General features: G+C 72.8%; 51 protein-coding genes and 2 tRNA genes (1 of these 53 running past the window's edge). 24 read left to right on the top strand and 29 right to left on the bottom strand.

Annotated features, from left to right (window positions below):
- The 5 genes from LWC33_RS18615 to LWC33_RS36115 all read right to left on the bottom strand — a co-directional run.
- Positions 1-1156: the 5' portion of an MATE family efflux transporter gene (locus LWC33_RS18615; protein ID WP_233305678.1), read on the bottom strand. It extends 92 nt beyond the left edge of the window; 1156 of the gene's 1248 nt are visible here — the first part of the coding sequence; it begins with the start codon at positions 1154-1156; its stop codon lies off the left edge, out of view.
- On the bottom strand, positions 1156-2325 hold the full coding sequence (aepY, locus tag LWC33_RS18610) for a phosphonopyruvate decarboxylase (RefSeq protein WP_233305677.1): 1170 nt from the start codon (positions 2323-2325) through the stop codon (positions 1156-1158). The genes LWC33_RS18615 and aepY overlap by 1 nt, the downstream gene beginning before the upstream one ends.
- A 25-nt stretch (positions 2326-2350) precedes the next feature.
- Complete coding sequence (gene aepX / locus LWC33_RS18605; RefSeq protein ID WP_233305676.1) at positions 2351-4039, bottom strand: phosphoenolpyruvate mutase; 1689 nt, start codon at positions 4037-4039, stop codon at positions 2351-2353.
- Positions 4040-4092: 53 nt separating this feature from the next.
- Positions 4093-4851, bottom strand: a complete 759-nt coding sequence (locus LWC33_RS18600) for a LicD family protein (protein ID WP_233305675.1) — start codon at positions 4849-4851, stop codon at positions 4093-4095.
- A gap of 829 nt (positions 4852-5680) precedes the next feature.
- Entirely contained in the window at positions 5681-6025 is a 345-nt protein-coding gene (locus LWC33_RS36115) for an Lsr2 family DNA-binding protein (protein WP_233305674.1), read from the bottom strand.
- Positions 6026-6053: 28 nt separating this feature from the next.
- Between LWC33_RS36115 and LWC33_RS18590 the strand changes: the two genes are divergently transcribed.
- Positions 6054-6263, top strand: coding sequence for a hypothetical protein (locus tag LWC33_RS18590; protein WP_233305673.1), 210 nt, complete (start codon positions 6054-6056; stop codon positions 6261-6263).
- Here the strand turns inward: LWC33_RS18590 and rfbA are convergent.
- Positions 6247-7140: a glucose-1-phosphate thymidylyltransferase RfbA gene (gene rfbA / locus LWC33_RS18585; protein ID WP_233305672.1), complete on the bottom strand. Its 894-nt coding sequence runs from the start codon at positions 7138-7140 to the stop codon at positions 6247-6249. The genes LWC33_RS18590 and rfbA overlap by 17 nt on opposite strands.
- On the bottom strand, positions 7137-7967 hold the full coding sequence (gene rfbD / locus LWC33_RS18580) for a dTDP-4-dehydrorhamnose reductase (protein WP_233305671.1): 831 nt from the start codon (positions 7965-7967) through the stop codon (positions 7137-7139). The genes rfbA and rfbD overlap by 4 nt, the downstream gene beginning before the upstream one ends.
- 40 nt (positions 7968-8007) lie before the next feature.
- On the opposite strand from rfbD, the gene rfbB reads away from it, so the two are divergent.
- Positions 8008-8982, top strand: coding sequence for a dTDP-glucose 4,6-dehydratase (gene rfbB / locus LWC33_RS18575; protein ID WP_233305670.1), 975 nt, complete (start codon positions 8008-8010; stop codon positions 8980-8982).
- On the top strand, positions 8979-9545 hold the full coding sequence (locus tag LWC33_RS18570; protein ID WP_233305669.1) for a dTDP-4-dehydrorhamnose 3,5-epimerase family protein: 567 nt from the start codon (positions 8979-8981) through the stop codon (positions 9543-9545). The genes rfbB and LWC33_RS18570 overlap by 4 nt, the downstream gene beginning before the upstream one ends.
- Positions 9546-9812: 267 nt before the next feature.
- On the opposite strand, the gene LWC33_RS18565 is transcribed toward LWC33_RS18570, so the two are convergent.
- On the bottom strand, positions 9813-12086 hold the full coding sequence (locus tag LWC33_RS18565) for a hypothetical protein (protein WP_233305668.1): 2274 nt from the start codon (positions 12084-12086) through the stop codon (positions 9813-9815).
- A 170-nt stretch (positions 12087-12256) separates the two neighbouring features.
- On the opposite strand from LWC33_RS18565, the gene LWC33_RS18560 reads away from it, so the two are divergent.
- From LWC33_RS18560 to LWC33_RS18535, 6 genes are all read left to right on the top strand, one after another.
- Positions 12257-13672 carry a DUF2252 domain-containing protein gene (locus LWC33_RS18560; protein WP_233305667.1) on the top strand — a complete coding sequence of 472 codons (1416 nt, stop codon included), beginning with the start codon at positions 12257-12259 and terminating at the stop codon, positions 13670-13672.
- 70 nt (positions 13673-13742) lie between these two features.
- Positions 13743-13988, top strand: coding sequence for an aa3-type cytochrome oxidase subunit CtaJ (gene ctaJ / locus LWC33_RS18555; protein ID WP_233305666.1), 246 nt, complete (start codon positions 13743-13745; stop codon positions 13986-13988).
- Positions 13975-14463 carry a DUF5130 family protein gene (locus tag LWC33_RS18550; RefSeq protein WP_233305665.1) on the top strand — a complete coding sequence of 163 codons (489 nt, stop codon included), beginning with the start codon at positions 13975-13977 and terminating at the stop codon, positions 14461-14463. The genes ctaJ and LWC33_RS18550 overlap by 14 nt, the downstream gene beginning before the upstream one ends.
- A gap of 215 nt (positions 14464-14678) precedes the next feature.
- Complete coding sequence (locus tag LWC33_RS18545; RefSeq protein WP_233305664.1) at positions 14679-15383, top strand: LuxR C-terminal-related transcriptional regulator; 705 nt, start codon at positions 14679-14681, stop codon at positions 15381-15383.
- Between the two features lie 157 nt (positions 15384-15540).
- Positions 15541-17055, top strand: a complete 1515-nt coding sequence (locus LWC33_RS18540) for a sensor histidine kinase (RefSeq protein ID WP_233305663.1) — start codon at positions 15541-15543, stop codon at positions 17053-17055.
- Between the two features lie 122 nt (positions 17056-17177).
- A complete protein-coding gene (locus tag LWC33_RS18535) occupies positions 17178-17549 on the top strand; it encodes a hypothetical protein (RefSeq protein ID WP_233305662.1) in 372 nt (123 codons plus the stop codon).
- Between the two features lie 66 nt (positions 17550-17615).
- Here the strand turns inward: LWC33_RS18535 and LWC33_RS36110 are convergent, their stop codons facing one another.
- The 3 genes from LWC33_RS36110 to pepN form a co-directional block, all read right to left on the bottom strand.
- Positions 17616-18281: a phosphatase PAP2 family protein gene (locus LWC33_RS36110; protein ID WP_233305661.1), complete on the bottom strand. Its 666-nt coding sequence runs from the start codon at positions 18279-18281 to the stop codon at positions 17616-17618.
- 21 nt (positions 18282-18302) lie between these two features.
- A complete protein-coding gene (locus LWC33_RS18525; protein WP_233305660.1) occupies positions 18303-19001 on the bottom strand; it encodes a hypothetical protein in 699 nt (232 codons plus the stop codon).
- A 255-nt stretch (positions 19002-19256) separates the two neighbouring features.
- Positions 19257-21806: an aminopeptidase N gene (pepN, locus tag LWC33_RS18520; protein ID WP_233305659.1), complete on the bottom strand. Its 2550-nt coding sequence runs from the start codon at positions 21804-21806 to the stop codon at positions 19257-19259.
- A gap of 172 nt (positions 21807-21978) precedes the next feature.
- On the opposite strand from pepN, the gene LWC33_RS18515 reads away from it, so the two are divergent.
- Entirely contained in the window at positions 21979-22602 is a 624-nt protein-coding gene (locus LWC33_RS18515; protein WP_233305658.1) for a mycothiol-dependent nitroreductase Rv2466c family protein, read from the top strand.
- Positions 22603-22676: 74 nt separating this feature from the next.
- Here LWC33_RS18515 and LWC33_RS18510 read toward each other — a convergent pair whose 3' ends face one another.
- Positions 22677-23111, bottom strand: coding sequence for a CBS domain-containing protein (locus LWC33_RS18510; protein WP_233305657.1), 435 nt, complete (start codon positions 23109-23111; stop codon positions 22677-22679).
- Between the two features lie 171 nt (positions 23112-23282).
- Here LWC33_RS18510 and LWC33_RS18505 point away from each other — a divergent pair, with 171 nt between their 5' ends.
- Positions 23283-25772, top strand: a complete 2490-nt coding sequence (locus LWC33_RS18505; RefSeq protein WP_372476629.1) for an apiosidase-like domain-containing protein — start codon at positions 23283-23285, stop codon at positions 25770-25772.
- Positions 25773-25937: 165 nt separating this feature from the next.
- On the top strand, positions 25938-27491 hold the full coding sequence (locus tag LWC33_RS18495; protein WP_233305656.1) for a serine/threonine-protein kinase: 1554 nt from the start codon (positions 25938-25940) through the stop codon (positions 27489-27491).
- Between the two features lie 437 nt (positions 27492-27928).
- Here the strand turns inward: LWC33_RS18495 and LWC33_RS18490 are convergent, their stop codons facing one another.
- The 7 genes from LWC33_RS18490 to mobA all read right to left on the bottom strand — a co-directional run bounded on the left by LWC33_RS18490 (position 27929) and on the right by mobA (position 36993).
- Complete coding sequence (locus LWC33_RS18490; RefSeq protein WP_233305655.1) at positions 27929-28132, bottom strand: hypothetical protein; 204 nt, start codon at positions 28130-28132, stop codon at positions 27929-27931.
- Between the two features lie 391 nt (positions 28133-28523).
- The gene (locus LWC33_RS18485; RefSeq protein ID WP_233305654.1) at positions 28524-30434 is read right to left on the bottom strand and encodes a prolyl oligopeptidase family serine peptidase; all 1911 of its coding nucleotides are present in this window, start codon (positions 30432-30434) and stop codon (positions 28524-28526) included.
- 3 nt (positions 30435-30437) lie between these two features.
- The gene (locus LWC33_RS18480; protein ID WP_233305653.1) at positions 30438-32210 is read right to left on the bottom strand and encodes an N-acetylglutaminylglutamine amidotransferase; all 1773 of its coding nucleotides are present in this window, start codon (positions 32208-32210) and stop codon (positions 30438-30440) included.
- 21 nt (positions 32211-32231) lie between these two features.
- Positions 32232-34802: a carboxylate--amine ligase/circularly permuted type 2 ATP-grasp protein gene (locus tag LWC33_RS18475; RefSeq protein WP_233305652.1), complete on the bottom strand. Its 2571-nt coding sequence runs from the start codon at positions 34800-34802 to the stop codon at positions 32232-32234.
- 69 nt (positions 34803-34871) lie between these two features.
- On the bottom strand, positions 34872-35516 hold the full coding sequence (locus LWC33_RS18470) for a TenA family protein (protein WP_233305651.1): 645 nt from the start codon (positions 35514-35516) through the stop codon (positions 34872-34874).
- A gap of 11 nt (positions 35517-35527) precedes the next feature.
- Positions 35528-36289, bottom strand: coding sequence for an MBL fold metallo-hydrolase (locus tag LWC33_RS18465; protein WP_233305650.1), 762 nt, complete (start codon positions 36287-36289; stop codon positions 35528-35530).
- Entirely contained in the window at positions 36286-36993 is a 708-nt protein-coding gene (mobA, locus tag LWC33_RS18460) for a molybdenum cofactor guanylyltransferase (protein ID WP_233305649.1), read from the bottom strand. Before mobA ends, LWC33_RS18465 begins: the two co-directional genes overlap by 4 nt.
- Between mobA and LWC33_RS18455 the strand changes: the two genes are divergently transcribed.
- Positions 36992-37360, top strand: coding sequence for a nuclear transport factor 2 family protein (locus LWC33_RS18455; protein WP_233305648.1), 369 nt, complete (start codon positions 36992-36994; stop codon positions 37358-37360). The two genes, mobA and LWC33_RS18455, sit on opposite strands and share 2 nt — an antisense overlap.
- A gap of 12 nt (positions 37361-37372) precedes the next feature.
- Here LWC33_RS18455 and LWC33_RS18450 read toward each other — a convergent pair whose 3' ends face one another.
- Entirely contained in the window at positions 37373-38053 is a 681-nt protein-coding gene (locus tag LWC33_RS18450) for a DUF429 domain-containing protein (protein ID WP_233305647.1), read from the bottom strand.
- A gap of 17 nt (positions 38054-38070) precedes the next feature.
- Between LWC33_RS18450 and LWC33_RS18445 the strand changes: the two genes are divergently transcribed.
- Positions 38071-38538, top strand: a complete 468-nt coding sequence (locus LWC33_RS18445) for a ribose-5-phosphate isomerase (protein ID WP_233305646.1) — start codon at positions 38071-38073, stop codon at positions 38536-38538.
- The gene (locus LWC33_RS18440; protein ID WP_233305645.1) at positions 38538-39347 is read left to right on the top strand and encodes an Fpg/Nei family DNA glycosylase; all 810 of its coding nucleotides are present in this window, start codon (positions 38538-38540) and stop codon (positions 39345-39347) included. Before LWC33_RS18445 ends, LWC33_RS18440 begins: the two co-directional genes overlap by 1 nt.
- 29 nt (positions 39348-39376) lie before the next feature.
- Here LWC33_RS18440 and LWC33_RS18435 read toward each other — a convergent pair whose 3' ends face one another.
- Positions 39377-40420 (bottom strand): methyltransferase, encoded by a 1044-nt coding sequence (locus tag LWC33_RS18435; RefSeq protein ID WP_233305644.1) that lies wholly within the window; start codon positions 40418-40420, stop codon positions 39377-39379.
- A gap of 171 nt (positions 40421-40591) precedes the next feature.
- Positions 40592-41368 (bottom strand): hypothetical protein, encoded by a 777-nt coding sequence (locus LWC33_RS18430; RefSeq protein WP_233305643.1) that lies wholly within the window; start codon positions 41366-41368, stop codon positions 40592-40594.
- Between the two features lie 119 nt (positions 41369-41487).
- Here LWC33_RS18430 and LWC33_RS18425 point away from each other — a divergent pair, with 119 nt between their 5' ends.
- The gene (locus LWC33_RS18425) at positions 41488-42237 is read left to right on the top strand and encodes an HAD-IIA family hydrolase (RefSeq protein WP_233305711.1); all 750 of its coding nucleotides are present in this window, start codon (positions 41488-41490) and stop codon (positions 42235-42237) included.
- A gap of 348 nt (positions 42238-42585) precedes the next feature.
- Here the strand turns inward: LWC33_RS18425 and LWC33_RS18420 are convergent, their stop codons facing one another.
- Positions 42586-42945, bottom strand: coding sequence for a cupin domain-containing protein (locus LWC33_RS18420; protein ID WP_233305642.1), 360 nt, complete (start codon positions 42943-42945; stop codon positions 42586-42588).
- Between the two features lie 135 nt (positions 42946-43080).
- Between LWC33_RS18420 and LWC33_RS18415 the strand changes: the two genes are divergently transcribed.
- Positions 43081-43236, top strand: coding sequence for a hypothetical protein (locus tag LWC33_RS18415; protein WP_233305641.1), 156 nt, complete (start codon positions 43081-43083; stop codon positions 43234-43236).
- A 1-nt stretch (position 43237) separates the two neighbouring features.
- Here LWC33_RS18415 and LWC33_RS18410 read toward each other — a convergent pair whose 3' ends face one another.
- Entirely contained in the window at positions 43238-44209 is a 972-nt protein-coding gene (locus LWC33_RS18410; protein ID WP_233305640.1) for a DUF6925 family protein, read from the bottom strand.
- A 244-nt stretch (positions 44210-44453) separates the two neighbouring features.
- Here LWC33_RS18410 and katG point away from each other — a divergent pair, with 244 nt between their 5' ends.
- Positions 44454-46646, top strand: coding sequence for a catalase/peroxidase HPI (gene katG, locus LWC33_RS18405; RefSeq protein WP_233305639.1), 2193 nt, complete (start codon positions 44454-44456; stop codon positions 46644-46646).
- 41 nt (positions 46647-46687) lie between these two features.
- Here katG and LWC33_RS18400 read toward each other — a convergent pair.
- A tRNA-Pro gene (locus LWC33_RS18400) sits at positions 46688-46761 on the bottom strand.
- Positions 46762-47082: 321 nt separating this feature from the next.
- Here LWC33_RS18400 and LWC33_RS18395 point away from each other — a divergent pair.
- Positions 47083-47156 (top strand) — tRNA-Gly (locus LWC33_RS18395).
- A gap of 1012 nt (positions 47157-48168) precedes the next feature.
- Here LWC33_RS18395 and LWC33_RS18390 read toward each other — a convergent pair.
- On the bottom strand, positions 48169-48567 hold the full coding sequence (locus LWC33_RS18390; protein ID WP_233305638.1) for a hypothetical protein: 399 nt from the start codon (positions 48565-48567) through the stop codon (positions 48169-48171).
- A 138-nt stretch (positions 48568-48705) separates the two neighbouring features.
- On the opposite strand from LWC33_RS18390, the gene LWC33_RS18385 reads away from it, so the two are divergent.
- Positions 48706-49035, top strand: a complete 330-nt coding sequence (locus LWC33_RS18385; protein WP_233305637.1) for a hypothetical protein — start codon at positions 48706-48708, stop codon at positions 49033-49035.
- Positions 49036-49262: 227 nt separating this feature from the next.
- Here LWC33_RS18385 and LWC33_RS18380 read toward each other — a convergent pair whose 3' ends face one another.
- Entirely contained in the window at positions 49263-50486 is a 1224-nt protein-coding gene (locus tag LWC33_RS18380; protein WP_233305636.1) for an IS110 family RNA-guided transposase, read from the bottom strand.
- Positions 50487-51176: 690 nt separating this feature from the next.
- Entirely contained in the window at positions 51177-51632 is a 456-nt protein-coding gene (locus LWC33_RS18375) for a hypothetical protein (RefSeq protein ID WP_233305635.1), read from the bottom strand.
- A gap of 452 nt (positions 51633-52084) precedes the next feature.
- On the opposite strand from LWC33_RS18375, the gene LWC33_RS18370 reads away from it, so the two are divergent.
- The 4 genes from LWC33_RS18370 to LWC33_RS18355 all read left to right on the top strand — a co-directional run bounded on the left by LWC33_RS18370 (position 52085) and on the right by LWC33_RS18355 (position 56180).
- Positions 52085-52435 carry a hypothetical protein gene (locus tag LWC33_RS18370; RefSeq protein ID WP_233305634.1) on the top strand — a complete coding sequence of 117 codons (351 nt, stop codon included), beginning with the start codon at positions 52085-52087 and terminating at the stop codon, positions 52433-52435.
- A 533-nt stretch (positions 52436-52968) separates the two neighbouring features.
- Positions 52969-53991 carry a hypothetical protein gene (locus LWC33_RS18365; protein ID WP_233305633.1) on the top strand — a complete coding sequence of 341 codons (1023 nt, stop codon included), beginning with the start codon at positions 52969-52971 and terminating at the stop codon, positions 53989-53991.
- 874 nt (positions 53992-54865) lie between these two features.
- On the top strand, positions 54866-55114 hold the full coding sequence (locus LWC33_RS18360; protein ID WP_233305632.1) for a hypothetical protein: 249 nt from the start codon (positions 54866-54868) through the stop codon (positions 55112-55114).
- Between the two features lie 862 nt (positions 55115-55976).
- Positions 55977-56180, top strand: coding sequence for a transposase (locus LWC33_RS18355; RefSeq protein WP_233305631.1), 204 nt, complete (start codon positions 55977-55979; stop codon positions 56178-56180).
- Positions 56181-56516: 336 nt separating this feature from the next.
- On the opposite strand, the gene LWC33_RS18350 is transcribed toward LWC33_RS18355, so the two are convergent.
- Positions 56517-56810 carry a hypothetical protein gene (locus LWC33_RS18350; protein ID WP_233305630.1) on the bottom strand — a complete coding sequence of 98 codons (294 nt, stop codon included), beginning with the start codon at positions 56808-56810 and terminating at the stop codon, positions 56517-56519.
- Between the last annotated feature and the right edge of the window lie 48 nt (positions 56811-56858).

Raw genomic sequence — 56858 nt, 5'->3', positions numbered from 1 at the left:
CGGTCCAGGCGTAGAGGAGCAGCTCGTGGCGGGTCAGCACGAGCACGCAGACGGCCGCGACGACGGGAGCCGAGATCGCGCGGACCGTCACCAGCAGCCCGCTGGCTCCCGAGGTGAGCATGGTCAGCGTCGCGGCCCGGCCCAGCGCAGAGGCCCCCGCGTACACGGCGACGGCCAGCGCGACCGGTGCCCCGATCGCCCACGACTCCCCGACGAGGGACTGCCCCACCGACACCGGCACGAACGTCAGCGCGAGCCCGATCACGAGCGCGAGCGCGGCGACGGCACCGAACCGGCGGGCAGCCCACCAGACCTTCCCCGCGGGGCGCAACGTGAGGTCGCGCATCTGCGGCAGCAGCGTCATGCTCAGCGCGATCGCCAGCGTGCTGATCGGCCCGAGGGCGGACTGGGCCAGGCGGAGCCCGCCGAGCGCCTGCGCGGACAGGAACACCGCGGTGAGCAGGGTGAGCAGCTGGTCGAGCCCCGTCGAGATGATGTAGTCGCCCGCGAGGTTGGCGCTGACCCGCCGCGGCCACGGCCTGCGCCAGCTCGTCCACCGCGAGGACCACGGCGGGAGGACGACCAGGCAGCCGGCCCAGGGACCGGCACCCAGGCCCAGCACGGCGACCAGCGGACCGAGGCCCAGGGCCAGCGCGACCGCGACCCAGGTGATCGTCACGACGGCGGTGACGAGATCGCCGGGCAGCAGGCCGAAGTAGGCGGAGCGCCCCTGGTAGTGCATCCGGACGGCGTCCCAGTAGAAGCACCCCGGCAGGGCGATACAGGTCCCCACCACGACGGTCCGCAGCTCTCCGGACAGGAACAGCGCCCCGAGGGCCCCGACGACCAGCGCCGCGACCCCGAAGAGCAGCTCCAGGCGGCGTGCCTCCGCGACCGGCCTGGTCGGGTCGACCGTCCGGTCCGCGACGATGGGGGTGAGGACGGTCGCCTGCGCGACGCCGACGCAGAACAGCACGGCCAGCTGCGCCGACGCGAACAGGCCGAACGCCGCGGGCGGCAGGGACCGGGAGGCGAGCACGACGACGGCCAGGCTCGTCAGGGCGACGAGGGCCTGGTTGGGTGCGGCGGTCCGCGCCAGCCGGGCCACCGGCCGCGGCAGGCGCGCGAGGAGGTGCGGAGCCGGAGCCTCCGGCATCACCGGCCGGGCTCCGGCACCCGCTCGGCGAGGTGCGACATCAGCCGTCGGGCGACTTCCGGAGGGGTGACGGTCGGCCGCGGCAGGTCCTTCGGCGTACCGGTGCCGATCCGCAGCCGCGCGAACCGCGGCCCGTCCGTCGCGGGGGCCTCGAGCAGCGCGTCGACGAGCGCGGGATCGTCGCCCTCGAGCGCAACGGGGTACCCGCAGGCCGCCGCCACCCCGGCGAACGACACGTTCGGCGAGACCGTGGCCTGGCCGCCCGTGGACTCGTGGGCGCCGTTGTCGAGCAGGAGGTGGGTCAGGTTCGGCGGCCCGTAGGTGCCGAGCGTCGCGAAGGCGCTCATCCGCATGAGGGCGGCGCCGTCGCCGTCGACCGCGACCACGTGCACGTCGGGCCGGGCCAGCGCCAGGCCGAGGCCCAACAGCGCGACGCAGCCCATCGAGCCGACCATGTAGAGCTGGTTGGGGCGGTCGGCGAGGGCGTAGAGCTCGCGGCCGCAGTAGCCCGTCGACGCGAGCACGACGCTCGACCCCTCCGGGGTGCGCTCGACCACCCGCTGCAGCGCCTCCCGCCGGGTGGACAGCTCCGCGGCGGGCCCGAGTCCCTGTGCAGCCCCGGAACCTGCGGGTGCCGCGGGCGGGCGCACATCGTCGCGCAAGGGGTACGGGGCGACCGTGCCCTTGCGCATGACCAGCGCGTAGGGACGGCCCGTGGAGTCCATGTGTGCCACGGCGGCGTCGAGCGCCGGACCGACCGCAGCGTCCTCGGACGGGAAGTCCGCCCAGGGGATCTCCATGGTCTCGAGCATCCGGGGGGTGATCTGCCCCATCAGCTCGTGCTGCGGCTCGTCGGGGTTCCCGGGCTCGCCGCGCCAGGTCACGATCAGCAGTTGGGGCAGACGGAACGTCCAGGTCAGCGAGGTCAACGGGCTCACGGCGTTGCCCAGCCCGGAGTTCTGCAGCATCGTCACCGCGCGCCCGCCGCCGAGGGTCACCCCTGCGGAGATCGCCACGGCGTCGCCCTCGTTGGCGGCGGACAGGTACTGCAGGCGGTCGGCCTGCAGCACGTAGTTGATGAACGGGGTCAGGTACGAGCAGGGCACGCCGGTGTACCAGGCGAACCCGCGCGCCCGGGCCTCGTCGACGAAGGTCTCTGCGGCGATCACGCGGTGCTCCCGTCGGGGTCGGGACTCACGGTCGGGCGAACTCCCCGGCGCGGTCGAAGTCGTACAGGTCGTTGATGCCGCGCCAGTGGCCGTGGATGTACAGGACCTCGACCCTCTCACCGGCGTCGACGAGCGCGTTGAGCAGGTCCGGCATGTCGAGGCGGGTGAAGTCCGGCCGCTGCTCGAGACGCTCCATCATCGCGGACAACCGGCCGACGCCCTCGCCCCGCACGGCCAGCATGCCGATCCACCGGCCGTCGGAGCCGACCGCCTCGCCCGTCACCCGGCGCAGCAGCACCTCGCGGCCGAAGAGGGACCGGTCGTCGGGCTGGGAGCACTGCACGAAGTCGTTCGTGCTGCCCGCGTCCTCGTCCGTGACGGCGGAGGAGTCGACGACCACGGCGAAGTCCGCCTTGACGTCGAGCAGGTCGCGCAGGATGTAGCCGCGAAGCATCAGGTCGCCGTACGCGACGACGGTGTCGCGGGTCATCGCGGGCAGCGCCCGCCGCAGCGACTCGAGCTCCCCGGTCTCGTCGTGGCGCTCGTTGATCTCCAGCTTCAGGCCGGAGGTGTCGATCGCGTCCGCCCGGTAGCCGCCGACCACGGTGATGTCGTTCATGCCCTGGGACTTGAACGTGTCGACGAGCCAGCGCAGCAGCGGCTTCCCCGCGATCGGCAGCATGACCTTCGGCCGGTCCTCGGTCACGGCCTCCAGCCCACGGCCGCGGGTCGCGGCCAGCACGACGGCGGCCGGCGCCTGGTGTGCGACCGACAGGTACCGACGTTCGGCGGCGGCGTACTCCTCGGCACCCTGCAGGCGGAAGATCTCCCCGACGGGGGCGACGCGGTCCTCCACGTTGACCAGCGTGCGGCTCTCGTGGATCTCGCGGGCCACCGACTGCATCGCCGAGGTCGCGGCGCGCAGCAGGTGGTTCGCCCAGATGACGACGCTGATCCCGGCCTCGCGGAAGACGGTGGTCGGGGTGCTGTAGTACTTGGTCGGCACGATCACCAGCGGCGCACGGTTCTGCCACTGCGCCGCGAACTCGAGGATCTCGTCCGGCCGCGATTTGGCGCTGTGGATCAGGATCGCGTCCGCCCCGGCCTCGTGGTACGCCGCGGCGCGGTGCAGCGCCTCGTCGACACCCCACCCCGCGATCATCGCCTCCACCCGGGCGACCAGCACGAAGTCGTCGTCGAGCTGGGAGTCCTTGCCGGCCTTGATCCGCCCGCAGAACTCCTCCACCTCGGCCAGCGGCTGCCGGTCACCGTCGATGAAGCTGTTGGTCTTGGGGAACTGCTTGTCCTCGATGCAGACCCCGGCCACCCCCCGCTGCTCCAGCTTGCGCACCAGCCGTCGCACGTTGTTGAAGTTGCCGAAGCCGGTGTCGCCGTCGAGCAGGATCGGCAGGTCACTGGCGTCGGCCATGAACTCCACGATGTCGACGATCTGCGTCCAGCTCGCCTCGTTGTTGTCCCGGACGCCCAGCTGGGCGGACATGGCGAGTCCGGAGGCCCAGATGCCGCCGAAGCCGGTCTCCCGCACGATCCGTGCGGACAGCCCGTTGTGCGCCTCCATGAGGAACTCGAGGTCGTCGGAGAAGACCATGCGCCGCAGGGCCGCTGCCCGGGAGACGGGCGAGCCGTCGATGCGGGGCCGGGGAAGATCGGCGGGCAGGTCGGGCAGGTCGGCGGGCAGCAGCGGGTCGGGCACCGGGGGATCCCCTTTCGTCCTGGCAACGGCGTTCGCGGTGTGGGTTCGGTGGGTCACCGCACCCCCGTCGGGCGCCACTCGTGGGTCCGCACGATGGCGTTGTCGTCCAGGTAGCCCCAGGTCGGGTCGGGCGTGCGCCAGTCCCCGTAGTGGAGCTCCAAGACCTTCTCGTGGTCGGCGGGCTTGCGCCACGTGCGCCCGAGGAAGTCGAACGGTTCGAGATCGAGCGAGGGCAGCAGCCCGACGGCTTCGACCAGGCCAGTCGGCCCGGTGCCGTACAGGTGGAACTCCTGCATGTCCTGCTCGGCGGGCCGGAGCCGGAAGAACTCGAACAGGGCCCCGTGGCGGATGAAGATGCGCTCGGTACGTACGCCGGTGTTGTCGAGGAACGAGTACCAGCGCCGGAAGCCGGCGGCGAGGAGTGCGGGCTCGGCCTCGTCGAGGAGCTTCTCGTCGGCCGCGTCGTAGCAGAAGTCCGCGTCGCCGATGTCGTGCGGCAACAGGCGGCCCTCCCGTGCCCAACCCAGCAGCATCCCGCCCCAGACCCAGTACCGGTCCCCGAACTCGGTATTCGCCAGCACGTCGTTGAGCAGGCGGAGGTCCTCCTCGAACCGGCGGGCCCGGCGGCGGCGCACCGCAGCGGGGATCAACCCGAAGCGGGAGAGGATCCGGTCGGCCTGGGGGCCGAGGAAGTCCCGCAGTGCGACGACCTCGTTGCCCGGCAGGCGTCGCACCGTGCGGTCCAGCTTCATGTTGCGCAGCTGGCGGCGAACCTCGCCGGCGACCCGCTCCCACGCTGCGGGCAGTTCCACCACGGTGACTCCTTCTCTGGGCTGCCGGAGGCCGGAGATGATCGTGATCCGGGGATGAATCGGGGATGTACGGTGAGCAAACGGCGGCCAGCATAGGTCATCGCAGAATGCTCGTCGCGTCCAGAGGGTGGGTCCGGGCCGCAGGTCGGCATTCCACTGTGCATGATGGGAATAAATATTTGACCGGCGCTTGACGGGTCCTTTGCAGACGACGTCTGCGGCGAAGACACCTGATGTTCCAGTGGCGTCCGCGTCGATCCCGTGTTCTGCCGTCGACCTCCTGACCTGGGACCTGTCACGGTGCGGGCGGCCGCAACGACAATGGCGGCGATTGCGGAGTTGGCGCGCGACACGGGGTGCATGAGGGGCGAGGCGCCGCGATGTGTTCCGCGCAGGGTGATCTCTGCCGTTCGAACCGAGTGCCGGAATCGTGTGTGAACGGTCCGGAAAGGCGTGATCCAGCCGGTTGTCCAGCCGAGGTTCCTTTCGCGGACCAATTGTGGCTCGGACGCCGATCGGCTGGGAGGCGGCCGCGGCGGCGCGCTCGAGGCCAGGGCCGAACCAGGAGGAGCTGCCCGGCTCGCTCCGCCCCCGCGGCGTCGTCGCATCCGTGCCCCCTTCCCCAAGTCGATGCGCCCTCTCGCGTCCGCACCGCTGTACGGCTGGCGCGGTCCGATCCGCCACCGGGCCGTCGGACGTCGTTCAGCGCGTGTTCACCGAGGTGGTTCGTAACCATCGGCGACGCGGATCGCCGCGTTACCAGGTCGAGCGCAACCCTGACTCGAGTTACGCCACTCGGACGCAGGCGTTGGGCAGGGAAGCGCGCCCCTCACACCTGGTGCGCCGCTCGCCAGGCCTCGTGCACCTCGGGTCGCAGCCGGCCCCTGTCCGGAACGACGATGCCGTTCTCGCGGGCCCACTGACGCACCTCCGCGGTTGACGGTGGAGCGGACGGCGCGTCGAGCAGGGCGGGCTCGCCGCCGATCCGCTCAGCCGCGACGGCCTCGGTGTCGGCCCAGGACCGAGCGGCGGCGAGGAAGCGGTAGGTCCACTCCTCCGCGAGGGCGCGGGTGTCGCAGAAGACGATCGGGGCGGGTCCGTGGTGACTGCCAGAAGACCATCTCCCGCCCGCGGGCCCGGGTGAAGACGATCTGGGAACGCTGCTCGCGCCCACGATCGGCGACGACGTCGATCGCCGCCCCGTGCCGCACGCAGGACTTGAGCGCGACCCGCTCGAGCGCACCGCGCAAGCGCTACTCCGAACGCTCCGGCTGCCGTTCCTCGCCCGCGACCGGCTGTTCGCCGAGCGTCCGGTCGGCGACGCCCGGCTGACGACCTTCCGGATCGACCTCTACGGCGCCGAGGACGAGGCGTGGGACATCACGGTCGGCTCGCTCATCGTGTCGCGCTGAACGAGGTCGCGACGTCCATGACGTACTGCCCGTAGCCGTTCTTGGCCTGCTTCTCGCCGAGGGCGTAGCAGGCGTCGGCGTCGATGAAGCCCATGCGCAACGCGACCTCCTCCAGGCACGCGATGCGGATGCCCTGGCGGTTCTCGAGGACCTGGACGTAGTGCCCGGCGTCGATCAGCGACTCGTGGGTGCCGGTGTCGAGCCAGGCGAAGCCGCGGCCGAGATCGACGAGCCGGGCGCGGCCCTGCTCCAGGTACGTGCGGTTGAGGTCGGTGATCTCCAGCTCGCCCCGGGCCGACGGCCGCAGCTGCTTCGCCAGCTCGGCGGCCCGACCGTCGTAGAGGTAGAGCCCGGTGATGGCGCGGTCGGAGCGCGGCTTCTCGGGTTTCTCCTCGATGGAGATCAGGCGGCCCCGGTCGTCGGCCTCACCGACGCCGTAGCGGTGGGGGTCCTTGACGGGGTAGCCGAACAGGACACAGCCGTCACCTTCAGGGCCGAGCCCGTCGCGGGCCTCGCGGAGCATGGCGGAGAAACGGGGGCCGTGGAAGATGTTGTCGCCGAGGACGAGCGCGACGTTCTCGCCCGCGATGTGGTCCTCGCCGATGACGAAGGCCTCGGCGATGCCGTTGGGTTCGGCCTGGGTGGCATACGTGAGGGCGAGGCCGAGCTCGGAGCCGTCGCCGAGCAGCCGGCGGAAGCTCGGGGCGTCCTCCGGGGTGGTGATCACGAGGATCTCTCGCACTCCGGCCAGCATCAGCGTGGACAGCGGGTAGTAGATCATCGGCTTGTCGAAGACCGGCAACAGCTGCTTCGAGACGCCGCGGGTGATCGGGTGCAGCCGGGTGCCGGTGCCGCCCGCCAGAACGATTCCCTTCATCGCAGGTAGGCCTCCAGGCTCGCGCGCCAGTCCGGCAGCGTGACGCCCGCCTTCGCCGCCTTCGTCAGGTCGAGGACGCTGTTCAACGGTCGGCGGGCCGCGTCGGGCTTGTCGGCGAAGTAGGCGTCGGTGGTGGTGTCGGTGACGTCGTGCTGATCCCGGCCCGAGGCCGCGAAGACGAACCTCGCGACGTCCGCCCAGCTCGCGGGCTCGCCGCCGTTGGTCAGGTGGTAGGTGCCGGGCTCGCTGTCGAGGAGCTCGAGGATTCCGGCGGCGAGGTCGGTCGCGAGGGTGGGCCTGCCGACCTGGTCCGCGACGACGGTCGGGCTGACGCCCTTCTGCGCCAGCGTGCGCATGGTGCGGGCGAAGTTGGCGCCGTCGCCGATCACCCAGGTCGGGCGGACGATCCAGTGCCGGGGCGTGGTCGCGACGGCGGCGTCCCCTGCGGCCTTCGACGCACCGTAGGCGCTCAGCGGGGCGACGGCGGCGGTCTCGGGGATCGGGCCGTCGTGGGTGCCGTCGAAGACGTACTCGGTCGAGACGTGCACGAGCCGCAGGTCGTGCTCGGTGGCGATCTTCGCGAGCGCGGCGGGGGCGAGGGCGTTGGCGGCCCAGGCCCGGCGGCGGCCCTCGGGCGTCTCGGCGGCGTCGACGTTGGTGTAGGCGGCGGCGTTGAGCACCGTGTCGAAGGCCGACCAGTCGACGGCGGCGAGCGCGGCCGGGTCGGTCAGATCGAGCTCGGCGCGGGTCAACGCGAGAGCCGTGGGCAGGGCCGCGGCCAGCGCCTTCCCGAGCTGGCCGCCGGCTCCGAGGACGAGGGCGCGCACGGGGGCATTCTGCCGAGCGGCTCGTCGCTACCCTCACCGGGTGCGCGTTCTGGTCACGGGTGGTGCCGGGTTCATCGGGTCGCATTTCGTGCGGTCGCTGGTTGGGGGCGCGTATCCGGAGTTGGCGGGTTCGGTGCGGGTGCTGGATCTGCTCACGTACGCGGGGCGGCGGGAGAACCTGGCGTCGGTGGCCCCCGAGGTCGAGCTGGTGGTCGGTGACGTCCGGGATCCGTCGGCGGCTGCTGCTGCCGTGCGGGGCTGTGATCTGGTGGTGCATTTCGCGGCGGAGTCGCACGTGGACCGGTCGATCGCGGGGGCGGCGGACTTCGTGTCGACGAACGTGGTCGGCACGCAGGTGATGTTGCAGGCGGCGCTGGATGCCGGGGTCGGGAAGTTCGTGCACGTGTCGACGGACGAGGTGTACGGGTCGATCGAGTCGGGCTCGTGGTCGGAGGACCACGTGCTGGAGCCGAACTCGCCGTACTCGGCGTCGAAGGCGGGGAGCGACCTGTTGGCGCGGTCGTATCACCGGACGCACGGGCTGGACGTGTCGATCACGCGGTGCAGCAACAACTACGGGCCGTACCAGTTCCCGGAGAAGGTGATCCCGTTGTTCGTGACGAACCTGCTCGACGGGGGCACCGTGCCGTTGTACGGCGACGGCCTGAACGTGCGGGACTGGCTGCACGTCGACGACCACTGCCGGGGGATCGCGCTGGTCGCGGCCTCGGGGCGGGCGGGGGAGACCTACAACATCGGTGGCGGGACGGAGCTGACCAACCGGGAGCTGACCGGGCGGCTGCTCGACGCGGTGGGGGCGGACTGGTCGCGTGTGGAGCCGGTGACCGACCGCAAGGGGCACGACCGGCGGTACTCGGTGGACTGGTCGAAGATCCGCGCCGAGCTGGGGTACGAGCCGCGGGTGTCGTTCGAGGAGGGGCTGGCGGAGACGGCGGCGTGGTACTCGGAGCGGCGGGACTGGTGGGAGCCGCTCAAGAGCGGGGTCGCGTCGTGAAGTACCGGGAGCTGGGGATCTCGGGGGCGTGGGTGTTCGAGCCGCCGGTGTTCCCGGACCGGCGTGGGGTGTTCGTGGCGCCGTTCCAGGGGCCGGTGTTCCGGGAGGCTCTGGGGTTCGACCTGGTCGTGGGGCAGACCAACCACTCGGTGTCGCGGCTCGGGGTGGTGCGGGGGGTGCACTTCGCGGACGTGCCACCGGGGCAGGCCAAGTACGTGTCGTGTCCGTCGGGCCGGTTGCTCGACGTGATCGTGGACGTGCGGGTGGGGTCGCCGACCTTCGGGCAGTGGGAGGCGGTGGAGCTGGACTCGGAGTCCCTGCGGGCGGTGTACATCGCCGAGGGGCTGGGGCACGCCTTCGTCGCGTTGGAGGAGGCGACGGTGATGGCGTATCTGTGCTCCACGCCGTACAACCCCTCCGCCGAGCACGGGGTCTCGCCGGTGGACCCGGCGCTGGGCCTGCCGTGGCCTGCGGATGTCGAACTCGTCCTGTCCGACAAGGACCGGGACGCGCCGACCCTCGCCGAGGCGGAGGAGCAGGGGATTCTGCCGGTCTACCGGTAGGCGGGGCCGGGGCGGCGGGGCGGCGGGGCGGCGGGCTCTGGGCGTGATCGTTTCTCGTGGACGTGGGCAGTCGGAGAGCGACTCTGCCGGTCCCCGATACATGATCATGCGACTCTGGCAAGGGGCGTGATCGTCATTCATGGACGTGGGCGGTCGGAAATCGACTCTGTGGGTCCACGAGGCGTGATCATGGCCGGGTAGCCATGGGGGTACCGGTCAGGCGGCCGGTCGGGTTCGGGGCGCCTCTGTCGGTACGGGCGCCCGGGCTCAGCGGCCGAGCGGGATCAGGTGGCGGTCGAGTTCGTACTCGACCGACTCGGCGGCGGCGAGGGCGAGGACCTCGTTGGCGACGGCGTCGACGCGGACATTGGTGAGCGTCGGGCCCGCGAGCAGGGCGTCGACGATCGCCAGCAGCCGGACGCCCGAGGGGAGCGGTTGGGGGCTGACCAGCGGCTGGGCGCCGTCGAGCGCGGCTTTGAGCCCGGTGACCTGGTCCGACGGGGGCGGGGCGAGCGGGAGTGAGGTGCTCGGCGAGTCGCCGCGCAGCAGGGGGAGCCAGGCCGGTCGAATGCGGTCGACGTCGAGGAGGACGGCCCGCAGCTCCTCCCGGCCCGGAGTGATCCACATGCGGCCGTCGGAGTCCCGGATGCTGCCGGTCGCGCGGTACTCGACCTCCTCCGCGACGTCCTGCCAGCGGACGTCACGGTCCTCCGGCACCCAGGGGCCCGGCGGTCGCTCGGCGGACACGGTGCGGCGCACGCAGAGTGTGCTGCCGGCCTGCTCCCCGCCCGCGAGGTCCAGCGACACGATCTCCAGCGTGACGGCGACGGCCGGTCCCTTGACCGGCTGTCGGGCGGCGAAGAAGCGGGGTGGGCCGCCGTCGCGGTCGGTGCGCAGCGAGCGGTTGAGGATGCGCTGGAGCTGGCCGATCTCCAGGTCGAGGTCCGCGAGCTGGGAGCGGAGGGCGGGGTCGGGCTTCTCGGCAGACGGTGCGGCCGCGGTGCTCGCCGCGGGCCGGACGCCCTGAGCGGCGACGGCGGAGGCCGCGGTTCCGCCAGCGCCGGTTGCCACAGTGTGATCGGCCGGCTCGGTCTCGTCGCGCTCCCCCGACTCGGCCCTCTCACCGTCAACGGGCTCGGTCTCGCCGCGGCCGGCCGACCCCGTCTCTGCGAGTTCGGTCGGCTCGAATCCGCGATCGACAGGCTCCGCCTGGTGCGCTGCCTCCGCCTGGTGCGCTGCCGCCGCCTCAGCTGCCTCCGCATCGCGAGCTACCTCCGCCTCGCGGGCCTGAACCGGCTCCGTCTCGGGGCGATCAGGAAGTCCTGTCCGGCCGTCAGCCGACTCGGCCGCACCGGCGCCGGACGGCCCGACCTCGTTCCGAGCGGACGGACCGGCCTCGGGGCGGGGTGCCGGGTCGGCCTCGCGCGGGATGGAGGGCTCCGCCTCCTTGGGCTCGGGCGCGACCTCACCTGCGGCGATGATGCCGGCGGCCGCGGCGGCTCCCGGGGCCGCCGCGAGCGGGCGGGACGCGGGCGGTCGGACCTCGGCGGGCTCCGGCGCGGGATCGTCACGCATCCGGGTCCAACCGGCGTCGGCCTCCTCCTGCGTGCGGCGCCTCCGCCTCGACCTGCCACGGCCGAGGTCCCGGCCGCGCGTCAGCCACGCACCACCCTCCGCAGCGGCACCCCGCTCCTCGCGGTCCCACTCGAGCCGACGCTCGTCCTCCCCACCTCCGGCCGCCGGCACGGGCTGCGTGTCCCCGTCCGACATGCCGCCCGGCTCGTCGTCACGGACCGGGCCGGCGTTCTCGCCACCCGCTTCCGATCGATCGGCCGCCCCAGAGGCCGCGGCCTGAGCAACGGCCGCGTCCCGACCCGCCTCCGTGGCGTCGGGTGCCAGTCCGAACTTTTCTTCCTCGTCGTCCGACCGGCTTCGCCGCCATCCGCGCCCGCGCCACTCCAGGAAAGCCGCGGGTCGTGAGCTCTTCCCGGTCCCCGACGAGGCCGCCGTGCGTGGGTCCCCGATCCCGCCGCGCCGCCACAGCAACCCCACTCCCGACACGGCCAGCACGGCGAGGACCAGGGCCGGGAGCGCGATCTGCCACCCCGTCCACCACGACGCCCGGGGGTAGGGCGCGACGGCGGGCAGGGGGAGCGGGGCGCTGCGCTCGGCGGGCGGGAGGCCGAGGCGGACCAGGCCGTTGGATGCCGCCTGGTTGCCCGCGTCGAGCCGCAGCGCGGACTCGTAGGCGGATTGTGCGAGGTCGGTGTGGCCCTCGACCTCCGCCGCGGAGCCGCGGGCCGCGTCGGTGTAGGCCATCGTGTAGCGGTTGCCGACCTCGCCGAGACCGTCGTCGGCACACGTGCCCTCGTCCCGGACCTGCGCGCGGGCGAACAGCTCCGCGGCCTGGGCGAGCTGCCCCTGGCCGACCAGCCCGCGCGCCTGGTCGCACAGCGGGGTCGGGCCCGAGGTCGCGCAGCCCGCGAGCCCGGCGAGGCCCGCCGCCGCGACCAGGGCCAGGGCCGCCCGCCGGAAGCGCATGCGGTCCATCGTGGTCGGGCGGCGTCGGCCGAACAACCCGAGCGGGTGACGAGGAGATCACCGGGTGTATGCGTGGGGCCAACCGTCCCGACGCCGGCCGACGGACGGACGAACCGCCCGAGGTGCCATCGGGCCCGGCGCCGGGACCGCCCGTCGGGTATCACCTCTTCATGCACCCGCACGCCGTCCTCGCCTCGCTCGACCCGCGCGACCGCGACGGCTTCGCGCTGCTCTCCGCGCCCGCCGTCCCCCGCCCGGAGCGGTACGCCCTGGGCCGCAGCCTGCGCCAGGGGGTGCCGCGGTCGTCGCTCGCGGCGTGGTCGCCGAGCAACCGGAGGATCGGGGCCGTCGAGTCCGTGATCGCGACGAACAAGGGCCGGGTCGCGCGGCTGGTGCCCGTCCGGATCGGGCGGATGAGCGCGAGCCCGTACGCGTTCCTGCGCGGCGCCGCGGCCCTGCACACCGCCGACTTCGCGACCCTGCCCGCCACCGGCATCCGGCCGGTGATCTGCGGCGACGCCCACCTCGGCAACTTCGGCTTCTACGCCTCGCCCGAGCGCGAGCTCGTCTTCGACCTCAACGACTTCGACGAGGCCCACCCCGGCGCGTGGGAGTGGGACCTGCGCCGGCTGGCGGCGAGCATCTGGGTGGCGGGCCGGGACAACTCGGCAGGCGAGGACGAGTGCGGGAACGCGGTGGCGCGGTGCGTCGACGCCTACCGCCGCCACCTCGAGCGCCTGGCCGAGGAGCCGCTGCTGGCCCGCTCGTTCGAGCGGATCGGGGCGCAGGAGCTGCACGAGGAGGCGCCGCGCAAGAGCAGCCGCAAGGCCGTTGCCTCCGCGGCCCGGAAGGCCCGTCGGCGCACCAGCGACCGCGCCCTGCCCCGCTTCACCCAGCGCGACGGAGCGGAACGCCGCTTGGTCACCGAGCCGCCGGTGATCACCCGTCCGGACAGCGGACAGTACGAAAGGATCCTGGCGGCCCTCGACCAGTACCTGCGGACCCTGCCGCCGCACTGGGCGCGGGTGGTCGGCGGGTACCGGGTCGTCGACGTCGCGCACAAGGTCGTGGGCGTCGGGTCGGTCGGGCTGCGCGCCTACATCGCGCTGTGCGAGGGATCGGGTGCCGACGACGTCCTGTTCCTGCAGCTCAAACAGGCCCGCCGCTCCGTCGTGGCCCCGTACGTGCACGGCGACGACGCCTGGCACGCCCATCAGGGCCAACGGGTCGTCGAGTACCAGCAGGCCCTGCAGACCGTGTCGGACCCGCTGCTCGGGTGGACCACCGTCGGCGAGCGGCAGTACTACGTCCGCCAGTTCCGCGACATGAAGGGCGCGATCGTCCTCGACGGCATCGACGCGGCCACCCTCGCCGACTACGCCGCCGTCTGCGGCCGACTCCTCGCCAAGGGCCACGCCCGGACCAGCGGCGCCTCGATGATCAGCGGCTACGTCGGGGGCGGCGGGAAGTTCCGGCGCGCGGTGTGCCGCTTCGCCCGCGCCTACGCCGACCAGACCGAACGGGACTTCGACGAGCTGACGGGCGCGATCCGGCGGGGCGTGCTGCCCTGCGAGGCCGGGGTCTGACGCCGGTGTGAGGCAGGTCCACCTCGCCTGGCATGCCCGGGCCCGGGGCCATGGACTAGGTTGTGCATCCGTGAGCGTGGTGCAGACGGTGCTGGCCTTCGTGCTGCCGCCCGTGGTGATCTACGCGGTCTTGGCTCTGCTGACGATCGCGCCGAGAGCCGCCAAGCGGCCGAAGTACCGCACTGGTGAGAAGTGGAGCTACGAGCCGGTGCTGTGGACGGCGAACCCCGCCGGGGCGCACCTGCCCGCCCACGTCGAGCACATCGAGCCGGCCGAGGGTGCCGCGACGACCGGGGGTGCCCGTGGCCACTGGTGAGCACGGCGGCCACGGTGCCGTCGCGACGATCGACCCGGACAGCCTGCCGGAGGGCACGGTCGTCACCGGGTCCGGCCGGGTGTCGGCGGCCGTGGTCTTCCACGAGGTGGACAGGACCGGCCCCTTCACGACGCCCCAGCTGTCCCGCCTCGACGAGGCGCTGACCCTCGCCAGCCGCGAGACCGGTCTGCTCTTCGCGATCTACCTGGGCGACCTCGGCGAGAAGACCGAGATCCGCGCCGCCGAGCTGCAGGCCTCGCTCGAGCGCGCGCCGGAGTCCGTCCTGGTCGCGGTGAGCCCTGGCCAGCGCGTCGTCGAGGTCATCACCGGCTCCGAGGCGAAGCTGCGGCTGCCGGACCGGGGTGCCAAGCTCGCCGTCATGAGCATGGTGGCCTCGTTCAAGGAGAGCGACCTGCTCGGCGGGCTGCTCAGCGGCCTGCGGATGCTGGCCGACCAGGCCGGCCCCCGCCGCTGACGGACCCTTGACCCGCGGCCCGGGAGCGGGCCGTGCCACACCCCCATCACGCAATCGTGCGTGATGGGTAGGGCTCGTCAGCCATATGGTGCAATCATGTGGGCAAGGCGTGCGGATTCCCCCACCCCCGGTGCCGTGAGTGGTACCCGGTGGGCGAATCGGTGCAGTCTCAGGACCGGCCGTCGGACCCACAGCGAAAGCCACCGTCGTACTCCATGAGCGAACCGACACGGCACGACCCCGGGCGCAGGCCCACGGGGGTCGGCACTCCCGTCGTGGTCGTCGACGACCACGAGCTCGTCGCGACCTCGCTCGTGCTCGGCCTGCGCTCCGAGGGCATCGAGGCGTCCCGCATCCGGCCGGCGGCGGAGCGCGGCATCCTCGCGGAGGTCGCCAAGCTCGCACCCGGGCTCGTCCTGCTGGACCTGGACCTGGGGCGCGACGCCGAGGGCAACCGGATCGACGGCGTGGAGCTGGTCGGCCCACTGCTGGGCGCCGGCTGGCAGGTCCTCGTCCTCTCCGGCAGCGCCGACCCGGCCCGCGTCGGCTCGGCCCTCGACGCCGGCGCGCTCGCCTGGGTGCCGAAGAACGCGCCGTTCCCCACGCTGCTCGCGGCCGTGCGCGAGGCGGTCGCCGGGCGCCCGGTGATGCCCGACGACCGGCGGCGCAAGTTCATCGACCTCTACCGCCGCCGGCAGGCGGAGCGCCGGGACCTCGCCGAGAAGCTCGGCCGGCTCACCCAGCGGGAGCGGGAGGTGCTGGCCGAACTGGCCCGCGGCAAACGCGCCCAGGCCGTGGCGGATCACTTCGTGGTGTCGCTGGCGACCGTCCGCACCCAGATCCGCGCGGTGCTCACCAAGCTCGAGGTCAGCTCGCAGCTCGAGGCCGTGGCCCTCTACCGGCGGGCGACCGGGGCCTGACCCCCGCGCCGCCGGTCCTCGTCGGCATGCCCTGTCGGGCGAACGCCCGACGGCCGATCGGTTGAGGTCCATCGTCCGCCCCGTCCCAGCATGTGCGCATCCCTAAGATGGATGAACGGCGCGCCCGCGGCGCGCTCGGGGAGGGGGTCCTCGGCTCATGGCGACCGGTGTCACGAGCGCGGTGGGGCGGCTGCGGCGTGCCCGCTTCACCTCCCGCCTGGCCATCGACGTCGGCGTGCTGCTCGCACTGTGCGCCGCGGTCGTCGTCCTGGCCGCCAGCCCACGGGTGCTCGACTGGCTCCACCAGGAGACCGCGGCGGACATCGTCACGCTCATCGCGGCCGGCATAGGCGCGGCCGCCGCGATCCTCGCGCTGGTGGCCTCGCGCCTGCTGACCGAGGCCCGGCTGGCCTGGCTCGCGGCCGCGCTGGTCCTGTACTGCCTCGTCGTGCTGCCCTGGGGCGTCTCCGCCCCGGCCGGGACCATCCCGTCAGCGACCCAGGTCTCCCGGTTCATCGCCTACGCGACGGCCCTCGTGCTGCTGGTCTTCGCCCTGCGCTCGCCGCGCCGGATGGGCACGTGGGGCGGCTGGGTCATCATGCTCGCCGGTGCGGTCCTCGCCGTGCTGGCCCTGCTCCTCGTGCCCGATCTCGGGGCCGCCACCCTGTTCATCGCAGGCCCGGTCAACGCGGTGGTCGTCGTGGTCGGCTGGGTCGCCGCCGCGGTGCTGGCGGTCGTCGACGCCGCGCGCCGGCAGAGCACGAGCCGGCTGCGGATCGGGCTCGGCCTGGTGATCCTGGCCGGTGCCCAGCTCTACCGGCTGTCCACGCCGATGGGCCCGCCGGTGCCGGACCTGGTGTTCCCCGCGCTGCGGCTCGTCGGGATGGCGGTGCTGCTGGTCGGACTGCTCCAGCTCGTCCAGCGTGGCCTGCGGTCGTTGCAGGAGGAGAACTTCGAGCAGCAGGAGGAGCTGGCCGCCGCGGCACTGCACATGGAGCGCGCCGCGGCCCACACCGCCGAGCGCAACCACGAGCTGCGCAACGGCCTGGCGGGTCTGGCCGGGATCACCCATCTGCTCTCGGCGGAGGCCGACGGGCCCGACCACGACCGGCTGCGCAGCGCCGTCCTCGCCGAGCTCGGCCGCCTGCACACCATCCTCGAGCGTTCGGGGGACCCGCTGGAGCTGGAGGAGGACCTGGCCGAGGAGCCGGGCTCCTACGAGCTCGAGCCGATGCTCGCGAACCTGGTGGAGCTGCAGCGCGCGCGGGGGCGGCAGGTGCGCCTGGAGGTGGCCGAGGGGCTGGCCGCGCTCGGGAGCTCGGCGGTGGCCGCGCAGATCGTCACGAACCTGTTGGCCAACTGTGAACGCCACGCGCCGGGAACCCCCGTCACGGTGACGGCGTTTTCCGAGCATGACGACGTGGTAATCGAGGTCAGGGACCGCGGACCGGGCCTTCCCCCGGGGAAGGAGCGCGACGTACTCGGACGGGGTGTGCACGACGCCCGCGCCGGCGGTTCCGGACTGGGGCTCCACATCAGCAGGGAGCTCGTGGAGGGCCAGGGAGGGTCCCTGTCCCTGCGGACGGTGGACGGCCCGCGCGGCTGCGCCGCGACGGTCACTCTTCCGGCCGTCGACGCGAACCGACCGGCCACCGACCCCGTCGCGCCGTAGGGCAACTCCGGACACCGTCGGGCGTCTCACCTCTCCTGGTGATGGCCCGGAGGGGTCGATCGGTTGCATACTGTGGCGCATCCGGCCCTGCGAGGCCGGTCGGAAGAAAGGTGGGATCCCGAATGGGTGAGTCGGACAACGCCCGTCCGCGCAACCGCTCCACGTCCCGTCGTGGTGCGCAGGGATCCTCCTCGTCGGTGCTGACCCCGCCCACGGGGCTGCCGGCGGTGGACGATCTCGCGACGCCCGGCGTCGCAGTGCCCGCCCAGCGGACCGGTGAGGAAGCGGGTGCACCGATCGCGCCGCCGGTTGCGCCGCGGCCGCAGGCCCCCGCGCCGGCAGGGGTGTGCGTGTGCGGGCACGAGGCCGGGGCGCACGAGCACTACCGGCCGGGCGACGACTGCGGTGCCTGCGGTGCCGCCGTCTGCGGGCACTACACGCCGGCCGACGGCAGCGGGAAGAAGGGGCTGCTGGGTCGTCTGTTCCGTCGCTGACCGCACGGACCACCGAGGGTCCCGCCGGATCGCCGGCGGGGCCCTCGGCGTGTCCGGGGGTTTCGCTCAGCCGGCGCGGCGGGCGTGCCACCAGGCAGCGACGGTCTCCGACAGGAGCGCGGTGCCCAGCACGAACGCGACGGCGGCGCAGAAGCCGCCGACCGTGTCGGTGGGGTAGTGGGCGCCGGTCGCGACCATGGCCGTGCCGATCGTGCCGCCGACGACGAGCGCGATGGTGACGACGAGCGCGATGCCGGTGATCCGCCCGGGGCGCACCAGGCTGACCAGCAGCAACGCGGCGACCAGGGCGATCGACGTCGCGCCGCCCGTGTGCCCGCTGGGGTAGGCGAACCCGCCGAACTCCATCGTGCGGCCGATCGCGGGCTTGAGGTAGGTCGTGGCCACGCCGGTGAGTCCCGGCCCCACGATCGCGACGACGGCGAGCCGCCGCCGGCCCAGCGCCAGGCAGAGTCCGCAGAGCGCGAACGCCGCGAACACCACCAGCGGCGGTGAGCCGAGCTCACTGAGCCGCCGGAGCAACCAGAGGTGCGCCGAGGCGGGTGAGTCGACGAGGTTCTCGGCGTGCCCGTCGACCCGGCCGTAGCCGCTGCCCCCCGCGTAGCGGGTGCCCAGCAGCGCGAACACGACCGTGGCCAGCCCGACCGCGACGGCGGCGGGCCGGCGCAGGTACGCGGGCAGGGCCGGAGGGGCGGGCGGATCTGCGCTCGTCACTCTCTCCAGAGTTCCCCGTGATCAACCGGAGATGCATCGCCCGTTCGAGTAGAGCGGTGTGGTGTCGACCGCGCGGCCCGGCGGCGGCGAGACCTCGACCGCGGCCAGGCCGGACGGCGTGAGCGCGGCCTGGCAGGCCGAGACGCCGCTGTCGAACCCGCCGGTGTAGAAGTCGATGTGCGGGTGCCGATTCGCCTGGTACTCCTCCTGGCAGGAGGCGCAGAGGTCCTCCATCACGAAGTACTTCTTCAGCGGCGCGTAGTAGACCAGCGTGCCGACGGCCATGAACTCCGGATCGGTGGCGAAGGTGATCGGGTCGGCGTAGGTGCCGCGACCGCCCGCCTGGGAGTGCTTGGTGGGATAGGCGATCGTGGTGCTGCCCGGCGGGTCGTTGTCGTAGGCGCCGTAGAAGGTCACCTCGGTGTGCACGGTCCGGCCGTCCGGCCCCGTGACGCCGCTGCTCCCGCCGGACCGCGACCCGGGGGCCGCGGACGACGTCGGGGTGGGCGTGGGCTTCGGCAGGTTCCGGCTGGCCTCGAGCGCCGCCTGCAGGACCGACGGCGCCCCGGGGACCGGCATCGCCGCGGGCGCGGGGAGGGGATCGGCCGTCGCCGGGCCGGTGCTGACGAGCGCGGCCTGCTCGGCGCTCGGGTTGCCGCAGCCCGCGACGACCACGACGCACGCCAGCAGGACGGGGTAGAGCGCGAACGGCATACGCATACGCGGACTCCGGCGGGGTCGGGGGCGCCGCAGATGGGGGAGCGCGGGTCACCCTCGGTGAGATGCGGAGTATGGCAGCGCCGTGGGGAGCAGTCGACATTCACCCGAATGCCGAGCAACCTTCGTGCTGCGTGTCATCGACCTGCGACGGAGCGTGCGACTCCGGGCGGGGTCGCCACCCGTACCGGGAGCGCAGTATGGCTCCACAACGCGCTCACGACCGGGGCTGGAGGGCGTTGTGGAGCCATGGTGCGGTCAGCTGCGGTCGAACTCCCGCGCAGCCAGGGCGCGGACGATCCCGGCCCGGCCCTCGGACACCAGCCGGCGCAGGGCCGGCGGGTGGCTCTCGTCGGCCAGCCAGGCGTCGGCGGCGTCGACCGTCGACTTCTCCACGGCCCACGACGGGAACAGCCCGAGGACCACACTCTGCGCGCGCTCCGACGTCCGCCGCGCCCACACGTCCGCGACCTCGGCGAAGTACTTCTCCACGTAGGGCGCGAGCAGGGCCCGCTGCCCCGGGTGGGCGAAGCCGCCGATGATCGCCTCGTTGACGGCGTTGGGCAGTTCGTCGTCGTGCACCGCGCGGTCCCAGGCGCGGGCCTTCGCCTCCGCCGTCGGGATCAGCGAACGGCCGCGCTCGGCCTGGCGCTCGCCGGCCGCCGTGGGGTCGCGGCGGTGCTCGGCGTCGATCGCCTCCTCGCCGGCCCGGCCGTGCGCCACCAGCGCATGCAGCAGCCGCCAGCGCAGGTCGGTGTCGACGGTCAGCCCCTCCGGGACGTCCTGGCCCTCGAGCCAGGCGGCGAACCGGTCCAGCGTCGCCGCGGGCAGGACGCTCCCGGACAGCGCGTTGACCACGGCGAGCTGGGCGTCCGAGCCGGGCTCGGCCAGGTCGAGCTGTGCGGACAGGGCGTCGGTGAGCATCGGCCAGCCCGTGTCGGTCGCCCACGACTCGTCGGCGTACGAGGCCACGGCGGTCTGGACCTGCAGCAGCAGCCGCTGCACGACGCCGATCTCGGTCTCCCGGCCGAACCCGCCGGACACCAGCGTGGTGAAGTCCCGCGCCTTGAGCTCGGCCTCGCGGGTCATCTCCCAGGCCGCCGACCAGCACAGGGTGCGGGGGAGCGGCTCGGCGATGTCGCCGATCCGGTCGATCAGGGTGGTCAGCGAGCCCGGGTCCAGCCGCAGGGCGCAGTAGGTCAGGTCGTCGTCGTTGACCAGGACGAGCTTGCCCTGCGGCGTCCCGACCAGGGCCCCCACCCGGGTGCGCTCGCCGGTGACGTCCACCTCGATCCGATCGGTGCGCACGATCCGGCCGTTGGAGTCCTCGTCGTAGACGCCGACGGCCACGCGGTGCGTCCGGGTCTCCCCGGCGCCGGGTCGCGCACCGCCCTGGACGATCTCGAAGGACGTGAAGCGGCCCTCGGGGTCCACCTCGAACTGCGGACGCAGCAGGTTCAGCCCGGTGGTGCGCAGCCACTGCGCGCCCCAGTCCGAGAGGTCCCGCCCGGAGGACTTCTCCAGCGCGCCCAGCAGGTCGTCGAACGTGGCGTTGCCCCACTTGTGGGCCTCGAAGTAGGCGCGCAGGCCCGCCATGAAGGGCTCGAGCCCCACGTAGGCCACCAGCTGCTTGAGCACCGACGCGCCCTTGGCGTAGGTGATCCCGTCGAAGTTGACCTCGACGGCCTGCAGGTCCGGGATGTCCGCCGCGATCGGGTGCGTCGAGGGCAGCTGGTCCTGGCGGTAGGCCCAGGACTTCTCGACGTTCGCGAACGTCGTCCACGCCTCGGTGTACTCGGTGGCCTCGGCCTGGCAGAGGACCGACGCCCAGGTGGCGAACGACTCGTTGAGCCACAGGTCGTCCCACCAGCGCATGGTCACGAGGTCGCCGAACCACATGTGCGCCATCTCGTGCAGGATCGTCTCGGCGCGGCGCTCGTAGAGGAACCGGGTGACCCGCGACCGGAAGACGTAGTCCTCGAGGAAGGTGACCGCGCCGGCGTTCTCCATCGCGCCCGCGTTGAACTCCGGGACGAAGAGCTGGTCGTACTTGCCGAACGGGTACCGGATCCCGAAGTTGCGGTGGTAGAAGTCGAAGCCCTGCTTCGTCTCCGTGAAGATCCGCTCGTGGTCCATGTGGGGCGCGAGCGAGGCGCGGCAGTAGATCCCCAGCGGGATGCCGTCGTGCTCGTCGTGCCACGACGAGTAGGGGCCCGCGATCAGGGCGACCAGGTAGGTCGACATGACCTCGGACTCTGCGAAGCGGTGCACCGTCGCCGGGCCGGCCTTCTCGGTCTCGGCCAGGGCGTTGGACACGACCTTCCAGCCGTCCGGCGCCGTGACGGTGATCGTGTAGCGGGCCTTGAGGTCCGGCTGGTCGAAGCAGGCGAACAGGCGCTTGCAGTCCGCCGTCTCGAACTGCGAGTAGAGGTAGACGCCGCCGTCGACCGGGTCGACGAAGCGGTGCAGCCCCTCGCCGGTGTTCATGTAGGTACCGGTGGCGCGGACGGTCAGCTCGTTCTCCGCGGCCAGGCCGGGCAGCGCGATGCCGTCGTCCTCGCGGTAGCCGGAGACGTCGAGCGCGGTGCCGTTGAGCGTGGCGCTCTCGACCCCGGCGCCGACGACGTCGATCCAGCTGTCCGCGCCGGGCTCGGCGCAGGAGAAGCGGACCGTCGTGGTGGTGGCGAAGGTCTTCTCGCCCGGTCCGCCGCGGCCGTCGGTGAGGTCGAGGTCGACCACGTAGCCGGAGACGTCGAGCAGGGCGGCCCGGCGCTCGGCGTCGGTCCGGGTCAGGTTGGGCGGGGCCATGAGCGCGGCGCGCTCCTTCCTCCAGGATTGTCGCGTGGGGGCATCCAATCACGTGGACGGGATGGTCGCCCCGTCATTGCGCCCGTGCCCCGGGGGTATCCGGGAACACGCCGTCCACCTCTCGCGGTTGTGACGGTCGACAGGAGTCCCTCCCCGGACGAACGGAGTGCCCATGACCAGCACCGAACAGGACACGGCCAAGGTCGACATCTGGTTCGACCCGCTGTGTCCGTGGGCGTGGCTGACCTCGCGGTGGATCCTCGAGGTCGAGAAGGTCCGCGACATCGAGCTGAACTTCCACGTGATGAGCCTGTCGGTGCTGAACTCCGGCCGCGACCTGCCGGAGCAGTACCAGTCGCTCATGGAGAAGGGCTGGGGCCCGGTGCGGGTGTGCATCGCCGCGGCCGAGCTGAAGGGCCCGGATATCCTGCGCCCGCTGTACACGGCCATGGGCGAGCGCATCCACAACGGCGGCAACAAAAACTTCGACGTCGTGATCAAGGAGGCGCTGGCGGAGCTGGACCTGCCCGCGTCGCTGGCCGAGGCGGCCACCTCGACCGAGTACGACGAGAAGCTGACGACGAGCCACCACGCGGGCATGGACCCGGTGGGCATGGACGTCGGCACGCCGGTGATCCACGTGAACGACGTCGCCTTCTTCGGCCCCGTGATCAGCAAGGTGCCGCACGGCGAGGAGGCCGGGAAGGTCTTCGACGGCGCCCGGCTGCTGGCCGGCTGGCCGCACTTCTTCGAGCTGAAGCGGACCCGTACCGAAGATCCGGACTTCGACTACTGATCCTCGGACGCCGGAACGGCACTTCTGTGCGGAGGAGTTCCGCAGAGAAGTGCCGTTCGACCGTCGGGGCAGCGTCAGTGGGCCGCGATGTAGACGTCCCGCAGGACGCCGGTCTCGAGCTCCAGCTCCCGCAACCGCGCCTTGACCAGGTCGCCGATCGAGACCATCCCGACCAGCTGACCGCGCTCGAGCACCGGCAGGTGCCGGAAGCGGTCGCGGGTCATCCGGGCCATCGCGCTGGCGATGGGCTCGTCGAGGCGCGCGGTGCCGACCGTGTGGGTCATGATCTCATCGACCCGCACGTCGAGCAGGTTCGCGCCCCGGTGGGCGAGCCCCCTGATCAGGTCCCGCTCGGACACGATCCCGACCATCCGCTGCTCCCCGTCGCAGACGACCAGGGCGCCGACGCCGAGCTGCTCGAGGCGGGCGACGGCGTCCGCGGCGCTCTTCCAGGGCAGGATCCAGTGGACGGTCCGGCCCTTCGCGTCGAGGATGTCCGCAATCTTCATCGCTCTCCCTCCGCCGCAGTTCTCGGACAGGTTCATTCTGCTCCCGCGCCCCCCGTTCCCGCAGGTCGTCTGCGCCCGACATCTGCCGGATCGCGGGCGAGGCGTTCACGATCGTGACGGGATGATCCGTTCCGCCCCGCGCGTCCGGGTCGCGCTGCGAGCGTGCGACGCGTGGGTGGTTACGGACGGGCGCTGGGTGCGGCGCTGGCGGTGGTCGTCGTGCTGGCGGGCGTGCTCGTCGCGGCTGTGGTTCGGGAGGCGGCCCCGGAGGGCGGGGTGCGGGTCGACGGGCGCTGGTTCTCCCGGCCGGACGGCACGCCCTTCTACTGGCTCGCAGACACGGCGTGGGGCCTCGTCACCGCGCTCGACGGGGACCGGGCCGCCGACTACCTCGGCGCGCGGGCCGATCAGGGCTTCACCGTCGTCCGGACCGCCCTCGTGCGCCCCGGCGCGCCGCGCGACCAGGACGGGAACGCGGCCTTCGCGGGGCACCTCGGCGCCCCGACCGAGGCCTACTGGGAGCACGTCGACGGGCTCGTCCGCTCGGCCGCCGACAAGGGCGTCACGCTGGCCCTGGCCCCGGTGTGGAGCGACGGGCTCGCCGGCACCCTGGTCACGGAGCGCAGCGCGCGGGAGTACGGGAGCTTCCTCGGCGCGCGCTACGGCGACGCCTCCGTCGTCTGGCTGACCGGGGGCGACGACGAGGGCGGGCACGAGGGGATCTGGTCGGAGCTGGTCGCGGGGTTGCGGGAGGGTGGGAGCGACGCACCGGTGGCGCATCTGCCGAGGGGGGCTTCCGAAGGTGGGGGTGCGGGCGGCGGGGGAGCGGGCGGCTCTGGCGGCCTCGGCGGCTCGGGCGGTTCGGGCGCGCACGGTGGCTCGGCCGGGGCAGGAGCCTCGGCTGCCGGCTCCGCTGCGGGAGGGCCCCCGGCCGACGCCGCTGATCTCGATCTCGACCTCGAGGGCGAGCCCGAGGGCGGTTTCGGCAACGAGCTCGTCGAGGAAGGCGGTGCTCCCGACGTCGCGGCCGAAGCCGCGCCCGACGGGGAGGGGGCGGCGAGCGGGCTCGGCGACGGCTCGGCCGGGGTGGAACGGCAGGAGTCGGACGCCGCGCCGGCGGGGCCTGTTCCAGTCGATTCCACCGAAGCGGACTCGGCGGAGGCGGAGTCTGCGGAGGCGGAGTCTGCGGAGGCGGAGTCTGCGGAGGCAGATTCGCCGGGTGCGGACGCTGAGCGGGCGGGTTCGGCGCGGGTCGGCCCTGCGCGAGCCTCCACGGAGGCGGGCTCGTCCGGGGCAGACTCGGCCGCCTCTGCGGACGTGACCTCCGCGGCGAGCGGCAGCTGCGCGTCGTCCGCGTCGCGGGCCGACGCGCGGGCCGCGGCGGCGGGGAGCGAGAAACCGCTGCTCGACGCCACCCCGCCCACCGAGGGCCAGGACTGCGGGGCCGGCGCGACGACCGACCACGACGTCCGGGCCGAGGCGTGGCGCGCGGCACTCGGCGGCGCGAGCGGCGCGACCTACGCCGACTCGGCCGTCTCCGACTTCGGGCCGGGCTGGACCGAGGCGGTGGAGACCGACGGCGGCGCCCAGCTCGGCGTCCTCAAGCGCGTCCTGGAGTCGCGGCCCTACCGCCTGCTGGAACCGGCCGACGGGGCGTTGGCCGGCAGCGGTTCCACGGGCGAAGCGCGGGTCTCGGCCGCCGTCGCCTCGGACGGATCGTTCCTCGTCGCGTACACGCCGGAGGGCGAGGACGTCACCGTGGACCTCGACATGCTCACGGCGGAGCGGGTCCGGGCCTCGTGGGTCGACCCGCGGACCGGCGAGGTGCTGGAGGTGGAGGAACCGGTCGAGGCGACCGGCAAGGCGGCGTTCGAGGCCCCCGCGGCCACCGGCGACGAGCGGGACTGGGTCCTCGTCCTCGACGACGAGGCAGCAGTCTATGGCGCGCCAGGCGCCGAGGTCCTCGAGGACCCCGGCTTCGCGATGCTCCCCGACATCTCCGGCATCTCCGACGGCGACGGGCCGGACCCCGACGGCACCGACGGCGCCGAGGTGCGCGGCGACGAGACCCGTCGCCCGAGCGGGACCGGTGACGGGGCCGACGACGCGCAGCGGTCCGCTCGTGACCGGTCCGGCAGCCACACGGGCGGCGGCAGACCCGCAGGCTCGAAGCCCGCGGACGACCGGTCCGTGCAGGACTCCGACCGGACCGAGGACCCCGCTCCCGAACCCGCCCGCGCGGGGCGGCCCGAGGAGCGCCCCGACGAGAAGCCTGCCGGGCCGGAGAAACCGGCCGAGCCGGAGAAGCCCGAGCCCGAGAAGCCCGCCGAGTCTGCCAAACCCGACGAGCAGCCGAAGCCTGCCGAGCCGGAGAAGCCCGAGAAGCCCGAGACGCCGGCCGCACCGACCTCGGGCACCTGGGACAGCCTGGCCGCGTGCGAGTCCTCCGGGAACTGGGGCATCAACACCGGCAACGGCTACTACGGCGGCCTCCAGTTCGACTCGGGCACCTGGTCGGACTTCGGCGGCACGAAGTACGCGCCGCGCGCCGACCAGGCCACCAAGGAGCAGCAGATCGAGATCGCGGAGAAGGTCCGGGACCGGCGCGACGGCTACGGCTCCTGGCCCGCCTGCGCCCGCAAGCTCGGCCTGCCGCGATGAGCGGCAGGTGATACTCGTGCCGCTCGGCCACCCGGGTGACCCCGGAGAGGCCTGGTTCGACCCTCCGTGCGATCACCCGTCGTCACGTGTCACCCTGGCGGGGGAGCCCCGTCTGACCCGACCTCCCGGCACCTCGCGCGCGCGGAGTGCCTACCCTTGACGGTCATGACCCCGCCCGAGCCCGACGCCCCGCGCATCGGGAACCGCTACCGGCTCGAGGAACGCATCGGTATCGGGGCGATGGGCGCCGTGTGGCGGGGAACCGACGAGCTGCTGAACCGGACCGTCGCCGTCAAGGAGCTGATCGCGGCGGCCGCGCCGGTCAGCGGCAACGGGGCCGACGCCGCCGAGGAGTCCCGCCAGCGCCTGCTGCGCGAGGGCCGGATCGGGGCGCGGCTGCAGCACGCGCACGTCATCAGCATGTTCGACGTCGTGGTGCACGACGAGCGGCCCTGGCTGGTCATGGAGTACCTCCCCTCGCGCTCCCTCGCGGTGGTGTTGGGGGAGAAGGGCCCGATGGGGCCGCGCGAGGTCGCGGCGATCGGCCTCCAGGTCGCCGACGGGCTGGCGGCCGCGCACGCCGCCGGGGTGGTGCACCGTGACATCAAGCCCGGCAACGTCCTGATCGCCGAGGACGGCCGCGCCAAGATCACCGACTTCGGCGTCTCGCGCGCGGTCGACGACGTCCAGCTCACTCGCACCGGCATGATCGCCGGCACCCCGGCCTTCCTCGCGCCGGAGGTGGCGCGCGGGCAGGAGCCGACCTCGGCGTCCGACGTCTTCGCCCTCGGCGCCACCCTCTACGCCGCGGTCGAGGGCGAGCCCCCCTTCGGGCTCGACGACAACGCCTACGCCCTGCTCCACAAGGTCGCCACCGGCGCCGTCCGGCCCCCGGAGAACGCGGGCCCGCTGACCGCGCTGCTGATGCGCCTGCTGTCGAACGAGCCCACCGACCGGCCCACCGCCGCGCAGGCCCGCGACGCACTGGCCGCGATCGCGGGCGGGGCCTCGACGGCCGGGTCGGCCGCGGCCCCGCCGATCACCACTCGCGTGATGCCGACGCCGCAGCCCGCCGCCGCGCGCAAGTCCGGTCCGCGCACGCTCACGGACATGCCGGCGCCGCCGGTCGTCGTGCCACCCGGGTCCGAGCGGCCGCCCGCCGGCGGCAAGCCGCGCGGGCGGCGGCTGCTGCCGTTCGTCATCCTCGCCCTCGTGCTGCTGGTCGTGGGCGTCGGCGTCGCGATCGGCGCGATCCGCGGGGCCGACAACGGCGACCAGAGCGGCGGAGCGACCGCCCCACCGATCGCCGCGCCGACGACCACCCCGTCGCCGACGCAGACCACCCCGCCCACGTCGACCCCGCGCACGACCACGCCCTCGCCGTCGCCCTCGCCGTCGACCAGCGCGGCCTCCGACACCGACGCCGTGTCCTTCGTGCAGCGCTACTACAGCCTCCTGCCCGACAACCCCGACGCCGCCTTCGCGCTGCTCGGGTCGCAGGCCCAGGCCGCCTCGGGCGGGATCGACAGCTTCCGCCGCTTCTACGGCGGCATGAGCGAGGTGCAGATCCAGAACGCCCGGTCCACGGGCCAGGGCCAGGTCCTGGGCACCATCGTCTTCACCCGCAACGACGGCTCCACCACCAGCGAGCCCTACACCTTCCGGGTCGGCACGGGCAGCGACGGCAACCAACTCATCCAGTCCTTCTCCCGCGCCTGACCACGTCCCGCTCTCTCGGAGTCGCCGGCGTCTCAACACGCCTCCTGGCCCCCAACGCGAAAGACCGGTCGCTGGCAGCGTTATGGCTCCACAACGCGGCGTGGAGCGGTCGTTGACAGCGTTATGGCTCCACAACGCATACAGGGAACGCGTACAGGCTGGTCGCTCACAGCGATGTTGCCCTGGATGCGCCTTGGACAGGTCGGTTTGACCATGATCACTCCGAGCGGTACCGGGCGGCTCCTTGAGCAGCGCTCCCGTACCGCTCGCAACGATCATGCAGAGGGCACCCGCCCATGATCACGGCGAGCGTCACGCAGCAGCTCGCGGGCCCGCGCTCCTGTAACGCTCGGAACGATCATGCCCAACTCGCTCATGATCACCGCGAGCGTCACGTAGCAGCTGGCCGACCAGCACTCCTGTACCACTCGCAATGGTCATGCTGAGACCTCGCGTCCGTGATCATTACGAGCGTCACGCTGCGGCTCGCCGGCCAGCGCTCCTGTACCACTCGAAACGATCACGCCCGACGCGCGCTCATGATCAGCGCGAGCGTCACGTAGCAGCTGGCCGACCAGCACTCCTGTACCACTCGCAATGATCATGCTCGACGCCGCGCTCATGATCAGCGCGAGCGTCACGCTGCGGCTCGCCGGCCAGCGCCCCCGTACCACTCGGAACGATCAGGCCCGACGCGGCGTTCATGATCACTGCGAGCGTCACGCTACGGCTCGTCCGACAGCGTTCCTGTGACCGTCACACTGATCATGTGGTCGCCCTCGAAGCGAGCGTCACGCTGCGGCTCGTCCGACAGCGTTCCTGTGACCGTCACACTGACCATGTGGTTGCCCTCGATGCGAGCGCTACGGCGTGGCCGCTCCTCATGTGAGCGCTACAGAACCGCTCCCCGCGCAGCGCTCCCGCACCGCTCGGATCGATCATGGGAGCCAGCCGGAGCAAGCATGCGAGCCAGCCGGGTCGATCGTGGGCGGCCCAGCGCGTCGATCGTGCGAAGCCCAGCGGGCTCCCACCTCACGCCGTCCGGGAGGCGGGCTCCGTGAGGTGGCCCGTCACCCACCGCACCACCTCGGCGGTGAACTCCGCGCGGTTGGCGACGGCGTGGGTCTCGTGGCCCTCGTCGTCGAACAGGAGGAAGTTCGGGGCCGCCCCGCGGGCCCGCAGCGCCGCGACGATCTGCTCGGCCTCGCCCAGCGGGACGTTCGTGTCGTACGCCCCGTGCACGACCATCAGGGGCGCGCTGATCCGGTCGGCGCTGTGGATGGGGGAGAGCGCGCGCAGCAGCTCCGGGTCCCGCTCCGGGTCGCCGTACTTGGTGGTCGCGGCGGCGGCGATCCACGGCTCGGTGTCGGAGTAGAAGGTCTGCAGGTCGGACATGCCGCACACGTCGACGCCCACCGCGAACAGCTCGGGGAACCACGCGAGCGCGACGAGCGTGAGGTAGCCGCCGTAGGAACGCCCGGAGACGCCAATGCGGTCCGGGTCGGCGACGCCCGAGGACGTGAGGAAGCCGACCGCCGCCCGCACGTCCGTGATGGCGGTGAAGCGCCGGTCCAGGTCGTCGGCCTGCGAGAACACGCGCCCGAACCCGGCCGAGCCCCGCACGTTGGGCGCGAAGACCTGCACGCCCGCGGCGACGAGCGCCTGGAACAGCGGCTGGAAGACGGGGCGCTCCTGCGCCTCCGGCCCGCCGTGCAGCCACACCAGGGTCGGGGCGGCGCCGAACCCGCCGCGCGGGCGGAACAGCCAACCGGTCAGGGTCAGCCCGTCCTCGGCGCGGAACTCGTGCAGCGTGGGGTCGACGAGCTGCTCGAGCGCGTCGAAGGTGTCGGGGAGCAGCGGGGTGGGCTCGGCGAGGGGGACGTCGAGCGCGATCCGGGCGACGTGCGGCGGCACCGCCGGCCCTTCGCTGCCGACCAGCAGCGCCTGGCCGTCGCGGGTGAACGCCAGCCCCGTCACGACGTCGCCGGGGTGGTCGGGCACCGGGTCGGTGAGCCCGGTGCGCAGGTCGACGAGCTCGAGCTCGGAGCGGCCGTCGACGTTCCAGACGAGCGCGGCGCGGGCCCCGGCCGGGTCGAGGGCGACCTGGTCGAGGTCGTCGTGTCCTCTGCAGGCGACCTCCCACGCGAGGGAGACCTCCCCGCCGGAGGCGTCGTCGCCGATCGAGCACGCGAGCAGCGCGGGACGGTCCCGGCCCGCGTCAGTGTGCAGGTAGAGCACGCCGCCCGTGACGCCGAAGCGCACGTCGGCCACCGTGGCGTCGTGCCCGGGCAGCAGGTCGGTGCGGCGCCCGGTCCACAGGTCGATGAGCTCGAGGGTGCGGGCCCCGCGACGCCCGGTGCGCAGCACGGCGCGCCGGCCGTCCCGGGTGACCGCGCAGACCGCGGCCGACGGGCCGGAGCCGAGGACGATCGAGGAGCCGTCCCGGACGTCGACGAGGCAGGCCGTGCCGGACCCGTCGCCGCCGGCGGCGCGGTCCGAGTAGATGGTGACGCCGAGCTGCCGGCCGGTCGGGGACCACGCCCCGAGGGTGACGGCGGAGGAGCCGGCGGCAATCTCGCGCCGCTCGGCGCCGTCGGGGGACAGCAGCAGGACCCGGGTCCGCTCGCCGCCGCCGGGGGCCACCTCACAGGCCACGAAGGTGCCGTCCGGGGACCAGCTCAGCGCCTTGACGTCGCACGCCACGGCCGGGTCCACCTCGGTGTCCAGCGGCGCGGCGGGCTGCTCGGCGGGCCGCTCGCCCGCCGGCATGGGGCCGACGTAGGCGCGCGGGCGCCCGTCGCGGTCGGAGATCCAGGCCAGCAGCGTGCCGTCGGGCGAGGGCAGCGCGGAGCGGTACGCGGGGGTGAAGAGGCGTTCGTCCAGCTCACCGGCCAGCTGCGCGCGCCGCCGGTCGGTGAAGGTATCCACGTTGACACCGTTCATGAGCTAGATCCCCCTCTCCTGTAACCACATCTCCAGCAGTGCCACCTGCCACAAGGCGTTCGAGCCCAGGTTGGTGCGCTGTGTGTTCGGATCCGCGAGCATACGGTCGAGCCACCCGCCCCGGATCAGGCCCCGTGCCTTCGCGACCGGGTCCGTGACGGCGTCGCGCACCCGCTCCAGGAACGGTCCTTCCAGGTGACGGATCGCGGGCACGGGGAAATACCCCTTGGGCCGGTCGATCACCTCGTCCGGGACGACGCCGCGGGCCGCCTCCTTGAGGATGCCCTTGCCGCCGAGCGCGAGCTTCAGTTCTGGTGGGCACGCCGCCGCGAGCTCGACGAGCTCGTGGTCCAGGAACGGCACGCGTGCCTCGAGTCCCCAGGCCATCGTCATGTTGTCGACGCGCTTGACCGGATCGTCCACGAGCATGATCGTGCTGTCCAGCCTCAGTGCGGCGTCCACCGTCTCGTCGGCACCCGGCATCGCGAAGTGCTCTGCGACGAAGGCCCGGCTGGGGTCGTGGTCGAGCAGCCACTCGGGCTCGAGGATGTCGGCCAGCTCGGCGTGCGGACGGTCGGTGAACACGGCTTCGTAGGCCTGTACGGCCTGGTCACGGGGGGTGTCGCGCAGCGGCGGGTACCAGTCGTAGCCGGCGAACACCTCGTCGGCGCCCTGGCCGGACTGCACCACGGTCACGGACTTCGACACCTGCTCGGACAGCAGGTAGAAGGCCACGCAGTCGTGGCTGACCATCGGCTCGGCCATCGCCGTGATGGTCTCGTCGACGGCCGGCAGCATCCGGGCCGGGTCGACGAGGATCTGCTGGTGGTCGGTGGCGAACTCCTTCGCCACGATGTCGGAGAACTCGAACTCGTCGCCCTTCTCGCCGCCGGCGGCGTGGAAGCCGACCGAGAAGGTCTTCAGTCCGGTCTGCCCCTCCTGCGCCAGCAGGGCCACGATCAGCGACGAGTCCAGCCCGCCGGAGAGCAGCACGCCGACCGGCACGTCGGCGACCATCCGGCGCCGCACGGCCGTGCGCAGGGTGTCGAGCACGGCCTCCTTCCAGTCCGTGATGCCCAGCTCGGGGCGGCGTTCGTGCACCGGGCGCCAGTACACGCGGTCGGCGTGGCGGCCGTCGGGCTCGTAGGTCCGGACGGTGGCGGGCGGCAGCTTGCCGACCCCGGCGAGGATCGTCCGCGGGGCCGGTACCACCGAGTGGAAGGTCATGTAGTGGTGCAGCGCGACCGGGTCGAGCGAGGTGTCGACGCCCCCGGCCTCCAGCAGCGCCGGCAGCGACGAGGCGAACCGCACCACGTCCGGCCCTTCGGTCAGGTACAGCGGCTTGATCCCCAGCCGGTCGCGGCCGAGCACCAGCCGCCCGCTGTCCCGCTCGGCCACGGCGAACGCGAACATCCCGACGAAGTGCTCCACGCACTCCGGACCCCAGTGCGCGTACGCCTTGAGCACCGTCTCGGTGTCGGAGTCGGAGAAGAAGCGGTGGCCCGCCGCCTCGAGCTCCCGGCGCAGGTCCTTGTAGTTGTAGATGCAGCCGTTGAACACCACGGCCAGCCCGAGCGCGGAGTCGACCATCGGCTGGGCGCCCCGCTCGGACAGGTCGATGATCTTCAGCCGCCGGTGGCCCAGCGCGACCGGGCCGGCCGCGTGCACCCCCGTCCCGTCCGGGCCGCGGCGCTCCATCGCCTTGACGATCCGGGCGGCGACGGCCGGGTCGGCCGGCCCGCCGTCGAACCGCATCTCACCGGCGATTCCGCACATGTGGCTCCCTCCCACTGCTGACTACCGCAGGATCCAGGTGTCCTTGGCGCCGCCGCCGCGCGACGAGTTGACGATCAGGCTGCCGGGCGGCGCGACCCGTGAGAGCGCCGCGGGGACGACGTCGAGGTGCGCCCGGCCCCCGTACTGGCTCTGGAACACGAAGGCCCGCAGGTCGACGGCCCGCGGCTCCAGCCGGTTCCCGGAGAAGGTCGGGTGGGTGGACAGCGACACCATGTCCTGGGCCACCCACGCGGCCGGCTCGGCCCGGATCAGCTTCTCCACCTCCGTGAGCTCCGAGCGCTCCGCGTGCGGGCCGATCACGATCCCGCTGCCGCCGTAGCCGTCGACGGGTTTGAGCACGAGCTCGTGGAGCCGGTCGAGTACCTCGGCGCGCCGCTCGTCGTCGACGCACGGGTAGGTGGGCACGCTGTCCAGCAGCGGCGCCTCGTCGAGGTAGTAGGTGATCATGTCGGGGACGTAGGCGTAGACGAGCTTGTCGTCGGCCACGCCGTTGCCCAGCGCGTTGAGCAGCGCGACCCGGCCCCGGGACACCGCGGAGGCCAGCGCGCGCCCGATCGGCCGCATGTCGGCGCCCCGGGAGCTCATCAGGTCCTTCTCGTCCATCCGACGGTAGAGCGCGGAGAGCCGCCGCTTCCCGCCCGTCGTGACCAGGTAGACGCCGTCGTCGGTGACCTGCAGGTCCCGCGGCGTCACCACCGGCACGCCCATCCGCTCGGCGAGCAGCCGGTGCTCGAAGAAGGCCGAGTCCGAGGGGCCCGACGACAGCAGCGCCACCTCGTCGGCTCCCGGGCTCCCCGAGTCGGTCGCCGAGAGCAGCGCGGCCCGCAGCCGCCCGGGCACGTCCTCCAGCCCGACGACGCCCGTGGGCGGCTCCAGGTCGCTCATCACGCTGCGGACCAGCCGGCGGCTCATGATCGAGTAGCCGATGCCCGACGGCACGCGCAGGTTGTCCTCGAGCACCAGCCAGTGGTCGGGCGCGTCGCGGACCAGGTCGATGCCGGCCACGGCGATCCGCACGACGTCGCCGGGCACGATCTCGCCCCCGCGGTTGCGGCCGGGCGCGCCGTCGACCACGGCGGCGGGGACGACCCCGTCGTGCACGATGCGGCGTGCGCCGTAGACGTCGCGGACGAACAGCTCCAGCGCCCGCACCCGCTGCGCGAGCCCCGCCTCGAGGGCGTGCCAGTCCTCGGCGCTCACGATCCGCGGCACCAGGTCCAGCGGGAAGAGCCGGCTCTCCGCCGTGCCGTCCTCGGGGCCGAAGGTCACCCCGCGCGCCCGCTGCTCGGTCGCCAGCGCGGACTCCGCGGCGACCATCCCGCGCGGCCCCAGGCGTTCCAGCGCCCGGAACATCCAGCCGTACTGCGGCAGGACGGTGCCGCCGTTGCTGACGGCCTCGTCGAAGGCGCCCGGCCGGTAGTCGGCGAGCAGCTCGCGGGCGAGCGGCACCTCGACCGGCGGCTCGATCGACAGCTGCCGGCCCTGGGTGTTCGCGACGAGGGCGTCGACGACGTCGGTCAGCTCGCCGCGGCGGCCGAACATCCGGCGTTGCCGGGCCGCGCCGCTGCCGCGCTCCAACGTGGCCTGGGACAGCGCGAGGACCTGCTCCCAGTCGCCGAGCTCCTCCAGCTGCGGGCGCAGCATGCCCACGAGCTGCCCGATCAGCAGCGGGGGCGAGACGAGCGAGGGGCCCACCAGGTCGACCAGGTCGCCCTCCAGCCCCGACCGCGCGGCCCGCCAGCCCGCCGAGCGCAGCAGCTCCTGCCGGCTGGTCGGCAGCGGGACGCCCGCGTCCAGGTCCTGGCGGGCCCGGCACACCAGGGCGCGGAACAACCCGGCGATGAGGACGACGTCGTCGACCTCGGGGCAGGCGTCGCACACCCGCAGCTCGACCGTCGGCACGTGCGCGCTCGGCCGGATGTCGAAGTAGAGCATCCCGGGGTCGCTGATCGTGCCCGACGCGATCAGCTCCCGGACCATCGCGTCGTACTCGGCGGCGGTCTCGACCATCGCCGGCGGCCCGGAGGTCGGCCAGCGCGACCAGACCATGCTGCGGTAGCTCGCGTAGCCGGTGTCGTTGCCGCGCCAGTACGGCGAGCTGGCCGACAGCGCGAGCAGGATGTGCAGGTAGGGGGCCACGCGCCGGACGACCTGCACCGCGGTGTCCCGGTCCGGTACGTCGACGTGCACCTGGGCGCCGCAGATGTGCTGCTCGCGCACGAGCATCTGGTACTCGTGCTGCATCTTCTCGTATCGGGCCCCGGCGGAGATGTCGTCGCCGGTCAGGTCGACGAGCGGGACGGTGCCGGCCGCGACGATCCCCAGCCCGTGCGGCTCGGCGACGCTCTCCAGCTTCCGCCGCAGCCGCCGCAGGTGCCCGCCCAGGTCGTCGAGGGTCTCGCAGACCGGCGTGTTGGTCTCGACCAGCGAGCGCTGCAGCTCCCGCGCGAACTCGGCCCCGTCCAGCCGGGGGAGGAGGGCGTCGACCCGGGGCGCGGCGCGCCGCGTCTCGAGGTCGACGACGTGGAACTCCTCCTCGACCCCGAGAAGGGGTTTCCCGCCGCCACTCATGCGGGTGACGCTAGGGGGCGATTGTTACGGGCGGATAGCCCGCGGGCGGCGCTCTTCGCCCGTCCGTGCTCACCCGGCGGTGTAGGCGGCCTCGAAGAAGGCGAGCTCGAGGTCCACGGCCTCGGCGAAGTGCCGGGCGAGGCGGCGCGGGTCCCGGGCCTGCGGCGCGGAGCGGTCCAGCTCGGCGCGCAGGAACCCGACCCAGGCCTCGAACTCGGGGCCGCGGTGCAGGTCGATCCATCCGCGGGCGATCGGGTCGGTCGGCAGCGGTCCACGGGGACGGGATGCCCAGTCGAGGTAGATCCATTCCGCGACGAGGAGCACGGTGACGATCTCGGGGTAGCTCGCGTCGGCCCGGACGCCGTCCATCAGCTCGAGGAAGCCCCGGGTCGGGGCGGCGCGCTCCGGGGCCGTCCGGTCGGCGTCCGGCACGCCGAGCAGGTCGAACGAGCGGTGGAAGTAGTCGTGCTCGTCGCCGGCGACCAGCCCGACCTGACGGGCGTGCACCACCCGGGCGGCGGGATCGTCGCAGGTGGCGACGGCCGCGCCCATCAGGGCCAGGAAGGCGTCGCAGAACTGGAAGTCCTGCACGAGGTAGCGGCGCAGCACGTCGGGCGCGACGGACCCGGCCCACAGCTCCTCGACGAACCGGTGGCCGACGGCGGCCTCCCAGGTCTCCCGGCCGGACTCGCGCAACTCCTGCGAAAAGCTCACGGACGAGGACCCTAGGGCCAGGGGACGCCGGGGTGGGGCGAGCGCGCCTGCGCCTCGGCGCCGGTCAGCTCCCCGGCGGCGACGGCGCGGGCGAGGGCGGCCACCGTCGTCAGCTCGTCGTGCTGGGCGCGGGCCTGCGCAGGTGTCATGGGGTCGCCGTGGCCGGGAACGTAGGTGTCCGCGTGGAGCGCGAGCAGCGTGGCGACGGCGTCGGCCCAGCTCAGCGGGTGGGCGTCCTCGTAGTCCGGCGGCGCACCGGACTCCAACAGGTCACCGGCGAACAGCACGTCGGCGTCGGGGACGCGCACGGCCAGGTCGTGGTCGGTGTGACCGGGCCCGGGCGCGACCAGTACAACCTCCCGTCCGCCGAGGTCCAGCGTGGCCGGTGCGGGATCGGGCGGGACGGGATCGGTCGCCTCCAGCGCCTCGGCCGTCGCGCGAGCATCCGCACTGCGGTAGTGCGCGACCCAGCGCTCGCGCTGCACGGCGCCGGTGCGCTCCAGCGCGGCCCGGCAGGCGGGGTGCGCGAGGACCGGGGCGGGCAGGAACGCGGCGGTGCCGAAGCAGTGGTCGAAGTGGGCGTGGGTGAGCACGACCGTCACCGGCAGCGGGGTCACCGCGCGCACCGCGGCGGCCAGCTCGGCGCCCTGCTCGCGGTCACCCCGGGTGTCGATCACCAGTGCCCGCTCGGCGCCGAGGACCAGACCCGTGGTCAGGTCGAGCTCGGCGTGCCGGCGGGCCAGGACACCGTCGCCGACCTCGATCCAGGTCATCGCACCCGAGCTCGGGCCGAGGCGTACTCCTCGGGAGTGTTGACGTTCACCAGCGCCCGGAGCTCCGGGTCGCGCTCGCGCAGGACGGGATCGGCCAGCAGCTCGGCCTCGTCGGCGCGGTGTACGTCGACCGCCGCGAACAGGTCCGGCGGGCGGCTGCGCCCGTCCGCGATCAGCTCGGCGACGACCGGGGCGAGCGCGGTGCGGTACGCCGCGGCGAGCGGCTGGTGGTGCCCGTGCGCGACCGGCAGCAGCACGGCGTGCTCGCCGAGCAGCGCGATCACCCGCCGGACGTAGGCCTCGTGCAGGAAGGGCAGGTCGACGGAGGCCACGAACGCGACCTCGGCCCGGGTCTCGACGGCCGCCAGCCCGACGGCGATCCCCTGCAGCGGCCCGCGCCCCTCGACCGGGTCCTCGGCCGTCTCGATCCCGGCCGGCAGCGGAGGAAGCTCCTGGCTGGGCGCACGCACCACGACCACCGGCCCGTCGACGACCGCGCCCACGACCCCGCACACGCGCTCGAGCAGGGTGGTCCCGTCCCAGTCGAGCCAGGCCTTCGGCCGGCCCATCCGCGACGAGCGCCCGCCGGCCAGCACGATCCCCGCCGCCGCCACGGTCCGGACCCTACCGGCGGACCGGGCCGCCATCGCATTACCTCCGACGTCGTCGACCGGCCGCCCGCGGGACAGCAGGCTCGGTGCCATGACGAACACCATCACCGACATCGTCGACCGCTACCTGACCGCCTGGAACTCCACCGACGAGGCCGCCCGCGCCGCGGCCGTCGCGGAGGTGTTCACCGAGGACGCCCGCTACGTCGACCCGCTCGCCGACGTCACCGGGCACGAGGCCATCACCGCGCTCATCGGCGGCGTGCACAGTCAGTTCCCGGGCTTCGTGTTCGGGCCGGTGGGCGAGGCCGACGCCCACCACGACGTCGTCCGGTTCCGGTGGGGGCTGGGCCCGGACGGCGCCGGGGAGCCGCCGGTGATCGGCGCCGACGCCGTCACCCTCGCCCCCGACGGCCGGATCGCCCTGGTCCTGGGCTTCCTCGACAAGGTCCCCGCCTGACGATCCCGCGGGTCAGACGGCCACCCGCATGACCCGGCCCCGGTCGCCGGTCCTGCCGCCCAGGACGGCGGCGGTACCGGCGGCCCAACGGGCGGCGGACCAGGTGGCGGCGAGGGCGTCGAGGCAGTCGTCGAGCCGGGCGCCCTCGGGGAGGTCGGCCAGCGCCCGGGCCGGGTCCACCCAGCGGCTCAGCGCCGCGATGCGCTGGCCCGCACCCCGCGCCGTCTTCTTCGACGCGAACTCCAGCTCAGGCGCCAGCCCACGGAGCGCCAGCTCCGGATGCACCTCGATCACGTTGTCCGGCAACGGGTGCACGGCGTCCCACGAGAGGATCTGCCGGCGGATGTTGTACGTCTGGATGCTGATCCCGCGCCCGGTCAGCTCCCGCGCCCGCCGCACCGCCGCCTCGTGCGTCGGCTCCAGCAGCACCTCCCGCGGCGGCGCCGGGAACACCGAGGACCGCGCTCGGCCGAGCCGGACGGCGCACAGCACGTCGCACTCCCGGGGTGTGCCGTCGACCGGCAGGGCGAGCGGGATGTCGACGCCCACGGCCGCGCATCCCGCGGTCAGGCCGACCACCTCGGCGGCGCTCGCCACCACGGCCCAGCGCACCGTCCACCGCGGCGCGCGCCCGCGCAGGAGCACCACCACCCAGCCCCCGGGCACCCCGTCCACCCCGGCGATCCCGCTCATGAGGCAGGATTCTCGCCGTGCGCGTCTACCTCGGCAGCGACCACGCCGGCTTCGAGCTGAAGGGCCGGCTCTCCGAGCACCTCAAGGGTGCGGGCCACGACGTCGTCGACGTCGGTGCCCTGACCTACGACCCGGACGACGACTACCCGGCCTTCTGCATCGACACGGCCCGCCGCGTCGCTGGCGACCCCGGCAGCCTGGGCGTCGTCATCGGCGGCTCCGGCAACGGCGAGCAGATCGCGGCGAACAAGGTCAAGGGCATCCGCGCCGCCCTCGCGTGGAACACCGAGACGGCGACGCTCGCCCGCGAGCACAACAACGCCCAGGTCGTCGGGATCGGCGCCCGCCAGCACAGCGAGGAGGAGGCGCTCGCGATCGTCGACGCCTTCCTCGCCACCCCGTTCTCCGAGGGCGAGCGGCACCAGCGCCGCATCGACCAGCTCGCCGCCTACGAGCAGACGGGCGCGACCGCCGAGCAGGCCTGATGCCCGAAGGGCACACGCTGCACCGGCTGGCGCGGCGCCACCAGGCGCTGTTCGCGAGGCGACCGATGGCGGTGAGCAGCCCGCAGGGCCGGTTCGCCGACTCCGCCGCGCTGCTCGACGGCCAGGTGCTGACCCGCGCCGAGGCGCACGGCAAGCACCTGTTCCACCGGTTCGGCCCGGACCTGGTGGTGCACGTGCACCTCGGCCTGTACGGCACGTTCGACGACGGCGAGCTGCCCGCCCCCGAGCCGCGCGGCCAGCTGCGGCTGCGGTACGTCGGCGAGACGCACTTCGCCGACCTGCGCGGACCCACCGCCTGCGAGCTGCTGACCCGCGCCGAGGTGAAGGCGATCCGGGACCGGCTGGGGCCCGACCCGCTGCGCCGCGACTTCGACGCCGAGCGGGTGTGGGAGCGGATCTCGCGGAGCTCGTCGCCGTTGGCCACGCTGCTGATGGACCAGAAGGTGCTCGCCGGCGTCGGCAACGTCTACCGCGCGGAGCTGCTCTTCCGGCACGGGCTGGACCCGCAGATCCCCGGGCGGGCGCTCGACCGCGGCACCTGGGACGCGATGGCCCCGGACCTCGTCGCCCTGATGCGGGACGGCGTGCGCCGCGGCCGGATCGACACCGTGCGGCCCGAGCACGACCCGCGCCGCAAGGGGCAGGCCGCGCGGAAGGACCGGCACGGCGGCGAGGTCTACGTCTACCGCCGCGCCGGGATGCCCTGCCTGGTCTGCGGCACCGAGGTGCGCACCTCCACCCACGCCGCCCGCAACCTGTTCTGGTGCCCCACCTGCCAGGCGGGATGACTCGGTCGGGATGACTCGGGCGAGATGACTCAGGCGGGAACCGCCTCCAGCACGGCCAGCCCCATGGGCGACGCCATCGGCATGATGCGGCGCAGGGTGAACCCGGCGGAGGCGAACAGCTCCCCGAACGCCAGCCCGGTCCGCTCGCACCCGGTCGCGAGCAGCAGCATCGTCACGTCGAGCCGGATGACCGCGGGCCCGTCCACGGCCCGCTCCGGCAGCACCGCGTCGACCACCAGCAGCGTCCCGTCCGGCGCCATCGCCTCCCGGCAACGGGTCAGGATGCGGCGCGCGTCGGCGTCGTCCCAGTCGTGCAGGATCCAGGAGAGCAGGTAGGCGTCGCCGCCGGCCGGGACCCCGGCGAAGAAGTCGCCGGCGACGACCTCGGTGCCCTCCGGCACCCGAGCCGAGGCCACCACCTCGGCGCGGTCGACGAGCACACCCGACAGCCCGGGCGTCGCGGTGAGGATCGCGGAGAGCAGGATCCCGGTGCCGCCGCCGACGTCGACCAGCCTGCGGAACCGGCCGAAGTCGTAGACGGCGAGGACGTTGGCCGCCTCCCGCGCCGACCGGTCCACCATGCTGGCCTGGAACGCGGCGAGCTCGGCGGGGTTCCGCGCGAGGTGCTCGAAGAAGGGCTCACCGCGGGCCCGCTCGAAGGCCACGCCGCCCTCGCGCACCGCGTCGGCCAGCACGGGAGCGGCCGTCGCGTAGACGCCGCCGCGGGCGCGGATCGAGCCGCGGAGCGAACCGGGGACGTCCGAGCGCAGCAGCCGCCCGCTCGGCGTCAGCGAGAACGTGCCGTCCGGGAACTCGACGAGCACGCCCTCTGCGACCAGTAGACGCAGCACCCGGCGCAGCGGCCCGGGTCGGGCGCCGACCTCCGCGGCCAGCCCCTCGGCGTCGCAGGCGCCGCGGGCGAGCACGTCGGCCACCCCGAGCTCGGCCGCGACGTGCAGCGCGGCGGTGACGAGATAGCCGTCGGCGAGCCGGCCGAGGCGGGCGACGGCGTCGACCGCCGGGGCGTCGTTCGTCGTGGTCGGCGTCGTACCGGGCGTCGTCGGGGCGACCATGGGTGACCTCCTGTCGTCGACACGCAGGAGACCGTTCCGGCGGGACGGGAGATACGGCAGAAGGACCCGGAAAAGCACGACCGGCCCGGGACGAAGCACTCCGGGCCGGTCAGTGGGGGAGGGCCGGGCGAGCCGGCCGGACGTCTGACTGAGGTTCTGGTACCCGCAAGATCAGAAGTCGAAACCTCCGCCGCCGTCGAAACCGCCGAAGTCCCCGAAGTCGCCGCCGCCCATGTCGCCGCCCATGTCGCCGCCCATGTCGCCGGGGTCGCCCCCGAGGTCTCCGCCGCCGTCGCCACCGGCCATGTCCGCGGCCATGGCGTCGGAGTAGCCGTCGGCGTAGGCGCTGCCGGCCATGCCGGAGAACATCGCGCTGAACAGCAGGGCCGAGCCGACGCCCCAGGCGCCCGCGACCAGGGCCGGCTTCCACCACGGCTGGCTGTACCAGCCGGCGGGCACCGGCCGCCCGGCGACGTTGCCGCCCGGGTAGTAGTGCGCGTTGCGCTCGGAGGGGTTCGGCGAGGCGCTGTACTGCTGGCCCTCGACGTCGACCTCGCGGTCCTCGGTCACCGCCCCCGCACGCGCCTGGCCGGGCAGCGGCGGCAGCTCGGGGCCGGGGTCGAGGTCCATCGCGGTGCGTGCCGCGCGGACGTAGTAGAGGCCCTCGTAGGCGGTCTCGGTGACGCCCCGGGCCTGGGCGGGCGTGCGGGCCTGATCCAGCTGGGAGCCGGCCGCGTTGTACCGCTCGGACGCGTCGGCGAGGGCCTGCTTGGCCGCCTCGTTGGTCCCGACGAGGTTGAGCACCTGGCCGCCGAGGCGCTCGACCCAGCGGCGGGCGTCGGCCTTGGCGTCCTCGAGCTCGCGCGCCTGTCCGGCGTTCCGGTTGCGGACCAGCCAGACGACGCCCGCCACCACGGCGAGCAGCAGGACGATGGTCACGAGGTCCACGGGTTCTCCTTGTCGGGGGGTTGTGCACACCGACAACGGGCAGACCGGCACGAACGTTCCCGGGCCCCGGCCCGTCTAGGCTCGCGGCCGTGTCGGACAGCAAACCCGTCGAGGCCTGGATGACCGACATGGACGGCGTCCTCGTCCATGAGGGGAGCATCATCCCGGGCGCGGACGCCTTCGTGAACCGCCTCCGCGAGACGGGCACCCCGTTCCTGGTCCTCACCAACAACTCCATCTACACCCCGCGTGACCTGCAGTTCCGGCTGCGGAACACGGGGATCGACATTCCGGTCGAGTCCATCTGGACCTCCGCGTCGGCCACCGCCGCGTTCCTGGACAACCAGCGGCCGGGCGGCTCGGCCTACGTCGTCGGCGAGGCGGGCCTGACGACCGCGCTGCACGAGATCGGCTACGTGCTCACCGAGTCGGACCCGGACTACGTCGTGCTGGGGGAGACGCGGACCTACAGCTTCGAGGCGGTCACGACGGCGATCCGGCTCGTCGAGCGCGGCGCCCGGTTCGTCGCGACCAACCCCGACCCGACCGGCCCGTCGAACGAGGGGATCCTGCCCGCCACGGGCTCGGTCGCCGCGCTGATCACCCGGGCCACGGGCGTCGACCCGTACTTCGTGGGCAAGCCGAACCCGCTGATGATGCGCGCGGCCCTCAACCGGCTCGAGGCGCACTCCGAGACCACGGTCATGATCGGGGACCGGATGGACACGGACGTCGTGGCCGGCATGGAGGCGGGGATGCGGACGGTGCTCGTCCTGTCCGGGATCATGCGGGCCGACGCCGTCGACCGCTACCCGTTCCGGCCGACGCGCGTGATCGGGTCGATCGCCGAGCTCGTGGACGAGATCTGAGAAGATCCGAGGGAGATCCGACGGCGAGTTGCGACGGGTTCCGACGGCTTCGTGACCGGGTGGTCCACGCCGGCGGGCACCACCGGCGTGGACCAGCGGCCGGTGAGGGAGGGGTTCTCCCGGCCGCGGGGTCGGCGTGCACATCCGCGCCCGATCCGAAGATCGAACCGGCGGCGCGCCCCGGGAGATGACTCGGCTGGTTCATCCGCCGCGTTACGCGGCGTCACGTGGGCGTCGACCCGCGTGCGGGACCGTCCGGTCCGGACAGAACCGGGTTCCGGGAGCGGTCGGCGGGCGTGCGGACCGGCCCGCCGTGGGCTCCCACGGCGGGCCGGAGCAGGAGGGCGGTCAGCCCGTGGCGTACGTCTCGGCCGTCTTGCTGTCGAACTCCAACGCCTGGAACGGCTCGTCGCCCACGACCCAGGCGTCGTGCCCCGGCGACACCTGGTAGGCGTCGCCGGGTCCGATGTCGAGCTCGGCCCCGGCGTCGTCGCGCAGGTGCAGGCGTCCCGCGATCACGTAGCCGAGGTGCGAGGTCTGGCAGCTCGCCGTCCCCGCGACCGGCTTGATGCACTCCGACCAGCGCCAACCCGGCTGCAGCCGGATCCGGCCGACGGTCGCGCCCGGCAGTGTGACGACGTCGAGCACGGTCTTGTCCGGGCGGCGCGACTCGTCCGGTTCGTCCAGGCTCCGCTTGTCCATGGCCATGTCCCTGCTCCTCCCGGTCCGATGCGGGACCGCAGCGTGGCACCCGCGGGGCCGCGGAACGATACGTAGTTCCACCACGGCACGACACACCTACCCGAGCTTGCGAACCACATCGATGTCATTACCCTCGGCACCATGAGCGACACCCTCTGGTGGAGCTGCGCCGACTGCGGCTCCTACGCCGAACTGCCCGCCGAGGAGTCCGAGGGCTTCGACATCGGCTGCCCGGACTGCCGGAGCCCGATGACGGCCCAGTGGTTCTGGGACGACCGGGCCGGCGAGGCCGCCTGACTCACCCGGCGTTCGGGTCGCCCGCGGGATCGAGCAGCTCCGCGGGCACGTCGCGGTACGGCCGCCACTCGGCCGGTGTGGGTCCGTCGGTCCGGGCGAGCTGACGCAGCGTGACGGCCACGACCGCCCGCCCCACGGGATCGGGCGGGAGCTCGACGGGCGCCCGCCCGGCCCGTACCGCGTCCCGCACGGACTCCTTGAGCGCTCGCAGCAGGGGATCGCCGGCCTCGTCGAGCAGGGCGTCGAACGCGGCGAGCCGGTCCGCGTCGAAGGGGTGCGGCCGCCCGAGGTGGTCCGCCGCGGGATGCGCGGGATAGGCGTGCGCGACGGCCACGTGCCCGGCCGGGAGCGGTACGGTCGGTCCGGGCCCGCGGCCGATCAGGTGCGGGAGCAGATGGGTGTGCGGGCCGAGCGGCGACCGTCCGCCCGGAGCCGGGATCGGGGCGTAGACCTCGACCCGGCCCACGGCCGTCAGGAACACCCGGTGCGGGCTGCGAGCGACCAGCTCCGCGGCGAGGGGGCCGTCGAACAGGGACCGCCCGGCATGCGCGCCGACCAGGGCCAGCAGCTCGGGGTCCGCGGTCCGGACACAGGCGTCGACGGTCGGGGTGCCCAGCCCCAGGTCGACGAGCACGGCCCCGCGGTCGGCGGCGCGCAGGGCGTCGGCGTCGGGCCCGAGCTCCGTGACCGTCGTCCGCCCGGCGCGGCGGACCTCACCCTCCGGGAGACAGAAGGCGACCGCCTGGGTCCAGTGCAGCTCCGGCCCGGCGGGCGTCTCGTAGGCGACCGGGAGGGCCGACGGCGGCGGGTCGAGCCGGATCCCGCCGCGACCGGTGACGACCGAGCCGGCGTCGCCGTCGCCCGCCTCGTCCGGGTCGCGCGCGAACTCCGCGATCGCCCCCGGCGGCCCCATGCTCCAGCCCGTCGCGGGGTCGCCGAGCAGCTCGCGTGCCAGCCCTCGCGCGTCGACCACGCCCCGATGCTCGCGGCGGGACGGACCGGACCGCAACCGCGGACCGGGCCTCCCGCGGGCCCGAACCGGACACGGACGGCCCGGTCCGGCCGACGAACGGCGGCCCCGCCCCGGGACACTTGTCCGCCGCACCCGCCCGGCGCATGCTGGCAGCCATGCCGAGGACGTGCCGAGGTCGGTGCCCGGGGCCGGGACCCGGTCGCGCCGTCGCGGTCACGCCCTGATCACGTCTCGAGGGAATTCCGTGTCGCTCACCTATGACATCGTCGTCAAGAGGAAGAAGCAGAGGAGCGGCAGCGTCCCGCACCCGACCCGCGGCGAGTCGAACCGCACGTGGTGGCCGGACCGGCTGAACCTGAAGGTCCTCGCGAAGAACCCCGTCGAGGCCGACCCGATGGGCGAGGGCTTCGACTACGCCGCCGAGTTCGAGACGCTCGACCTCGACGCGGTGCGGCGCGACATCGAGACGGTGCTGACCACCTCCCAGGACTGGTGGCCCGCCGACCACGGCCACTACGGCCCGCTCGTGGTCCGGATGGCGTGGCACGCCGCCGGGACGTACCGGGCCCGCGACGGCCGGGGCGGCGCCGCGGCCGGCATGCTGCGGTTCGCCCCGCTGAACAGCTGGCCGGACAACAAGAGCCTCGACAAGGCACGCCGGCTGCTGTGGCCGGTGAAGAAGAAGTACGGCCGCAAGCTCTCCTGGGCCGATCTCACGATCTTCGCCGGCAACGTGGCCCTGGAGTCGATGGGCTTCACGACCCTCGGCTTCGGCGGCGGACGGGTCGACGTCTGGGAGCCCGACGGCGACGTCTACTGGGGCCCCGAGCGCGCCTGGCTCACCGATGCGCGCCACACCCACGTCCGCGAGCTGCAGAGCCCGCTGGCCGCCTCCGAGATGGGCCTGATCTACGTCGACCCCGAGGGCCCGCACCGCGTCCCGGACCCGCTCCTCTCCGCGCGCGACATCCGGGAGACCTTCCGGCGCATGGGGTTCGACGACGAGGAGACCGTCGCGCTGATCGTCGGCGGCCACACGTTCGGCAAGACTCACGGCGCCTCCCTGCAGGACCATCTCGGGCCGGAGCCCGAGGCCGCTCCTTTGGAAGCACAGGGGCTGGGCTGGCGGAACGCGTTCGGCACGGGCATCGGCGCGGACGCGATCACCAGTGGTCTCGAGGGCACGTGGACGCCCACCCCCACGCGCTGGGACCACAGCTTCCTGCGGAACCTCTACGACTTCGAGTGGGACGCGGTCCTGAGCCCGGCCGGTGCGTGGCAGTGGGTCCCGACCGGCGGGGCCGGTGCCGGCACCGTGCCCGACGCCCACGACCCGTCGAGGACCCACACCCCGACCTTCCTGACGACGGACCTGGCGCTGCGGTTCGACCCGGGGTACGGGGCGATCTCGCGGCGCTTCCTCGAGCAGCCGGACCTGCTCACGGACGCGTTCGCCCGGGCGTGGTTCAAGCTCACGCACCTCGACATGGGCCCGGTCCACCGCTATCGGGGGCCGCTGGTCCCGGCCGAGGCGCTGCTCTGGCAGGACCCGGTACCCGACGTCGATCACGCGCTCGTCGGCCCGGCCGAGATCGCCGACCTCAAGCGGCAGGTCCTGGACTCGGGGCTGTCGATGGCCCAGCTCGTCGCGACGGCCTGGGCTTCGGCGTCGACCTTCCGCGCCAGTGACCGGCGCGGCGGCGCGAACGGGGCCCGGATCCGCCTCGAGCCGCAGCGGCGGTGGGAGGCCAACGATCCCGACGGCCTCGACGTCGTGCTGGGCACTCTCGAGACGATCCGGGCGTCGTTCCACCGCGCGCGCAGCGACGACATGCGGATCTCCCTGGCCGACCTGATCGTGCTCGCCGGGTGCGCGGCCGTCGAGCGGGCGGCGCACCTGGCCGGGCACCCCGTCGAGGTCCCGTTCACCCCGGGCCGCACGGACGCCACGCAGGAGCAGACCGACGTCGAGTCGTTCGCCGCGCTCGAGCCGGTCGCGGACGGGTTCCGCAACTACACCAGGGGCGACCCGCCGCATCCGGAGCACCTGCTCGTCGACCGGGCGAACCTGTTGACCCTGAGCGCACCGGAGATGACGGTGCTGCTCGGTGGCCTGCGGGTGCTGAACGCCAACGTCCGGCGGTCCCCGCTGGGCGTGCTGACCTCGCGGCCCGGCAGGCTGACCACGGACTTCTTCGTCAACCTGCTCGACATGGACACGGAGTGGACCCCGGTCCCTTCCGGGAGCACCTTCGAGGGCCGCGACCGCGCCACCGGCGAGCTCCGGTGGACCGCCACCCGGGTCGACCTCGTGTTCGGCGCCCACTCCGAGCTCCGCGCGCTGGCGGAGGTCTACGCCGCCGACGACGCGGGGGAGAAGTTCGTGCGCGACTTCGTGGCGGCGTGGGACAAGGTCATGACCCTCGACCGGACCTGACCGGCCGGGTGCGGCGGACGACCACACCCGGCCCGACCGGGTCGGGGTGGCGGGATTTGAACCCACGGCCCCTCGCTCCCAAAGCGAGTGCGCTACCAAGCTGCGCCACACCCCGTCGGGAGGAGTCTAGGACACCTCGTCGGAGGCGATGGGTCGACCGCGACACGTCGGCGCCGTTGATCGTCTGCGACCCGATTCTTCGCCTACCGCGCGAGCGACGTCGCGGCGGCCTGGGTGGTCCACACGCACGGCGTGCAGGGCCCGACCCCGGTCGTCGCGCTGCCGGGTCACTCCGGCCGCTGCCTCGCCATCCGGGCCGACTCGGCCTCTCGACGCCCGAGGTGGAGGACGCCTGGCGCGATGCGGTGGGGAGCCTTCCGGGGACCGGTCGCTGATCGGCTATCCTGGCCGGGTCCGCGGAGGAATCCGGGGGCACGCGGGCGTAGCTCAATGGTAGAGCCCCAGTCTTCCAAACTGGCTACGCGGGTTCGATTCCCGTCGCCCGCTCCACCTCTGACCAGCGGTTTCGGTCCCGGACATCGGGGTCAGGGCAGCAGCGGGGGATCACGCGGGGTGCGAACCTCCCTAATCCTGCTCCCGTGCCGCGACGTTCCGGCGCTGGCGACAGCCGCGCTCGCGGGTCCATCGAGACCCGCGCCAACGGGTCGCTGCGCGTGTCCGTGTATGCCGGGATCGACCCCGTCACAGGCCGACGCCATTACCTGCGCGAGGCCGTCCCCGCCGGGCCGAGGGCGTGGCGCGAGGCCGAGGACGTGAAGAACCGGCTGTTGGCGGAGGTCGCTGCCAAGCGCAACCCCCGCACCAGCGCGACCGTCGACCAACTCCTCGAGCGCTACCTCGACCAGTTCTCCGGGTCGCCCACCACGCTGGATCTGTACCGGACTCACGTTCGCAACCACATCTCGCCCGTGCTCGGGCACCTGCGGGTCGGCCAGCTCGACGCGGAGACGCTCGACTCCTTCTACGGCGAGCTCCTCCGCTGTCGGACCCGCGGCGCGGGTCGGCGAACAATCGACCACCGCGTCAGCGCGCCGCACGACTGCGACGAGCGCTGCACCCCGCACCAGTGCAAGCCGCTCGGGCCGACGACGGTCCGGCACATCCAACGCCGCCCTCTGGTCCTTTGCCGGGCTGGTCGTCGGCCTCATCCTCGGCTTCATCGTGCGCGAGGGCGTCACCCGCAGGGCTCCGGAGGCGGTCATCGCCGAGGACACCCCGCCACGGCGCTCGAGCTCGCGCAGCACCTGCGCCCGCTATGAGCGAGGGGCTCCATCACCTCGCATCGCCCGACGAGCGCTGGCGGGAGTCGGTGTACCACCAGGTGCGGGACGAGCAGCTGGTGACGTGGACCGCGCCGAGCGACGAGGACACGAGGCCACTGCCGATCGTCTGCCGCGAGCGCGGCGGCGGCACTGAGCCGGACGGGCACACGTTCTATGCTCCCGGCCGGAGCGAAAGCAGACGTGATCCCCAGCCTGAACTACTCGTCGCGCGGCGCGGCTCAGCCCGCATCGCGCACCGGCAAATAGACCTCGTGCCATAGGACGACCTTGCCGAGCGCATCGAAGCGCAGCAGCAGCATCGCGTCGAACTCGTCGACCGTGCCCGTGAGTCTGGCAAGCCGGGCGCGCGTTGCGAGCACCACCGATTCCTCGTCGGCCACCGCGTGGCTCACGCAGTAGTCGATGGCGGCAATGGTGTGCCTGAAGCCGTCCAGGAAATCCAGATACTTCGCATGATCGGCGTCGTAGCGCCGGCCATTGGCCTCGACCGCGAACCGCGGCGCGAAGCGCTCGGCGATCAGCGCCTCGGAGAGCTCGGACTCGGCGCGCAGGTGCTGTCGGTTCCAGTCGAGCAGTGCATACGCCCATCGAAGATTGCTGTCGCGTGTCGTTGGCATCGGTCGATTCTGTCTGCCGTGAGTGCGGCGGAGGATCCGAGCAGGACGGCCACGCGTTCTGGTGCTTGCGCCCCCGGGAGGAAGCAGACGTGATCCCCAGCCCGAACTACTCGGCGCGCGGCGGGGGCCACAGTGCGCGTGGTCGTCATCCACACCGTCGAAGGGGCCCGCACCACCGCCGAGCTCGGCGCCTACTTCGCCAAGGCCAGCGTGCAGGTCTCATCCCACGTTGGCATCGACGACAACACCGTCAAGCAGTACGTGGACTATGGGCAGGAGTGCTGGGCAGCGACGATCGCCACCGTGGCCGCCTCGGTGCTGTCCGGGCCGATCACCCGCAAGACGGTCGTGCAGATGATCGTCGCGGGCCTGGCGACGCTGGCCGTGGCCGGGATCCCGAACAGCCCACCGGCCACGACGCACATGGGCCGCCACCGCGCGCTCGACACAGGGGAGAAGGACGGATGAGCACACAGTGACCAGCGACAGCAGCCGAGCAGCGCGCGCCCACGTCGGGGTCGGAACTGGCCCACCGAATCGGCGTACCGTGGCAGGGCCAGGTTGGGCGGGCATCGTCATCCCAAAGGGACGGCCTCGGTCGTGCAGGTTGCCGCTCGGCATTCGTGTCGTGGGAGTGGGCCGGGTTTGACCGGTCCACCGGTTCGCGGCCGGCCGGAGGAGTTTCAATGACCGTGTCAAGCCGCTGTGATCGTCGGGGATGGTGCCTCGGTGGTGAAGGGGCGGTTGTCGCGGAGCAGGGCCCAGACGAGGTCGACCAGACGGCGGGCGAGCGCGATCAACGCCTGGGTGTGTCGTTTCCCCTCGGCGCGCTTCTTGTCGTAGAACGCGCGGGATCGTCCGTCGCCGCGTTTGAGCGAGGACAGCGCGGCCATGTAGAACACCCGCCGAAGTCCGCGGTGATAACGCTTGGGGCGGTGCAGATTCCCCCGGATCCGCCCCGAGTCCCGCGGAACGGGCGCCAGCCCGGCGTAGGCGGCCAGCCGACTCGAGGTCCCGAATGCCGCGACCAGATTCCCGCCGGTGTCGGCGAGCAACTCGGCACCCAGAATCGGGCCGAATCCGTCGACGCTGGTGATGATCTCCGCTTGGGGATGCTCGCCGAAGTCCGCGGTGAGCTGCTTGTCCAAGTCCTTGATCTCCCGATCCAGATCCAGCAGCTGCCGGGCCAGCCGGGCGATCAGCGGCGCGGTCACCGACTCACCCGGCAACGCCAGGCTCTGCTCGGCGGCCACCGCCACCGCGGTGGAGGCCATGCTCACCCGCCCGGGCGCCCAGGACCGCTGCTCGGTCAGGAACGCCACGACCTGCTCGACACCGGCCGCGCGCAGCGCGGCGGGGGTCTGGTAGCCGGTGAGCAGGATCAACGCCGAGCGGGTCGAGTAGTCGAAGGCCTGTTCCAGGCCGGGGAAGATCGAGCCGAGGAGCTCGCGGAGCCGGTTGACCCCACGCACCCAGTCGGCCATCAGGTCCTCGCGGCGGGCGGTGAGGACCTGCAGGTCCCCGGTGACCTGGTCGGGCACGGTGACCTCGGTGAGGTCGGCGCGCAGCCGGGCGGTCTCGGCGATGGTGTGGGCGTCTTTCGCGTCGGTCTTCCCCTCGCCGGGGAAGGCCCCGGACATGCGGTTGACCAGCCTGCCCGGCACCGACAACAGGCGATGCCCGGTGGCCTGCAACAGCGCGACCAGCAGGGCCGCCGACCCCGATGTCATGTCGACCGCCCACACCACCTGACCGGCCTGCCCCGCCTTCGCGTCGGTGCGGGTGATCAAGGCCTCGATCGCGGCCTGGGAATTGTTGACCTTGCGGGAGAAGACGACCTTTCCGCGGTCGTCGACGGCGCACGCGTGGTGCGCGCTCTTACCGACGTCGATCCCGACCCACAGTTTCTTGCCGGCCACGTGATCTCGGCTCCCTTTCGACCCGTTGACAGGCCCGTGGACGTCCCCGCCTGCAGCTCCGTAAACAGCGACCGTGCGCAGATCTCAATCAGCGGCCAAGGCGTCCCGAACGGCAGGGCGGCCACTCCTCAGAAGCCACCCAACGGCAAGAACCGATCAGCCACACCCTGCCGTCGCGGGCGTCCGGAACACCTCGTCCCGAACATCAACAACCTTACGGAGAACCGATGAGAAGCGTTGGCGACGGATACGGCAACGACGACCACAGCCGGTGGGCCGCGGCCCAGGAGGCCTACGAGATCAGCTGCGCGGCCCAGCGCAGACAAGCGGCGCGGGTGATCGCGAGCCACGCGCTCGATGCCTCGGACTGCGCGAACCTACTGGCCATGCTCGGATTGGACGTACCGAGGCACCCGTCCTGAGCTGGGCCCTGGTGGCGGGGCTCCGGATCCGCAACGTCGGTCTATCCCCCGTCAGATCACAGGAGGCGGGGGAGCGGGTAAGCGGAGGCCCGCCCGAGCGCGTGTCCCCAGCCCGAACGGACCCCTTCAGCACCTGCACCAGGGCCTGGCGTTCAACGGCTAGCGGACCCTGGCGGCCAAATCTGACTGCCACTGCCGGAGATCGTTACACGCGTGCCATTGAGCGATTTTGTAGGGCTTGCGCCGGCCACACACACGCCCAGCGGGATCAGAGTCCGAGGTCAGCGCGGATCGCGGCACGCAGATCTGACCGTCCATACTCGATGGCCCGCATGACGTCGCCCGGACGGCCTGTCCGAACCATGCGCGCCGTCGGATCCATGGCCGCTACTCGCTCGACTCGGCCAAGCAGCGCTTCGTGGGCCGCGCGGACCTCCTCTGGGGCGAGCATCTCGACCTCCGCCTTCAGCTCGGCGAGGGACTCCTTCGCCACGTCGAGGTCGTCCTCGTCGTGCACCGTCCACAGCCGCAGATAGAGATCGAGCCTGCGGTCGTCGGTGCGCTTGAGCAGCTCCCGCTGCCAGCTCCGTCGCGCCTGGCGGTCATTGAGCAGACCGGCCACCAGCACCCCGCCGAGAGCGCCGATCACTCCAACGGCCGCACCTACGGCCCCGAGCACTGCCGGCATGCCGAGCAAGGCCGCCCACTCTGGTGTCATGTCCACCCTCCCGCCTTTGGGCCCCGATGATCGAGGAGGTCGCGGTGGATGTCGACGAAGCGCGCCAGGCGTTCGTGCACGGGGCCCCTCGTGGTCCGGGTCGAAGGTCCAGGGGTTCACTCGCTCTCCTCGTCCTGGTGCTCCTCGCCACGCGCGCCCTGCCACGCCGAGAAGTGCGCGGCGGCAGCCCACGTTTGACCAGCCGAGCCCGCAGCTCTACGTGTTGTCTCGACAATGCCCGAGATGCCGCTCAGGCGTGGCGCTGGTTGAAGCGTTCCGAGCCCCTCCTGGCCTGCAAGCAGGGGAGTGGTGAGGTCGCGGCTCGCGATCCACAGCGACGCGGCATCATTGACTGGGTTGTGAACTAGCAGAACATATGACGGAACGTCTCCGTCACGTGCTCAGCGGCTGAGATCACATCCAGGCCCAAGCCGTCCGGATCCGGCAGGATCCCTCACATGAGCGACGACCCCGCCCGCGACGCGATCGACGCGGCCACCGAGCAACTCCGCATCGCCAACCACGCCATCCCGCTCGGCCCCCGCACCCCGCAGGCCGCGTACGAGCGGGTCGGCGCCCTCGCCGAGCTTCTCACGAAGCTCGAGCAGACCCTGCGGGTCACCGCCGACCAGGCCGACCGGCTCACCACCGGCCAGGGGCTCAGATCCGACGACGTCACCCCGGCCGGGTCGCACGCTCGGATCGCCTCCCAGAACATCTACTTCGCCGTCGACCGGATCTCTGCCGCCCTCGCGCAAATCAACACCGCGCGGTCCCGGCTCTCCCACATCGGCACGACCGAGGCCTGAGCTGAGTTCAAGCTTGCTTCCGGCCTCATGGGGTTCCCTGGCCTGCCTCGGGGATTGTTCAGCAAGCTGGGCAGGAAGGGCGCGAGCGATCTCCCGATCCAGTGGTGGATCTGCGGGTTTCATGTCCGGCTGGTGCGGGTGCAGCCCGGCGCGCTCTCCACAGATAGTGCAGCAGCCCCAACAGCGACATCGCCCGCCGCAGCTGGCCAGGGCTTCGCCGCTACTCGCTGTCGGTAGGCCGCCGGGGAAGAGGTGTCTCCTTCGACGGGGTGGCGGTCGAGCTCGAGCGCAACGTCCGCGGTCTGGAGGTCTCGGTCGTGTCTGTCGTCGACGTGCAGTGCGAGCCAGGTGTCCGTCAGGCCCTCGGACCGCCGTGACACTCGATGATCTGGCACTGTGCTGTATCAGGACGAGTACGCATTGTCTCCCTACCCGTGCAGCGCGGCCAAGCGGTGGGGAACAGGTTCCGCGCGGCTCCACCGATCGGCTCGTCGAGCCGGATCCGTCACGTCACGACGAACTGGAGTTCGGGAATGTCGGACACGGTCCGCGCAGTCGAGGAGGGCCCGGATCGCGCCCTCACCGCGCCGCCTCCGCCCGCTGACGGCGCGTTGGGCAAGTCGTACACCTACCTGCGTGTGGCGATCGTCGGACTGTTGATCGCACTCGGCGTCGCGGTCTGCTACCAGAGCTCGCGGCAGGGGTTGTTCCTGGCGTCGGTCAGCGCCTACTACTACACGCCTGCCCAGGCCATCTTCGTCGGCGCGCTGATCGGCCTGGGCGCGGCGATGATCGCCCTGAGGGGGCGGCACCCGGCCGAAGACACGCTCCTCAACCTCGGTGGTGCGTTCGCGGCGGTGGTGGCGGTCGTGCCGACCTCGCGCGGCGTGGACTACCAGACAGCCGTCGAGGCCTGCCGGCAGGGACTCACGCCGCTGCTCACGCAGCGGGCAACGACTCGCTTCGACTGCCCGACCGTGCTGAGCCTGGCCGAAGCCACCAGGGCGAACGTCCAGAACAACGTCTTCGCGCTGCTCGTCGTGGGCGCTCTGGGCCTTGTCGCCACGCTGGGGTTCGCGGCGCGCGACCGGGTCCTGCGCGCCAGAGCGTTCCTGATCGGCTTCTCGGCGGTCGCGCTCGTCTGGGTGATCGGGCTCGTCGCCTTCACCGCCGGCCTCGACCTGCTCATCGCTCGAGCCCACTACCTCGCCGCGATCCTGCTGTTCGTCTGCATCCTCGCCGTCGCCGTGATCAACGCAACGCGGCGACGCACAGAAGAGGACACCGCCGCTCTGTCGCCGGGTTGGACCCTGGACGCGCCGACGGTCGGCCGGGCCATGCTGCGGAAACCGCGGCAGTTCGACCGCTACGCATGGGTCGCGTGGGTCATGCTGATCGGCGCGGTCGGCGGGGGCGTCCTGTGGTGGGTCGGCGTCATCAGCCTGTTCTGGCTTGAGATCTTCGTAGCCCTGCTGTTCGCCGTGTTCTGGATGGTGCAGACCATCGAGCAACTGCCGCCACAACCCGCGCAACCAGGCCCATCGTCGGTGCGGTAGCGCGGGGAACTAGTTGCCCGGCGCTCGGCCGCGGAAGTTCGACGCGCGCAGCGCGACCTGTCCGCTGTGATCTTCCCGGGCCGCTACGTCGCTGGGCCTCGCCCGACGGCGCCCACGGCGCGGCCGAGTTGGGAGGGCTTGCCGGACGCGAGCCCGGTCGGACGGGCCCGAGCCCGGTTGGGCGATCAGGGCCGGGGGGCGGTGAGGCGGCGTCGGTGTTCGATGTCCAGGTTGGGAAGTGATCTTCGGATAACCGGACGGTTACCACTACCGTGGATCTTGCTGTCGGTGCGGCGACCGGTGGTGGGTTCGCCTCGACCGCAGTGCCGGGGCGAGGACTCACCGGCCGGAGGTTTGAGCGATCACCGGCGGGGCATCGAGCCAGCGGGCCGTGCCGCGGGACCCATGTCCTTGCCGGAGTCATCATGGCCTCGACCGCCCCGGGTACAGACACCAGCCCGGGGCGGTTCGGCGTTCGAACGAACTTGAATCAGCGTCTGGCGGTAGGAGGTGTCGGAGGCTCGCGGTGGGTGAGCATCCTGGGCTGTGCCGGGCGTTGTGCTTCTCCGGCAGGGCCCGCCCCGAGTTCCACCCCCACTTCGGGGCGGGCGTCTGACGGTTCGGCTTCTTCGGGGGTCGTCCTGCGGGGTTGCGGTGCCCTTGGCCAGGTACTCGGGCGCCCGTGTTCGAGTGGCCACCCGGCGGCCGCGCACCCGGCCGAGAAGAGATGGATGGGGTCTGCACCCGGCCCGAAGTGGGGGCGCGGATCTGGCGAAGCGGGGGACAGCACGATCGTTCCCCGGCTTCCTGACCGGCAGGGTTCTCGGCACCGGTAGGAACCAACCGAGCCCGCCCAATGCCCCAAGGAGCCCCGATGTCGCACTGGAACAGGCACGAGGACCGCCACCACGAGTCCAGCTACAGCCACGAGTCGAGCTTCAGCCACGAGGACCATCACCACGAGTCGAGCTACAGCCACGAGTCGAGCTACAGCCACGAGTCGAGCCACAGCCACGAGTCGAGCTACAGCCACGAGTCGAGCCACAACGACTACGACCACGACGCGAGCTACGACCACTGCGACGACTACAGCGACTCGCACCACTACGCGTGGGCGCACTGACCCGCTCTAGACCTGACCCACTGTCGCGCGACACCCCAGCCAGGTGTCGCGCGACGGCGTTCTCGGGGTTGCCACGTTCGGACCGGCGCTAGCCGAACACGCGGAAGATGGCGAGCCCGGTGCCCCCACGGCCCTCGACGCGTGCCACAGGTCGTGCCACAGTTCGAGCATGACGGCGACTGTCGAAGAACTGCTCCAGAGTGCGTTGGACGCGCGACGGGTGGCACAGAAAGCGATTGGGCTCGCAGTACGGGAGGCGCGAGCGGGGGGCTGGTCGTGGGACCGCATCTCGACAGCACTCGGCGGCACCCCGAACGGCGAGACGCTCCGGCGCAACTTCGGCGACGCCGAGTAGGGCCGCCCGAGTGGAACCAGCCCCTCTCGGTCGATCCGCGCTGCGGTGCGTCCGGGGTTGACGGTGGTAGCGCAGGAAGCGGCAGGCCCCGCGGAAGACGAACTCGCCCGATGTCCCGTCGGGCAGCGGCTCGCCGGTCTCGGGGTCGACGATGCGCGCATCCATTCCGGGGTTGACCCGGCCCGCCACCGGGCCCGCACCTCCGGTGGGTCGTCGAGCGACCCGAGGCAGGAGAAGTCTGCGGCCTGCGTGCTCCCCATGTAGGAGATCTGCACCGATGCCGGAGGGCTCCGGTGCACGGCCGCCATCCGCTCGGGAGAGCCGACGTTGACGACGGCACGCCGACCGCCGAGCCGATCAGCTGGTCGGGGTCCGGTCGAACCTGGAGTGGCAGGTCCACGCCGTGCTGGCCGCAGCCGGGGTGCAGGTGCCGATGAGTGATCGGTTCAGCCCGGGCGGGCACAGGCTGCTCGCCACTACCCGGCTCGCGGTGGAGTCGCGTCCCGGGTGGACTCGCTGCTGCGGTTGATCACCGCGCCGGACTGCGAGATCGACTCCGACGCCAAACTCGTCGCAGGCAGGTTGCGCACCGACCCCGGCTACCAGGCCATTCAGGCCATCCCCGGGGTCGGGCCGGTCCTGGCCGCAGTGTTCGTCGCCGAGATCGGCGTCATCAGCCGATTCCACCGGCCCAGCAGTTTGGCGTCGTAGGCCGGGCTGACCCCCTCGCACCACGAGTCCGACACCACCGTCCGCCTCCGGGGCTCGTCCACATCCAGCCGGGACCACGGCTTCGCGGCACACCCGACCACGCCCCCTTCTGCCAGGAGCAACGTCGGCCCTGCCCGATCTCGCCAGTTGAACAGTGTCCGCCGCCCCGGCGACGGGCCTCAAGGACCTTCGGCCGATATCCGGGCACCCTCACGGGCGCTCCTTGACCCCGCCGCCACTTCGACGCGCACCCGATCAGCAGCGAAGAACATCAACCACGAGAATAGAGGGCTGACCGACCCCGCTCCTGCTCCGAGAATCCCGCAGACCGAGCGCTCAAGCCGCCCTGGGATCGGTCCGGGGCTCGACGGTGACGGTGAGGCCGAGGGCTTCGAGTTGCCGGACTGCCCGGCGGCGCTGCTGCTCGGTGGTGTTGGTTCGCCCGGCGGCGGCTCCCGGGTCGTCGTAGAGGGCGCCGGTGGACACCAGGTTCCAGGCGATGACCAGGATCTTGTGGGTCAGCGCCATGACCGCCTTGTGTTTGCCCTGCCGGCGCATCACCTGCCGGCAGTAGGCCGCCAGGTAGGTGCCCTTGGTCTTCACCGCGGCCCAGGCGCACTCGGTGAGCACGTCGGCCAGCCAGGGTGATCCCTTGCGCGGGGGGGGGGGGGGGGGGGG

The sequence above is a fragment of the Pseudonocardia terrae genome (genome assembly GCF_021343995.1).
GTDB lineage: Bacteria > Actinomycetota > Actinomycetes > Mycobacteriales > Pseudonocardiaceae > Pseudonocardia > Pseudonocardia terrae.
The sequence above is the reverse complement of the archived record's forward strand: the minus strand, read 5'-3'. Positions and strand labels throughout refer to the sequence as shown.

What these genes read in the sequence shown, in the direction of transcription:
- LWC33_RS18435 (WP_233305644.1), bottom strand. Translation starts at nt 40,420, where the DNA reads ATGGTCGCCCCGACGACGCCCGGTACGACGCCGACCACGACGAACGAC.
- LWC33_RS18390 (WP_233305638.1), bottom strand. Translation starts at nt 48,567, where the DNA reads ATGCCAACGACACGCGACAGCAATCTTCGATGGGCGTATGCACTGCTC.
- LWC33_RS18450 (WP_233305647.1), bottom strand. Translation starts at nt 38,053, where the DNA reads ATGAGCGGGATCGCCGGGGTGGACGGGGTGCCCGGGGGCTGGGTGGTG.
- LWC33_RS18565 (WP_233305668.1), bottom strand. Translation starts at nt 12,086, where the DNA reads ATGCGCTTCCGGCGGGCGGCCCTGGCCCTGGTCGCGGCGGCGGGCCTC.
- LWC33_RS18535 (WP_233305662.1), top strand. Translation starts at nt 17,178, where the DNA reads ATGGGTGAGTCGGACAACGCCCGTCCGCGCAACCGCTCCACGTCCCGT.
- LWC33_RS18545 (WP_233305664.1), top strand. Translation starts at nt 14,679, where the DNA reads ATGAGCGAACCGACACGGCACGACCCCGGGCGCAGGCCCACGGGGGTC.
- LWC33_RS18510 (WP_233305657.1), bottom strand. Translation starts at nt 23,111, where the DNA reads ATGAAGATTGCGGACATCCTCGACGCGAAGGGCCGGACCGTCCACTGG.
- LWC33_RS18440 (WP_233305645.1), top strand. Translation starts at nt 38,538, where the DNA reads ATGCCCGAAGGGCACACGCTGCACCGGCTGGCGCGGCGCCACCAGGCG.
- LWC33_RS18465 (WP_233305650.1), bottom strand. Translation starts at nt 36,289, where the DNA reads ATGACCTGGATCGAGGTCGGCGACGGTGTCCTGGCCCGCCGGCACGCC.
- LWC33_RS18365 (WP_233305633.1), top strand. Translation starts at nt 52,969, where the DNA reads ATGTCGGACACGGTCCGCGCAGTCGAGGAGGGCCCGGATCGCGCCCTC.
- LWC33_RS18415 (WP_233305641.1), top strand. Translation starts at nt 43,081, where the DNA reads ATGAGCGACACCCTCTGGTGGAGCTGCGCCGACTGCGGCTCCTACGCC.
- rfbA (WP_233305672.1), bottom strand. Translation starts at nt 7,140, where the DNA reads ATGAAGGGAATCGTTCTGGCGGGCGGCACCGGCACCCGGCTGCACCCG.
- LWC33_RS18540 (WP_233305663.1), top strand. Translation starts at nt 15,541, where the DNA reads ATGGCGACCGGTGTCACGAGCGCGGTGGGGCGGCTGCGGCGTGCCCGC.
- LWC33_RS18475 (WP_233305652.1), bottom strand. Translation starts at nt 34,802, where the DNA reads ATGAGTGGCGGCGGGAAACCCCTTCTCGGGGTCGAGGAGGAGTTCCAC.
- mobA (WP_233305649.1), bottom strand. Translation starts at nt 36,993, where the DNA reads ATGGCACCGAGCCTGCTGTCCCGCGGGCGGCCGGTCGACGACGTCGGA.
- LWC33_RS18425 (WP_233305711.1), top strand. Translation starts at nt 41,488, where the DNA reads ATGACCGACATGGACGGCGTCCTCGTCCATGAGGGGAGCATCATCCCG.
- LWC33_RS18485 (WP_233305654.1), bottom strand. Translation starts at nt 30,434, where the DNA reads ATGAACGGTGTCAACGTGGATACCTTCACCGACCGGCGGCGCGCGCAG.
- LWC33_RS18525 (WP_233305660.1), bottom strand. Translation starts at nt 19,001, where the DNA reads ATGCGTATGCCGTTCGCGCTCTACCCCGTCCTGCTGGCGTGCGTCGTG.
- LWC33_RS18515 (WP_233305658.1), top strand. Translation starts at nt 21,979, where the DNA reads ATGACCAGCACCGAACAGGACACGGCCAAGGTCGACATCTGGTTCGAC.
- LWC33_RS18495 (WP_233305656.1), top strand. Translation starts at nt 25,938, where the DNA reads ATGACCCCGCCCGAGCCCGACGCCCCGCGCATCGGGAACCGCTACCGG.
- LWC33_RS18360 (WP_233305632.1), top strand. Translation starts at nt 54,866, where the DNA reads ATGTCGCACTGGAACAGGCACGAGGACCGCCACCACGAGTCCAGCTAC.
- LWC33_RS18370 (WP_233305634.1), top strand. Translation starts at nt 52,085, where the DNA reads ATGAGCGACGACCCCGCCCGCGACGCGATCGACGCGGCCACCGAGCAA.
- LWC33_RS18455 (WP_233305648.1), top strand. Translation starts at nt 36,992, where the DNA reads ATGACGAACACCATCACCGACATCGTCGACCGCTACCTGACCGCCTGG.
- pepN (WP_233305659.1), bottom strand. Translation starts at nt 21,806, where the DNA reads ATGGCCCCGCCCAACCTGACCCGGACCGACGCCGAGCGCCGGGCCGCC.
- LWC33_RS18420 (WP_233305642.1), bottom strand. Translation starts at nt 42,945, where the DNA reads ATGGCCATGGACAAGCGGAGCCTGGACGAACCGGACGAGTCGCGCCGC.
- LWC33_RS18480 (WP_233305653.1), bottom strand. Translation starts at nt 32,210, where the DNA reads ATGTGCGGAATCGCCGGTGAGATGCGGTTCGACGGCGGGCCGGCCGAC.
- LWC33_RS18560 (WP_233305667.1), top strand. Translation starts at nt 12,257, where the DNA reads ATGCACCCGCACGCCGTCCTCGCCTCGCTCGACCCGCGCGACCGCGAC.